The 57,137-nt window shown below is 72.1% G+C and carries 47 protein-coding genes and 3 rRNA genes (1 of these 50 running past the window's edge); 30 read left to right on the top strand and 20 right to left on the bottom strand.

The annotated features are described in order from the left end of the window. A protein-coding gene (locus tag AC1VM9_RS00250) for a glycosyltransferase family 4 protein (RefSeq protein ID WP_483120467.1) crosses the window boundary here: on the top strand, window positions 1-965 show its 3' portion. The gene continues 97 nt to the left of window position 1, outside the view; only the last 965 of its 1,062 coding nucleotides appear in the window; the start codon falls outside the window, past its left edge; it ends in the stop codon at window positions 963-965. Here the strand turns inward: AC1VM9_RS00250 and AC1VM9_RS00245 are convergent. Further along, on the bottom strand, window positions 907-1,569 hold the full coding sequence (locus AC1VM9_RS00245; RefSeq protein ID WP_483120465.1) for a phosphatase PAP2 family protein: 663 nt from the start codon (window positions 1,567-1,569) through the stop codon (window positions 907-909). The two genes, AC1VM9_RS00250 and AC1VM9_RS00245, sit on opposite strands and share 59 nt — an antisense overlap. A 121-nt stretch (window positions 1,570-1,690) precedes the next feature. Here AC1VM9_RS00245 and AC1VM9_RS00240 point away from each other — a divergent pair, with 121 nt between their 5' ends. Both AC1VM9_RS00240 and AC1VM9_RS00235 read left to right on the top strand, forming a co-directional pair. Next, complete coding sequence (locus AC1VM9_RS00240) at window positions 1,691-2,623, top strand: nucleotidyltransferase family protein (protein WP_483120463.1); 933 nt, start codon at window positions 1,691-1,693, stop codon at window positions 2,621-2,623. Then, entirely contained in the window at window positions 2,620-2,934 is a 315-nt protein-coding gene (locus AC1VM9_RS00235; protein ID WP_483120461.1) for a hypothetical protein, read from the top strand. The genes AC1VM9_RS00240 and AC1VM9_RS00235 overlap by 4 nt, the downstream gene beginning before the upstream one ends. 53 nt (window positions 2,935-2,987) lie before the next feature. On the opposite strand, the gene AC1VM9_RS00230 is transcribed toward AC1VM9_RS00235, so the two are convergent. After that, window positions 2,988-4,481, bottom strand: coding sequence for a tyrosine-protein kinase domain-containing protein (locus tag AC1VM9_RS00230; RefSeq protein WP_483120459.1), 1,494 nt, complete (start codon window positions 4,479-4,481; stop codon window positions 2,988-2,990). Window positions 4,482-4,631: 150 nt separating this feature from the next. Here AC1VM9_RS00230 and AC1VM9_RS00225 point away from each other — a divergent pair, with 150 nt between their 5' ends. From AC1VM9_RS00225 to AC1VM9_RS00190, 8 genes are all read left to right on the top strand, one after another. After that, on the top strand, window positions 4,632-6,626 hold the full coding sequence (locus AC1VM9_RS00225) for a glycosyltransferase (protein WP_483120457.1): 1,995 nt from the start codon (window positions 4,632-4,634) through the stop codon (window positions 6,624-6,626). 1 nt (window position 6,627) lies between these two features. Continuing rightward, window positions 6,628-8,052 (top strand): O-antigen ligase family protein, encoded by a 1,425-nt coding sequence (locus AC1VM9_RS00220; protein WP_483120455.1) that lies wholly within the window; start codon window positions 6,628-6,630, stop codon window positions 8,050-8,052. Then, window positions 8,049-9,221, top strand: coding sequence for a glycosyltransferase family 4 protein (locus tag AC1VM9_RS00215; protein ID WP_483120453.1), 1,173 nt, complete (start codon window positions 8,049-8,051; stop codon window positions 9,219-9,221). The genes AC1VM9_RS00220 and AC1VM9_RS00215 overlap by 4 nt, the downstream gene beginning before the upstream one ends. After that, complete coding sequence (locus AC1VM9_RS00210; protein ID WP_483120452.1) at window positions 9,218-10,237, top strand: glycosyltransferase family 4 protein; 1,020 nt, start codon at window positions 9,218-9,220, stop codon at window positions 10,235-10,237. The genes AC1VM9_RS00215 and AC1VM9_RS00210 overlap by 4 nt, the downstream gene beginning before the upstream one ends. A 1-nt stretch (window position 10,238) precedes the next feature. Further along, window positions 10,239-11,435: a glycosyltransferase gene (locus AC1VM9_RS00205; RefSeq protein ID WP_481340990.1), complete on the top strand. Its 1,197-nt coding sequence runs from the start codon at window positions 10,239-10,241 to the stop codon at window positions 11,433-11,435. Next, a complete protein-coding gene (locus AC1VM9_RS00200; RefSeq protein ID WP_481340991.1) occupies window positions 11,432-12,193 on the top strand; it encodes a hypothetical protein in 762 nt (253 codons plus the stop codon). Before AC1VM9_RS00205 ends, AC1VM9_RS00200 begins: the two co-directional genes overlap by 4 nt. Next, window positions 12,190-12,498 carry a hypothetical protein gene (locus AC1VM9_RS00195; RefSeq protein WP_481340992.1) on the top strand — a complete coding sequence of 103 codons (309 nt, stop codon included), beginning with the start codon at window positions 12,190-12,192 and terminating at the stop codon, window positions 12,496-12,498. The genes AC1VM9_RS00200 and AC1VM9_RS00195 overlap by 4 nt, the downstream gene beginning before the upstream one ends. A 119-nt stretch (window positions 12,499-12,617) precedes the next feature. Continuing rightward, entirely contained in the window at window positions 12,618-13,235 is a 618-nt protein-coding gene (locus AC1VM9_RS00190) for a hypothetical protein (RefSeq protein WP_481340993.1), read from the top strand. 90 nt (window positions 13,236-13,325) lie between these two features. On the opposite strand, the gene AC1VM9_RS00185 is transcribed toward AC1VM9_RS00190, so the two are convergent. Then, window positions 13,326-14,354 (bottom strand): MauE/DoxX family redox-associated membrane protein, encoded by a 1,029-nt coding sequence (locus AC1VM9_RS00185; protein ID WP_481340994.1) that lies wholly within the window; start codon window positions 14,352-14,354, stop codon window positions 13,326-13,328. Window positions 14,355-14,530: 176 nt separating this feature from the next. Between AC1VM9_RS00185 and AC1VM9_RS00180 the strand changes: the two genes are divergently transcribed. The 3 genes from AC1VM9_RS00180 to trpS all read left to right on the top strand — a co-directional run bounded on the left by AC1VM9_RS00180 (window position 14,531) and on the right by trpS (window position 17,234). Then, the gene (locus AC1VM9_RS00180; RefSeq protein WP_481340995.1) at window positions 14,531-15,340 is read left to right on the top strand and encodes an exodeoxyribonuclease III; all 810 of its coding nucleotides are present in this window, start codon (window positions 14,531-14,533) and stop codon (window positions 15,338-15,340) included. Window positions 15,341-15,603: 263 nt separating this feature from the next. After that, window positions 15,604-16,134 (top strand): hypothetical protein, encoded by a 531-nt coding sequence (locus tag AC1VM9_RS00175; RefSeq protein WP_481340996.1) that lies wholly within the window; start codon window positions 15,604-15,606, stop codon window positions 16,132-16,134. A 50-nt stretch (window positions 16,135-16,184) separates the two neighbouring features. Continuing rightward, window positions 16,185-17,234, top strand: a complete 1,050-nt coding sequence (gene trpS, locus AC1VM9_RS00170; protein ID WP_481340997.1) for a tryptophan--tRNA ligase — start codon at window positions 16,185-16,187, stop codon at window positions 17,232-17,234. On the opposite strand, the gene AC1VM9_RS00165 is transcribed toward trpS, so the two are convergent. After that, window positions 17,192-18,307: a glycosyltransferase family 4 protein gene (locus AC1VM9_RS00165; protein WP_481340998.1), complete on the bottom strand. Its 1,116-nt coding sequence runs from the start codon at window positions 18,305-18,307 to the stop codon at window positions 17,192-17,194. The two genes, trpS and AC1VM9_RS00165, sit on opposite strands and share 43 nt — an antisense overlap. 115 nt (window positions 18,308-18,422) lie before the next feature. Here AC1VM9_RS00165 and AC1VM9_RS00160 point away from each other — a divergent pair, with 115 nt between their 5' ends. Genes AC1VM9_RS00160 through AC1VM9_RS00150 form a run of 3 tightly spaced genes read left to right on the top strand, consistent with a single transcriptional unit; the run spans window position 18,423 to window position 20,839 of the window. Then, entirely contained in the window at window positions 18,423-18,953 is a 531-nt protein-coding gene (locus AC1VM9_RS00160; RefSeq protein WP_481340999.1) for a 2'-5' RNA ligase family protein, read from the top strand. A 3-nt stretch (window positions 18,954-18,956) separates the two neighbouring features. Next, window positions 18,957-20,120, top strand: coding sequence for a YihY/virulence factor BrkB family protein (locus AC1VM9_RS00155; RefSeq protein WP_481341000.1), 1,164 nt, complete (start codon window positions 18,957-18,959; stop codon window positions 20,118-20,120). 44 nt (window positions 20,121-20,164) lie between these two features. Further along, a complete protein-coding gene (locus AC1VM9_RS00150; protein WP_483120448.1) occupies window positions 20,165-20,839 on the top strand; it encodes a class I SAM-dependent methyltransferase in 675 nt (224 codons plus the stop codon). Window positions 20,840-20,949: 110 nt separating this feature from the next. Here AC1VM9_RS00150 and AC1VM9_RS00145 read toward each other — a convergent pair whose 3' ends face one another. The 4 genes from AC1VM9_RS00145 to AC1VM9_RS00130 are packed head-to-tail and all read right to left on the bottom strand — an operon-like array spanning window position 20,950 to window position 25,999. Beyond that, window positions 20,950-22,512: a D-alanyl-D-alanine carboxypeptidase family protein gene (locus tag AC1VM9_RS00145; protein ID WP_481341002.1), complete on the bottom strand. Its 1,563-nt coding sequence runs from the start codon at window positions 22,510-22,512 to the stop codon at window positions 20,950-20,952. A gap of 56 nt (window positions 22,513-22,568) precedes the next feature. Then, entirely contained in the window at window positions 22,569-23,312 is a 744-nt protein-coding gene (locus AC1VM9_RS00140) for a succinate dehydrogenase/fumarate reductase iron-sulfur subunit (RefSeq protein ID WP_481341005.1), read from the bottom strand. A gap of 11 nt (window positions 23,313-23,323) precedes the next feature. Continuing rightward, window positions 23,324-25,342, bottom strand: coding sequence for a fumarate reductase/succinate dehydrogenase flavoprotein subunit (locus tag AC1VM9_RS00135; RefSeq protein WP_481341003.1), 2,019 nt, complete (start codon window positions 25,340-25,342; stop codon window positions 23,324-23,326). 3 nt (window positions 25,343-25,345) lie between these two features. Further along, window positions 25,346-25,999: a succinate dehydrogenase cytochrome b subunit gene (locus AC1VM9_RS00130; protein ID WP_481346060.1), complete on the bottom strand. Its 654-nt coding sequence runs from the start codon at window positions 25,997-25,999 to the stop codon at window positions 25,346-25,348. 246 nt (window positions 26,000-26,245) lie between these two features. On the opposite strand from AC1VM9_RS00130, the gene AC1VM9_RS00125 reads away from it, so the two are divergent. Continuing rightward, window positions 26,246-26,749 (top strand): DUF4234 domain-containing protein, encoded by a 504-nt coding sequence (locus tag AC1VM9_RS00125; RefSeq protein WP_483120445.1) that lies wholly within the window; start codon window positions 26,246-26,248, stop codon window positions 26,747-26,749. 45 nt (window positions 26,750-26,794) lie between these two features. Here AC1VM9_RS00125 and AC1VM9_RS00120 read toward each other — a convergent pair whose 3' ends face one another. From AC1VM9_RS00120 to AC1VM9_RS00085, 8 genes are all read right to left on the bottom strand, one after another. Then, on the bottom strand, window positions 26,795-27,550 hold the full coding sequence (locus AC1VM9_RS00120) for a succinate dehydrogenase/fumarate reductase iron-sulfur subunit (protein ID WP_481346061.1): 756 nt from the start codon (window positions 27,548-27,550) through the stop codon (window positions 26,795-26,797). Continuing rightward, the gene (locus AC1VM9_RS00115; RefSeq protein WP_483120442.1) at window positions 27,547-29,469 is read right to left on the bottom strand and encodes a fumarate reductase/succinate dehydrogenase flavoprotein subunit; all 1,923 of its coding nucleotides are present in this window, start codon (window positions 29,467-29,469) and stop codon (window positions 27,547-27,549) included. The genes AC1VM9_RS00120 and AC1VM9_RS00115 overlap by 4 nt, the downstream gene beginning before the upstream one ends. Next, window positions 29,469-30,311, bottom strand: coding sequence for a hypothetical protein (locus tag AC1VM9_RS00110; protein ID WP_483120440.1), 843 nt, complete (start codon window positions 30,309-30,311; stop codon window positions 29,469-29,471). The genes AC1VM9_RS00115 and AC1VM9_RS00110 overlap by 1 nt, the downstream gene beginning before the upstream one ends. A 126-nt stretch (window positions 30,312-30,437) precedes the next feature. Further along, a complete protein-coding gene (locus AC1VM9_RS00105) occupies window positions 30,438-31,634 on the bottom strand; it encodes a glycosyltransferase family 4 protein (protein ID WP_481342169.1) in 1,197 nt (398 codons plus the stop codon). A gap of 135 nt (window positions 31,635-31,769) precedes the next feature. Beyond that, window positions 31,770-32,573 carry a GNAT family N-acetyltransferase gene (locus AC1VM9_RS00100; RefSeq protein WP_481342170.1) on the bottom strand — a complete coding sequence of 268 codons (804 nt, stop codon included), beginning with the start codon at window positions 32,571-32,573 and terminating at the stop codon, window positions 31,770-31,772. Between the two features lie 77 nt (window positions 32,574-32,650). Then, window positions 32,651-33,739 carry a mannose-1-phosphate guanylyltransferase gene (locus AC1VM9_RS00095; RefSeq protein WP_481342171.1) on the bottom strand — a complete coding sequence of 363 codons (1,089 nt, stop codon included), beginning with the start codon at window positions 33,737-33,739 and terminating at the stop codon, window positions 32,651-32,653. Between the two features lie 122 nt (window positions 33,740-33,861). Beyond that, complete coding sequence (locus AC1VM9_RS00090; RefSeq protein ID WP_481342172.1) at window positions 33,862-35,466, bottom strand: ABC transporter permease; 1,605 nt, start codon at window positions 35,464-35,466, stop codon at window positions 33,862-33,864. Continuing rightward, the gene (locus tag AC1VM9_RS00085; RefSeq protein ID WP_481342173.1) at window positions 35,463-36,404 is read right to left on the bottom strand and encodes an ABC transporter ATP-binding protein; all 942 of its coding nucleotides are present in this window, start codon (window positions 36,402-36,404) and stop codon (window positions 35,463-35,465) included. Before AC1VM9_RS00085 ends, AC1VM9_RS00090 begins: the two co-directional genes overlap by 4 nt. 86 nt (window positions 36,405-36,490) lie before the next feature. Here AC1VM9_RS00085 and AC1VM9_RS00080 point away from each other — a divergent pair, with 86 nt between their 5' ends. Next, window positions 36,491-36,988, top strand: a complete 498-nt coding sequence (locus tag AC1VM9_RS00080; protein WP_481342174.1) for a GbsR/MarR family transcriptional regulator — start codon at window positions 36,491-36,493, stop codon at window positions 36,986-36,988. 175 nt (window positions 36,989-37,163) lie between these two features. Continuing rightward, the gene (locus tag AC1VM9_RS00075; protein WP_483120438.1) at window positions 37,164-38,756 is read left to right on the top strand and encodes an acyl-CoA mutase large subunit family protein; all 1,593 of its coding nucleotides are present in this window, start codon (window positions 37,164-37,166) and stop codon (window positions 38,754-38,756) included. A 98-nt stretch (window positions 38,757-38,854) separates the two neighbouring features. On the opposite strand, the gene AC1VM9_RS00070 is transcribed toward AC1VM9_RS00075, so the two are convergent. From AC1VM9_RS00070 to AC1VM9_RS00055, 4 genes are all read right to left on the bottom strand, one after another. Further along, on the bottom strand, window positions 38,855-39,778 hold the full coding sequence (locus tag AC1VM9_RS00070) for a DUF559 domain-containing protein (RefSeq protein ID WP_481342176.1): 924 nt from the start codon (window positions 39,776-39,778) through the stop codon (window positions 38,855-38,857). A 192-nt stretch (window positions 39,779-39,970) separates the two neighbouring features. Continuing rightward, window positions 39,971-40,843, bottom strand: coding sequence for a carbohydrate kinase family protein (locus AC1VM9_RS00065; protein WP_481342177.1), 873 nt, complete (start codon window positions 40,841-40,843; stop codon window positions 39,971-39,973). A 3-nt stretch (window positions 40,844-40,846) separates the two neighbouring features. After that, window positions 40,847-41,800, bottom strand: coding sequence for a pseudouridine-5'-phosphate glycosidase (locus AC1VM9_RS00060; protein ID WP_483120437.1), 954 nt, complete (start codon window positions 41,798-41,800; stop codon window positions 40,847-40,849). Window positions 41,801-41,819: 19 nt separating this feature from the next. After that, complete coding sequence (locus AC1VM9_RS00055) at window positions 41,820-42,533, bottom strand: (2Fe-2S)-binding protein (RefSeq protein WP_481346887.1); 714 nt, start codon at window positions 42,531-42,533, stop codon at window positions 41,820-41,822. A gap of 93 nt (window positions 42,534-42,626) precedes the next feature. Here AC1VM9_RS00055 and AC1VM9_RS00050 point away from each other — a divergent pair, with 93 nt between their 5' ends. From AC1VM9_RS00050 to rrf, 10 genes are all read left to right on the top strand, one after another. Continuing rightward, window positions 42,627-43,868, top strand: a complete 1,242-nt coding sequence (locus AC1VM9_RS00050) for an amidohydrolase (RefSeq protein ID WP_481346886.1) — start codon at window positions 42,627-42,629, stop codon at window positions 43,866-43,868. 236 nt (window positions 43,869-44,104) lie between these two features. After that, complete coding sequence (locus AC1VM9_RS00045; RefSeq protein ID WP_481342180.1) at window positions 44,105-45,169, top strand: BMP family lipoprotein; 1,065 nt, start codon at window positions 44,105-44,107, stop codon at window positions 45,167-45,169. A 215-nt stretch (window positions 45,170-45,384) separates the two neighbouring features. Continuing rightward, entirely contained in the window at window positions 45,385-47,127 is a 1,743-nt protein-coding gene (locus AC1VM9_RS00040; RefSeq protein ID WP_481346885.1) for an ABC transporter ATP-binding protein, read from the top strand. Next, window positions 47,124-48,245: an ABC transporter permease gene (locus tag AC1VM9_RS00035; RefSeq protein ID WP_481346884.1), complete on the top strand. Its 1,122-nt coding sequence runs from the start codon at window positions 47,124-47,126 to the stop codon at window positions 48,243-48,245. Before AC1VM9_RS00040 ends, AC1VM9_RS00035 begins: the two co-directional genes overlap by 4 nt. Then, window positions 48,242-49,516 (top strand): ABC transporter permease, encoded by a 1,275-nt coding sequence (locus AC1VM9_RS00030; RefSeq protein ID WP_481346883.1) that lies wholly within the window; start codon window positions 48,242-48,244, stop codon window positions 49,514-49,516. Before AC1VM9_RS00035 ends, AC1VM9_RS00030 begins: the two co-directional genes overlap by 4 nt. Then, window positions 49,513-49,923, top strand: a complete 411-nt coding sequence (locus AC1VM9_RS00025) for a cytidine deaminase (RefSeq protein ID WP_481343964.1) — start codon at window positions 49,513-49,515, stop codon at window positions 49,921-49,923. The genes AC1VM9_RS00030 and AC1VM9_RS00025 overlap by 4 nt, the downstream gene beginning before the upstream one ends. 48 nt (window positions 49,924-49,971) lie before the next feature. Further along, entirely contained in the window at window positions 49,972-51,258 is a 1,287-nt protein-coding gene (locus tag AC1VM9_RS00020) for a thymidine phosphorylase (protein ID WP_481346882.1), read from the top strand. A gap of 566 nt (window positions 51,259-51,824) precedes the next feature. After that, a 16S ribosomal RNA gene (locus AC1VM9_RS00015) occupies window positions 51,825-53,358 on the top strand. Between the two features lie 380 nt (window positions 53,359-53,738). Next, window positions 53,739-56,880 (top strand): 23S ribosomal RNA (locus tag AC1VM9_RS00010). Between the two features lie 80 nt (window positions 56,881-56,960). Further along, window positions 56,961-57,077: ribosomal RNA gene (gene rrf / locus AC1VM9_RS00005) — 5S ribosomal RNA — on the top strand. The 16S, 23S and 5S rRNA genes sit together here, the layout of an rRNA operon. Window positions 57,078-57,137 lie beyond the last annotated feature (60 nt).

Here is a 57,137-nt window from a genome sequence, read left to right as displayed (position 1 = left end):
AGGTGCTGTCGGGACCGGGGGAGACGTGGGAGGTGCGACGCACCGTCGCTCGTTCGCTGCGTTCGCCCCTCCCCGGCACGGTCCGGCTGCCGATGGGGTGGTTGTCCCAGGCGCCGGCGGCCCCCCGCGCCGCGGTCGGCCGGCTCCTGCACCACGGCGCCGGGCTCGTGCACCGGATGAGCCTCGAGCTGCCGCCGGCGCCCCTCGAGGTCGTCACGCTGCACGACGTCGTCGCCTGGCGGTTCCCCGACGAGTCGGCGCCGGTGCGGGCCGCGGCCGAGGAGCTGCGCCGGGCGGCCGCCGTCGTGTGCGTGTCCGAGTACACGGCGTCCGAGGCCGTCGAGGCACTGGGCGTGCGCGACCCGCACGTCGTCCCGAACGGCGTGGACCCGGTCTTCTTCGAGGCGACCCCGTTGCCGGTGCGCCGCCTCGAGTCGCTCGGCGTCACCGGTCCGTTCGTGCTGACGGCCGGCGGGGCGTCCGAGCGCAAGAACCTGACGGCCCTCGCCGAGGCGTGGCCCGTCATCCACCGGGCCCGGCCCGACCTCACGCTCGTCCTGGCCGGCCCGCCCCACCCGCGCCGCACCCGGCTGTTCGCCGACCTGCCCGGCGTCGTCCTCACCGGACGGCTGCCCGGCGATGACGTGCCCGGTCTCTACGCCGCGGCCGAGGTTGTCGTCGTGCCCTCGCTTGTCGAAGGGTTCGGGCTGCCTGCGCTCGAGGCCATGGCGGCGGGTGTCCCGGTCGTCGCCTCGAACCGGTCGTCCCTGCCCGAGGTCGTCGACGACGCGGGACTGCTCGTCGAGCCGACCGGCCCGGGCCTGTCGGCCGGGGTCCTCGACGCGCTCGCCGCCGGAGCGGACCGGGCCGCGCTCGTGGCGCGCGGACGCGCCCGCGCCCGCCGGTTCACGTGGGAGGCCGCCGCCCTCGGGCACGCTCGCGTCTGGCGCTCCGTCGGGCTCTGACGCCGACGTTCGTCGCGTCGCCACCCAGCAGCCCGACGGCGACACCGGTGGCCGCGGCGACGAGCAGCGCGCTCCCGAGCACGTCGACCGGACGGTGGGCGTACCAGCTGACGTTGCCGGTCCCGACGACGACCGACAGCCCGGCGAGGACACCGAGGCCGCGGCGACCCAGCGGCCGGGGCCAGAGGACACCGAGCGCCACGAGCAGGGCGAACCCGACCGTCGCGTGGTCGGAGGGATAGCCCTCGCCCGGCAGGTGGAGCGTCGCCGGAACGTCGACGCCCGCCGACACCAGCGCCGAGGCGCCGGCGACGAGCACAGCGAGAGCGGCCCGGCGCCATCCCCGTCGCGCGAGGGCCAGGAGCATCAACCCGGCATCGAGGGGGGCCAGCGCCACGAGCAGCCACGGCCGCGCCAGCGCGTCGAGACCGCGGCGCACCGGGGCCGGCAGCCCGTCGAGCACGGCGGAGGAGACCCAGCGGTCCACGGTGTCGCCCGGACCGGTCCGGAGGAACACCAGTGCGGCCAGGACGAACCCGGCCGCGGCAGCGAGGCCGACGAGCAGCCAGCGGACTCGGGTTCGGACCGGGGCCGGGCGCGACACGTGACCCCTCCTTCGCTCTCCGGTCCGCACCGGGTGGATCGCCGCGACCGGGTCCGCCGCGTCGAGCCGGCTGTTAGGGTGCGATCGTCCGGTTGGCTCGCAGTGTATGGGGGTTGTCTCTATGACTGCGGGGGACACCGCCGAGGACGCTGCCGAAGCCACCGAGCCGCTCGTCGACGTCCCGCTCCACGTGCGGATCGCCTTCGCGCACGCGGCCGTCCAGCACGTGGCCGACCACCTGGGTGCCCGCGTCCTCCACGTCAAGGGCGCGGCCCTGGACCCCTCGCTCGTTCCCGGCCGCGGCTACTCCGACGCGGACGTCCTCGTGCACCCGCGGGACGTGGCCCGGGTGCTGGCCACGCTGCGCGACCACGGCTGGGACCTCATCAACACGTTCGCCTACGCCTCCTCGTTCGAGCACTCGGCGACGTTGCGCCACAAGGACTTCGGTCTGCTCGACGTGCACCGCGTCTTCCCCGGCACGGGACCGACGCCGGAGGCGGCGTTCGAGGCGTTGTGGGACGGTCACGGATCGACGACCCTCGGCGGGCGCAGCTGCGCGGTGCCCTCGCGCACGGCCCAGGCATGCCTGTTGCTGCTCCATGCGGCGCGGGCGGGCAAGGACGCCAAGGCCGCCCACGACGTCGACGCCGTGTGGACCAGCGCGAGCGGCCCCGAGCGCGCGGCCGTCCTCGAGCAGGTCGACCGGCTCGGCGCGCAGCTGGCGTTCTCCGTCATCACCGGCACGCTGGACGACCACGCCGGCGACCCGGCCTACGACCTGTGGCGGGTCGCGTCGCGGGGCGGGACCCGCGTCGACGAGTGGCGGGCCCGGTTGCGCGCCGCCCGCGGCCTGCGCGCCAAGGTGGGGGTGGCCGGGCGGTCGGTGCTCGTCAACGTCGAGCACCTGACCATCGTGCGGGGCGCGCCGGTCAGCCGGCGCGAGGTCGTCGCCGAGTTCTTCGCGCGGCCGGTCCGCGGCATCGGGGAGCAGCTGCGCCGACGGTCCCGCAAGGACCACAACGGCCACAAGGCCCCCAGGGGCACGCCGTGAGCGCCCCTCCGCTGCCGCCCGCGTCCGGCGCGCCGGCCTCGCGTCCGGCCTTCGCCGCGGCCGACGACGTCGGCGCCGTGGTGTCGGCCGACGGCCTGACCGTGTGGGTGGCCGCCCTGCCGGGCGGGCCGATCCACGTGCTCGAGGGCGTCGCCGCCTCCATCTGGACCGCCGCCACGACCGGGCCGGCCGAGGACTGGCCCCTGCGTGTGGCCACCCGCTGGGACCAGCAGCCCGACGCGGTGGCGACCCAGGTCGACGCGTTCACCGCCGACCTCCTCGCCCGCGGCCTGCTGCGTCCCCTCACCTGACGCCGCCGAGTCGGCCGGCCCGGGGCGGCGCGCCCCGGCCCGACGGGCACGCGTCAGCCGTGCCGGGCCCGCTTCTGGTCGGCGCGCGAGACGGCGCCGGCCCTGGCCGCCGTGCCGGCCCTGACGGCGGTTCCGGCCTTGACGGCGGTTCCGGCCTTGACGGCGGTGCCGGTCTTCGTGGGCCGGGCGTCGGCGTCCCGGTTGTAGCCGTAGTAGCCGTACCGGTGCGCGGTCGAGGACCCGGACGAGACCATGTTGAGGACGAACCCGGCCACCGGGGCCTCGACCGTCTCGAGCGACTGCACGGCGCTCGCGAGGTCCTTCTTCCGGGTCCGTTCGGCGCCGACGACCATGATGAGGCCGCGCGTCAGCTTGTTGATGAGCACGGCGTCGATGACCGGCACGACGGGCGGGCTGTCGACGAGGATGAAGTCGAACTCGTGGGCGAGCTTGCCGAACAGCAGCTCCATCGGCTCGGAGCCGAGCAGCTCGCTCGGGTTCGGCGGGACGGCGCCGGCCGGCAGCACGTGCAGTGAGGTGTCGCGCCACTGCTGGATGACGTCGTCGGGCTCGGCGTGCCCGAGCAGCAGCGTCGTCAGGCCGAACGCGCCGTCGAGGCCGAGCGTCCTTGCCACCGACGGGTTGCGCAGGTCACCGTCGATGAGCAGCACCCGCGACCCGGCGTCGGCCATGGCCAGCGCGAGGTTGACGGTCGTCGTCGTCTTGCCCTCGCCGGGAACCGAGGAGGTGACGACGAAGGAGTGGCCGCCGGTGGTGACGTCGACGAAGAGGATGTTCGTGCGGAGCCGACGGATGGCCTCGGCGTGGCGCCCGTGCGGGTCGGACTCGAGGCTGAGGAACCCGGTGGCGTCCTTGGCCGCCTTGACGAGCGGGATGTCACCGAGGATCGGGCGCCTCGACAGCGCCTTGATGTCCTCCTCGCTGCGCACCTTCGTGTCGAGCGTGTGGGTCAGCAGCGCCAGGCCGATGCCGATGGCCAGGCCGAGCAGACCACCGATGAGCAGGTTGCGCCTGGCGTTGGGCGAGATCGGCTCGGCCGGCACCCCCGCCGGGGCGATCGTCGTGGACTCGACGGACTGGCCGTTCGAGGCGAGCAGCGGCGAGAACTTCTTGGCGACCTCGGCCAGCACCGGGCCCGCCTCGTTGGCGACGCGGGCCACGAGCCGCGGGTCACCGCCCGTCGAGCTGATCGTCATCATGTTCGAGGTCTGCGACACCTCGCCGGCCAGGCCGAGCGGGGTGCCCGGCGCCAGGCCGAGACGCTCGGTCAGCGGCTCGGTGACCGACGGCGAGGTGAGGACGTCGAGGTAGGTGGCGAGGTCGGTGGCCGACACGGCGTAGGTGCCGGACTTGCCGTCCTTGGAGTCGACCGGCTCGGTGGCCGACAGGTAGATCTTGGCGCTGGCCGTGTAGACGGCGGGCGTCAGCATCGTCTGGACGGCCGTGGCCGCGGTCACCGTCAGCAGGCAGAGGACGACGATCCGCCACCGCGCCCCCAGCACAGTGAGGAAGTCTCGAAAAGTCACGGTCCCCCCGGCCGATCTCGACGGTACGTGCGAGCATCGTCCCATATCATCCGAATCCCGGGGCCGAGTCAGCGACATCCGCACCGGTGGCCCGGGGGAGGGCCGACCGCGACCACGGTGGTGCGGGGAGGAACGGTCAGGAGGGGGCCGATGCGGACGCTGCGCGTGTCCCACAGCGCCGTCGTCGACGGCTGGCGCGAGCGCGAGCGTGCGCTGCGCCGGCTCGGGCACGACGTCGAGCTGCTGTCGGCGCGCGCGTGGTCCGAGGGCGGACGCGTCGTTCCGCTCGCGCCGCGTGAGGGCGAGAGCGTGACCGGCGTCGGCACCGTCGGACGCCACCCCGCGCTCTTCCTCTACGACCCGCGCCCGATCTGGCGGGCGCTCGGCCGACCGCTCGACGTCGTCGACGTCCACGAGGAGCCGTTCGCGCTCGCGACGGCCGAGGTGCTGCTGCTGCGACGGCTGCGCCGCCAGCGCGCCCCCTACGTCCTCTACTCCGCCCAGAACATCGACAAGCGCTACCCGCCGCCGTTCCGATCGCTCGAGCGGTGGGCCCTGCGTCACGCGTCGGGCGTGTCCGTGTGCAACGACGCCGCCGGACGCATCGTCGAGCGCAAGGGTTTCCCGGGCCGGGCCCGCACCATCGACCTCGGCACCGACCTGACGACCTTCACCCCGGCACCGCGGCGCGCACCGAGCCGGGACGAGGACGTCGTCGTCGGGTATGCCGGCCGGCTCGACCCGGCCAAGGGCGTGCACGTGCTGCTGGAGGCCCTCGCGATCGAGACCGGCCTGCGCCTGCGCGTCGCCGGTGACGGCCCGGACCGGTCCCGCCTCGAGGCGCTCGCCGTCGAGCTCGGGGTGGCCGAGCGTGTCGAGCACCTCGGCGCCCTCGACCCGGCCGACCTGCCCGGCTTCCTGCGCTCCGTCGACGTGCTCTGCGTGCCGTCCCTGACGACGCGGTCGTGGGTCGAGCAGTTCGGACGCGTCGCCCTGGAGGCGATGGCCTGCGGGACACCCGTCGTCGTCAGCGACAGCGGCGCCCTGCCGGACGTCGTGGGCGACGCCGCGCTCGTCGTCGCCGAGGGTGACGCCGCCGGGTTGGCCAAGGCCGCCGTGGAGGCCGGGCGCGACGCCGCCACCGCCGAGCGGCTGCGCGCGGCAGGGCTGGGCCGGGCCGCCGCGTCGTCGTGGGACCACGTCGCGGCCGCGCACGATGCGCTCTACCGGTCGGCGACGCGCACGCCCTCCGCGGCCGGCCCCGGGCAGCGCCCGGTGGAGGTCGTCGTCGTCGCGTACGGCCGGCCCGACCTCCTCGGTGGCGCCCTGGAGCCGTTCGTGCCAGCCGGGTACGGCGTCACCGTCGTCGACAACTCGTCGTCACCGGAGGTCCGTGCCGTCGCCGAGCGGCACGGTGCCCGGTACGTCGACCCGGGCCGCAACGGCGGGTTCGCGGCCGGGGTCAACGAGGGGCTGCGCCACGTCCCGGCCGAGGCCGACGTGCTGCTCGTCAACCCCGACGCGTCGGTCGCCCCCGCCGACGTCGACCGGCTCGTCGCCGCGCTCGCCGCCGACCCCGGCCTCGCCAGCGTCGGCCCGGCCCAGGTCGACGCCGGGGGTCACGCCTCGCGCGTCACGTGGCCGTTCCCGTCCCCGCTCGGCACGTGGCTCGACGCCGTCGGCCTCGGCCGGTGGCGCCGCGACCGGTACGTCATCGGCTCGGTCCTGCTGCTGCGCCGCGAGGCCCTCGACCACGTGGGCGCCTTCGACGAGAACCGGTTCTTCCTCTACGGCGAGGAGACCGACTGGGCGGCCCGGGCGGTCCGTCTCGGGTGGCGCCACGCCGTCGTGCCCGAGGCCCGCGCCGTCCACGTCGGTGCGGCCACGAGCACCGACCCGGACCGCCGCGAGGGACACGTGCAGGCCGCGCAGGAGCTGTTCCTGCGCAAGCACCACGGGGCGCTGGGCTGGCAGGTCAGCCGCCTCGGGCAGGTCCTCGGCTCCGGGGTGCGCGCCGTCGTGCTGCCCGGCGAGCGCGGGGTCGCGGCGCGGCGCCGGCTGCGCGCCAACCTCGCCGGCCCCGTCCGCTCCGAGCGTCGGCCCGCCGATCTCCTCGCGGGCGGCCCTGCGGCGGAAGGTGCCTGAGATGTCGCAGGTGGGTGGCGCCGTCGCCGGACGCGGGCAGGCCCGGCACGCCGGTCAGGCCTGGGAGCGGTGGCGGGCGCGGGTGCGCACCGCCGCGCTCGTCGTGCTCGCCGCCGCGTTGCTGCTCGTCGTCGGACGGTTCGCCGCCACGACGCCGGAGGCCGCGGTCGTCATCGGCGTGGCCGTCCTCGCGACCGGCGTCACGGCGGTCCAGCCCGGGCTGATCCCGCTCGCCGTCCTGCCCGGGCTCTTCGCGGTGCTCCGCGTCGGCAGCCAGGGCGTCGACCTGTCGCTGTCGGACTTCGCCCTCGCCGGCGCGAGCCTGCCGGCCCTCCTGCTGGCCCGCCGCCCCTTCGCACCGGGCCTGCGCGCCGTGCTCTGGGCCTCGGCCGCCTACCAGTTCGCGACCCTCGTCACCGTCGTCGACAACCCGTACTCGGCCAACGCCGTCGAGTGGGCGCACGCCTGGATGACGGTCTCCGGCAGCGTCCTCGTCGGCTGGGCGATCGGGGCCAACGGGCACGCGCGCACCGGCCTGCGCCTCGTCATCGGGACCGTCGCGCTGCTCGCCCTGGTCACCGTCGTCGAGGGGGGCCTGCAGGTGCTCCGGGGCGACCTCTCGCCGGTCTACATCACCATCCCCTACCCGATGCACAAGAACTTCGTGGGCACCGTCTGCTCGTTCGGCGCCACCATCCTCTACGCCCGTCCCGCGTGGGCCGGCATCGGGCGCCGGCTCGGGTGGCTGCTGCTCGCCGTCATGGTCGCGGCGATGTTCCTGACCCAGTCGCGCCAGGCGCTCATCGGCTTCGTCGCGGCCGTCTTCGTCCTCGTGCTGCGCGGCCGGTCCGAACGCCGCCGCAGCAAGCTCGTCCTCCTGCTCCTCGCGCCGGCGGTCCTCTTCGTCACCAACCTCGTGCAGGACCAGCTCAGCTCGGGCAACCAGTTCAACTCGGTCTTCCAGCGGCTCACGTGGTTCCAGGACAGCCTGGACGTCTGGGGCACCGACCCGTGGTTCGGCGTCGGCCTGCGCTGGTGGTACACCGACCGGTTCGCCGTCTCGTTCCAGCCGCCCAACGCCGAGATCGAGGTGCTCACCTCCGCCGGGGTCGTCGGGCTGGTCCTGTTCCTCGTCCTGCTCGCCGTCGCGCTCCGCGTCGCGTGGAGGCTGGACCCCCGCTACGGCTCCGTCGCCCTCGCGGTCCTCGTCAACCGGTTCAGCCAGGCCCAGTTCGACCTGTTCTGGTCGGCGGTGCAGGCGTCGGTGCCGTTCGTCGTGCTCGGCATCGGCATCGGCGCGCAGCGGTACGCCGAGGCCCGCCGTGCCGCACGGGCTGCCACGCCGGCCGCCGGCTCGACGGCGGCACAGGACGTCGGACGCCGCGTCACGGGGGTGGCGTGGGCGCCACGCGTGGGTGCCCCGTGACCGCCGTCGTCCAGATCACCCCGGAGATCGCACCGGGGACCGGCGTCGGTGCCGTCGCCCACCACCTCGAGCAGGAGTGGCGGCGCGCCGGGGTCGACGTGCGGCGGTTCACCCTCGCCGAGTGCGGCGGCGGGTGGCTGCCCCGTCCCGGGGGCGGCCTCCGCGGACGCCTCGCCCTGCTGGCCCGGGTGCTGTGGTTCTCCACCGTCGGCACCGCCCGGGCCCGGCGGTACCTGCGCGCCCACCCCGACCTGCTGTCGGTGTGCCACAACGACGCCCTCGCCGGTGACGTCTACGTCAACCACGGCATCGTCCAGGTGGCGATGGCCGCGCGGGGCCACGGCCGACTGCGACTGCTGCGCAACCCGGTCCACCTGTTCACGACGGTCCGCGACCGCTACCGGTACACCCGATCCCGCGCGCACCGGGTCGTCGTCAACCTCGTCACCGCCGAGGAGCGGCTGCTCCGCGACACCTACCCCCGGCTGCGTCCGCCGACGGTCGTCATCGGCAACGGCGTCGACGTCGACCGTTTCCGCCCGCCGACGCCGACCGAGCGCTCGGCCCCGCGGGAGGCCCTCGGCCTCGGGCCGGCGGACCGCGTCGTCCTCTTCATCGGCAACGAGTTCGGCCGCAAGGGGCTGCCCGCGCTGACGGAGGCGCTCGCCGCCACCAGCCCCCGGACCCACCTCGTCGTCGTCGGCGGGACGCCCGACCTCGTCGCCGCGGCCCGCGAGCAGGCCCGACGCGTCGGGGTCGACGGCCGCGTCCACCTCGTCGGCCCGCACCCCGACCCGCGCCCGTGGCTGCACGCGGCCGACGTGCTGGCCAGCCCGAGCGCCTACGAGTCCTACGGGCTCGTCGTCCTCGAGGCCCTCGCGTGCGGCGTGCCCGTCGTTGCCACCCCGACCGGCTGCGTCCCCGACCTCGTCGTCGAGGGCGTCAACGGCGCCGTCGTCGACGCCGCCCCCGGTCGCCTGCCCACGGCCCTGGCCGCCGCGGTCGAGCGCGTCCTCGCCCTCGACACCGAGGCCGTCCGGGGCGCCGCTCGCGCCACCGCCGAGGAACACTCGTGGGATCTCGTCGCGCGCCGATACCTCGACCTGCTGACCTCCCTCGACCCGCGTCCGACGGTCGCCGGCTCCGTCGCGCCCGGAGGTGGGGCATGAGGGTGCTGCACGTCGTCCGCTCGGACGCCTTCGCCGGCGTCGAGAGCCACGTCGCCCGGCTCGCGCGGGCCCAGGCCGACCGCGGCGACGAGGTGCTCGTCGTCGGCGGGGACCCGGCCCGCACCGTGGCCGCGGCCGGTCCGCACGTGCGCCACGAGCCGGCCCGCACGGTCGCCGACGTCGCCCGGCGGACGCGGCTGGCCGCCCGGGGTGCCGACGTCGTCCACGCCCACATGACCGCCGCCGAGGTCGCGGCCGCGGGGGCCCTCGCCGGCCGTCCGGTGCCGCTCGTCGCCACGCAGCACTTCGCGCGGCCGCCGGGCAGCAACCCCCTCTCGGCGCTCGCCGCCGGCCTCGCCGCCCGCCGGGTCTGCGCCCGGGTCGCCATCAGCGAGCACGTGGCTCGCAGCATCGGTCGCCCGAGCCGCGTCATCCACCCCGGCGTCGACGTGGTGGAGGTCTCGCCGACCGCCGCCGAGCGCGAACCGGTCGTCCTGGTGGCCCAGCGTTTCGAGCACGAGAAGGAGACCGGCCTCGCGGTCCGGGCCTTCGCGGCATCGGGCCTCGCCGCGCGCGGGTGGCGGCTGCACCTCGCCGGGGACGGCGCCGAGCGGGCGGCGCTCGCGGCGCTCGTCGACCGTCTCGGCCTCGGCCCCGCGACGACCTTCCTCGGCCACCGCGCCGACGTCGGCCGGCTCATGCTGCGGGCCTCGGTGCTGCTCGCCCCCTGCCGGGTCGAGGGTCTGGGCCTCACCGTCCTCGAGGCGATGGCCGCCGCTCTGCCGGTCGTCGCCGTCGCCGGTGGTGGCCACCTCGAGACGTCCGGCTCGGTCGTGGGCGCCGCGCTGCACGCACCCGGTGACGCCGAGGCCGCCGCCGCCCTCCTGCGCGGCCTCGCCGAGGACCCCGACGGCCGCGACCGCTACGGAGCCGCCCTCCAGGAGGCGCAGCGCTCCCGGTTCACGCCGCAACGCCAGGCCGAGCTCACGGACCGGCTCTACGAGGAGGTGCGCTGACATGGACCTCGTCGTCGCCTCCCTCGAGGCCTGGGACGCGGTGTGGCGTCGCAACCAGCACCTCGTCGCCGGGCTGCTGCGCGCCGACCCGGGTCTGCGGGTCCTGTTCGTCGAGCCGGCCACCGACCCGTTGCACGCCGCGCTCGGCGCCGCCCGGCCGCGCCGGGGCCGGGGGCTGCGTCGCGGTCCGCGGCTGCCCGGCGTCGGTCCCGACGCGCTGTGGCTGTTCGAGCCGACGAAGTGGCTGCCGCGACGGCTGGACGCGGGCGTCGACGACCGCTGGGCGCGCCAGGTCATCCGGGCCTCGCGCACCCTCGGCATGACGGCGCCGAACCTCTGGGTCAACGACCCGACCGGCGCGCTCCTCGTCGCCGCGACGCACTGGCCCGCCCTCTACGACGTCACCGACGACTGGACCCTCGCCGACCGCCCCGCGGCCCAGCTGGACCGGGTGCGCGCGCAGGAGCACGTGCTGCTCGAGCGCTGCGCCGAGGTCGTCGTGTGCTCCCCGGAGCTCGCCGCGAGCAAGGGCGCGGACCGCGCGGTGACGCTCGTGCCCAACGGCGTCGACACCGCCGCGTACCGCGCGAGCCACGAGCGACCGGGCGACCTGCCTCCCGCCCGCGTCGCCCTCTACGCGGGCACGCTGCACGCCGACCGTCTCGACGTCGACCTCTGCATCGACCTCTGCACCGCCCTCGAGGGGCTGGCCGGAGGGCCGGGCCGGCTCGCGCTCGTCGGGCCGGACGCGCTGGAGCACCGCGACACCGAGCGGCTGCGCGACGCCGGGGCCATCGTCCTCGGGGCACGCCGCAGCGCCGACGTGCCCGCCTACCTCCAGCACGCCGACGTGCTCGTCGTGCCGCACGTGGTGACGCCGTTCACCGACAGCCTCGACCCCATCAAGCTCTACGAGTACGCGGCCGCCGGGCGCCCCGTCGTCTCGACGCCGGTGGCCGGGTTCCGCGACAGCGAGGACCCTCTCGTGCGCTCCGCCGACGGCGCGGCCTTCATCCTCGCCGTCGCCGAGGTCCTCGCCGACAGCGGCGAGCTCGCCGCGGTCCCGGACTCCGGCGGGCCGTCGCGGGCGGCGTCCACCGGCTCCCCGGAACGGGACGAGATCGTCGCGAGGCTCGACTGGAGCGACCGCGTGGAGCGGATGCGGCTGGTCCTCGCCCGGCTCGGTGGTGCGTCGTGAACGCCGACTCGTTCGTCGTCCGCGCCCTCGGCCGGCGGGTCGCGGTGACCCTCGACCCGGCGCTGGCCGACGCCGCCCGCCGCGTCTGGCACCTGTGCCTCGACGACACCGACGGACCGCACGACGCCGACGTCGACCACCCCGCGCCGGCCTCCACGGAGGCCGACGCCGTCGCCTCCTCGCTGCAGGACCTCACCCAGCGCGTCACCCGGGCCGCCATCGGCGCAGCCGCGGGCCGGTCGCTGATGTTCCACGCCGGCGCGCTGTGCGACCCGCTCACCGGGGCCGCGCTCGTGTACGTCGCTCCGGGCGGCACCGGCAAGACCACGGCCACCCGCACGCTCGGACCCGGCCGCGGCTACATCACCGACGAGACCGTCGCGGTGCGACCGGACCTGACCATCGAGCCCTACTCGAAGCCACTGTCCGTCCGGCGCTCGGCGAGCTCGGCGCTCAAGGACGAGCGGGCCCCCGGCGACCTCGGCCTGGTCCCACCGGCCGTGACGCCCTGGCTCGCCGGGATCGTCGCCTTGCGCCGCGACCGACCCGCGGGCGCCGGCATCGAGGTCGAGGACGTGCCTCTCCTCGACGCGCTCGTGACCCTGGCGCCCGAGACGTCGTCGCTGGCGCGCCTCGGCCGGCCCCTTCGCCGGCTCGCCGACGCCGTCGAGGCCGCCGGTGGGCTGCGTGTCGTGCGCTACGCCGAGGCGTGCGACCTCGAACCCATCGTCGCCGAGGTGCTGGGGAGGACGCGATGAGCGGCCCGGGCAGCGGGCTGCGATGCGACGCAGCGGTCGGCGTCGGACCAATCGTCGACCTCCTGTCGACCGAGGAGGGCACCGTCGTCCTCGTCGGCGGCGACACCGGTCACCACGTCGTGCGGGTCTCCGAGCTCGGTCGCGTCGTCCTCGAGCTGCTCGCCGCCGGCCCCCTGACCGTGCGCGACGTCGCCGCACACCTCGTCGACCTGTTCGGCGCCCCGTCCGGCCAGGACCCGGTGGAGGCCACCCGACAGGCCCTCGACGACATGTCCGGAAGTGGCCTGGTTCGTCCCGAAACGTGAATCGGGCCCGGGCGCCGCCGTGCCCCACTTCTGCCCGAAACCGCAGGTCAGCGACCGTTTTGTCGCTAGAGTCGAGCCGTTCTCCGGGGGGAAGACACATCGAGTGGGGGGAAATCCGCATGTCCGAGAAACTGGGCGTCGACACGACGTCACCGAGCCGGCGCACGGTCGTCAAGGGGGCCGCCTGGGCGGTGCCCGCGATCGCCGTCGCATCGGCTGCTCCGACCGTGGCAGCGTCCGAGGGGCCGCTGTCGTTCACGGGCGGGGCCTGCAAGCTGCCCGGCAACGCCAACGACATCTTCAAGGGCTACGTCTTCGAGCTGCTGGCGCGCAACCTGCCGGGTCCGAACCCGAGCACCGGCGTCACCGTCGTCACCGACGTGCGCATCAACGGCGTGCCGGTCACCGGTTACCAGGTCTACGTCGCCGCCGGCACGTCGTGCACGTGCGGCACGTGCGCGCCGCCCGGCTCCACCGTCTGCAACACGTTCTGCACGCCCGACGGCACGAGCCAGCGGATCTTCGTGTACACGAACAGCCAGGCCAGCAGCAAGAACACGTCGTTCAGCCTGCAGTACCAGCGGTACGAGTGCAGCACCTGCGCCGCGATCGACCCGGCGCCCGTCCTCATCTCCAGCGGCACGCTGTCGACGCCGCCGGCGACCACGGGTGGCGGCTCGTGCAGCATCCAGGGTGCCGTTCCGGTGCCTGCGGGGCTCGACGCCAGCTGCGCCTGACGGGGAGGGCGGCGGCTCCGCCGACCCGCCCACACGGAGGGGTCCGACCCGCTGGGGTCGGGCCCCTCCGACTCGTCGTACCGGTCGGCGTCAGACGCCCGCCGGCCCGGCCGGGACGCTCACGTCGGTGGCCGCCGCGAGCTCGGCCCGGACGTCCTCGACGAAGGCCGGCACGGCGTCGCTGCCCGTGACCGGGCCACCGGCCAGGAGGCCGTCGGCGCCGAGGAGCACCGCCGTCGGAGTCGCGTGGAACCCGAGACTGACCGACACCCGGTTCGCGGGGTCGTGCACCGTCATCGGCTCGGCCGTGCTCGTCAGCGGCGAGTCGCCCGGGGCGGACACGAGGACGAGCCGGACCTCGACCGGGGCCAGCTGCTCGCGCCACCGCGGCGCGGCCTCGATGACGGGACCGCAGCTGCCGCAGACCTGCGAGACGAACAGGAGCAGCTGGGGCCGTGCGGCGCTGAGGGCCCGCAGGTCGGTCTCGGTGCCGTCGGCGAGCACGACCGTCACGGCGGGCGTCGGCGTGCGGACGTACTCGTCGAGGTCCTCGCGGTCCTCACCGCCACCGGTCCGATGCGCGGGCCCGGCCTCGCCGGTCCCGGAGCCGCCGCCGATGAGCCACGAGGTGACCCCGGCCGCGGCGGCCGCGAGCAGCCACCACCAGGGCGCCGTGCCGTCGGCGACCCGGCCGACGACCGAGGCCCCGCGCGCGGCGAGCGCGAGCGAGACGACGGCCAGGACGAGCAGCCACGCGTTGCGCGCGACCGTTCGGGGGGTGATGCGCCCGGGGGAGAGCTCCCCGAAGCAGGCGCAGTCGACGGGCACGTCGAACCCGAGCGCCCGCACGACGAGCAGGAGGTAGGCCGCGAAGAGCAGGACGGCCGCGAACGCCGCGGCCACGCCCCACCCGCCGCCCCCGCAGACGAGCAGGCCGGCGAGCGCGAGCTCGGCCCACGGAAGGCCCTTCACGACGACCCGGTGTGCGAGGGGTGCGGGCACCCTCAGGTCGCGGAAGGCCCCGGCCGACCGACCGGGGCTGCGCAGCTTGCCGACCGCGCTGACGACGAGGACGAGGGCGAGAGCGACGGGCGCGACGGCAAGGGCATCGGTCGGCACGACGCGAGTGTAGGCAGCGACGCGACCGCGCCGGACCCGTTCCCGCACATCCGCGCCGGCGGCCCGCGCGGGCGGGGGCCGTGCCGTCGGGGGCCCGCGCCGGCGGGGCCGGTGCCGTCGGTCCGCGTCGTGGCCCGCCTCGGTCGGTGTCGGCCGGTTCCGGCACAATCGGGGCCATGCGCGTCGTCACCGCCAACGTCAACGGCATTCGCGCGGCGGTGAGGCGCGGCGCCGTGCCCTGGCTCCTCGCCGCCGACCCCGACGTCGTGTGCCTCCAGGAGGTGCGCGCGAGTGATGCCGACCTCGCCAAGGTCCTCGCCGAGCTGGGCTGGGCGCACTGGTCGGTCGCGCACACCGAGGGGGCGGCCAAGGGCCGGGCCGGCGTCGCGGTCCTGACGCGTGAGCCGCACGTCGTCACCCGCGTCGGGGTCGACGAGACTTTCACCGACGCCGGCCGCTGGGTCGAGGCGGAGGTGGCCACCCCCTCGGGGCCGTTCACGGTGGCGTCGGTCTACGTCCACACCGGTGAGGCCGGCACCGAGCGCCAGGACGTCAAGTACGCCTTCCTCGACGCCATGACGAACCGCATGGCGCGGGCCTCGGCCGCCGACGAGCTCATGCTCGTCACCGGCGACCTCAACGTCGCCCACCGCGAGGCCGACCTGAAGAACTGGAAGGGCAACCTCGCCAAGGCGGGCTTCCTCGAGCAGGAGCGCGCGTATCTCGACCGCTGGCTCGGTGAGCACGGCTGGGTCGACGTCCACCGGGCCCACGCCGGGGAGGGCCCCGGGCCGTACACGTGGTGGTCGTGGCGCGGCAAGGCCTTCGACAACGATGCCGGTTGGCGCATCGACTACCAGCTGGCCACGCCGCGCCTCGCGGCCACCGCGACCGCGGCCTGGGTCGGGCGCGCGCCGACGTACGCCGAGCGGTGGAGCGACCACGCGCCCGTCGTCGTCGACTACGCCCTCGACGCGGCCCCCTGACCGCTGCCCGCGGCGCACCGAGGTCCCGACCGCTGCTCAAAGGCACGTGTCAGGGCAAAGTCCGCGAACGCCCCGACGGGTCACGCAGGGGGGCAACCTTCGCGAAACCGCCGCAACGCGGCCATTGCGCCCGTTACGCTCCGAACGGGACGTCGCGGGGCGCGGTGTCCCGTCGTGTCGACGAACCGGGGAGGGTGCAGGACGTGTTCGAGGGAAACGGTCACGCAGGCCGAGGGGACGCTTCAGGAGACGAGGCGCAGAAGGTGCTCCGACCGAGCCGTCGCACCGTCGTGCGCGGAGCGGCCTGGGCCACGCCGGTGGTCCTCGTGGCGGCCGCCGCCCCGACCGTCGCCGCATCGGTCACCGTGGCGCTGCGCCTGGCCGGCACCGGCTGCAAGCTGCCCGGCAACTCCAACGACCTGCTCAAGGGCTACGTCTTCGGCGTCCAGCTCATCAACAGCGGCACCGCGGCGGCCGACGTCACCCTGACCAGCCTGTCCATCGACGGTGACGACCTCGGGGTCGCCGGCTTCCTCATCCTCGACGCCGACACGTGCGCGCAGGTGGGCGGCCAGTTCCAGGTGCCGCCCAGCACGGTGAAGAGCCTCGCGCTGTACACGCGCGACTACACCAAGAGCCAGGCCGGCACCCTGACCCTCACCTACACCTACGACCCCGTCGGGCCGTTGCCGGCGGTCACGCCGCCGCCGATCACGGCCGCCGTCACGGGCAGCACGTGGAACGGTGGCTGCCGCCCGTTCCCCGACTACTCCTGCGGCATCCCCTCGGCCTGACGCGTCGGAGCGACCGCCCGGCGCGGCCGGGTTGGGGCGCTGCCGCGTCGATGGGCCAGAATGCACGCATGCCCTCGACGCCCCCGGCCCCGACGTCCACGCCCCGCAGCCTGTCCGGCATGCAGCCGACGAGCGACTCGCTGCACCTCGGCAACTACATCGGGGCGCTCGTCGAGTGGGTGCGTCTGCAGGAGACGCACGACGCGTTCTACTTCGTGGCCGACCTGCACGCGCTGACCGTCGCGCCCGACCCCGCCGTGCTGCGCGAGCGGACGCGCCTGACCGCGGCGCAGTTCATCGCGGGCGGCGTCGACCCGGAGCTGTCGGTGCTCTTCGTCCAGAGCCACGTCTACCAGCACACCGAGCTGGCGTGGGTGCTCTCCTGCCTCACGGGCTTCGGCGAGGCCAGCCGCATGACGCAGTTCAAGGACAAGTCGGCCAAGGGCACCAACACCAACGTCGGGCTGTTCACCTACCCGATCCTGCAGGCCGCCGACATCCTCGTCTACGACGCCGACGTCGTGCCGGTCGGCGAGGACCAGCGCCAGCACCTCGAGCTCTCGCGCGACCTCGCCGCGCGGTTCAACCAGCGTTTCGGTGACACCCTCGTCGTCCCCGAGCCGCACATCATGAAGGCCACCGCCAAGATCCAGGACCTGCAGGAGCCGACCGCCAAGATGAGCAAGTCGGCGGCCACGGACGCGGGCCTGGTCAGCCTGCTCGACGAGCCGGCCCGGATCGTCAAGAAGATCAAGTCGGCCGTCACCGACGCCGACCGCGACATCCGGTACGACGAGGAGACCAAGCCCGGCGTGTCGAACCTCCTGTCGATCCACGCGGCGCTGTCCGGCACGGCCATCGGCGACCTCGAGGCCACGTACGCCGGCCGGGGCTACGGGGACCTCAAGAAGGACGTCGCCGAGGTCGTCGTCGAGGCGGTGGCGCCGTTCCGTGAGCGCACGCTCGCGCTCATGGCCGACCGCGCCGAGCTCGACCGCATCCTCGCGGCCGGCGCCGAGCGCGCTGCCGAGGTCGCCGAGGCGACGGTGCGCCGCGTCTACGAGCGGGTCGGCTTCCTGCCGCGTCGCGGCCGGGCCTGACGCCCGAGCACGTCTCGCGCCACCGCCTCGACCGCGGCGGCGAGGTGCGCGGTCGTGAACGAGGCCGTGACGTGCGCCGGACCACCGGTCGCCCGGTGGTGCCACGACGTGTCGGCGAGGGCGGCGCGCAGTGCGCCGACGTCGCCGGCTGGTACGAGCCGCACGACCGATGCGTCGGCGTAGTCGGCGACGCCGCTGACGTCGCTGACGACGACGGGCGTGCCGGTGGCGAGGTTCTCGAGCAGCACCGTCTGGCCCGAGGACACCTCGGCCTCGCGGAGCGGGAGGACTAGGACCTCGGCACGCGCGTAGAGCTCGCGCAGCTCGGCGATGGGCACGTCGGCGCGGAAGCGGACGTCCGGACCGTGTGCGAGGCCGGCCATCACCGCGGCAGCCTGCTCGCGGTTCCACGGGTCGGTGACGACGGTGCAGGGCCGGCCGGGAGGGAGCGCACGCACGAGCGTCGGGTAGTCCTTGCCGGCGTTGGTCCCGACCGAGAGCACCCCGCCGTCGCGCTCGGCCCGGCCCGGGCGGAAGAACGCCGTGTCGACCCCGAGCGGCACGGCGCGCACCCGCCCCGCCGGGACGCCGAGCCGCCGGGCGAGCGGCTCGACCTGCGCGGAGGCGAACACGGTGAGGGCGTCGGCCCCGGCGAGCGCGAGACGCTGGACGCCTCCGCCCCAGCCGGGGCGTGAGGCGACGTCGAGCGCGGCCACCGTGAGCACGACGACCGGCCGACGCAGCAGCCCCGCACGGCGCAGCAGCAGGGCCGGCACGGCGGCCGCCTCGTGGGTCGCGACGACGACGTCGAGCCGGGCCTGGCCGCGCAGCAGCCACAGCGCCTGCGCGGCGCGCCACTCGAGGGCGCGGGGCAGACGAAGCACCCGGCGCCGACGCGTCAGGTGGCGCACGACGTTGCCGCGGGCCGACAGCTCGGCCATCCCGAAGAGCCGGTGCGAGGGGACGAGCCCGGCGGCGACGTCGCGGAACTCGTGACCCCAGTCGCTGACGAAGAGGGCCGCGACCCGCAACGGACGCGGTCCGGCGCCGTCCGGGGCAGGTGGGCCGGGCACGGGCCCAGCGTACGGTCGACCCCTGCCTCGCCCGGGCGGTCGGCGGTCTCCGGGCGCGCCGCGCCGTCGCGGCCCGGACGGGTGCGTCACCGGCGCATTCGGTACGGTCGGGGTCGTGACTGCTGCGCGCCCGACGACGATCGGCGTCTCGATCCCGATCCCGGCACCGCACGGCGAGTTCCTCCAGGCCCGCCGGGCGGCGTTCGGCGACCCGTCGGCGGCGAAGATCCCCGCGCACATCACGCTCCTGCCGCCGACGCCCGTCGACGGGGACGCCTACGCCGAGTTCCGTCAGCACTGCGCCGACGTCGCGCAGAAGCACGCACCGTTCGATGTGGTGCTGCGCGGCACCGGCACCTTCCGGCCGGTCTCCGACGTCGTGTTCATCCAGGTGGCGCGGGGCGTCTCCGCGTGCGAGGCGCTCGAGATGGACCTGCGCTCGGGACCCGTGTCGCGCCGCCTCGACTTCTACTACCACCCGCACGTGACCGTCGCCCACAACGTGCCCGAGGAGGCGCTCGACCGCGCCTTCGACGAGCTCGCCGGCTACGCCGTCCAGTTCACCGTGGCGTCCTACCACCTCTACGAACAGGGTACGGACGAGGTGTGGCGGCCCGTCCACACCTTCGACCTGTCAGGAGGCTGACCCGTGCCCGCGTGGCTGAAACGGTTCCTCGACCGGCTCCGGGCCACCCACGCCTACGCGTCCTGGCAGCGCTACAGCGGTGCCAACGGTGACCTCCTCGCCGCGGGCGTCGGCTACTTCGCGTTCTTCTCCGTCTTCCCGGCCGTCGCCCTCGCCTTCGCGATCTTCGGCTTCGTCCTGCGGGGGCGGCCCGACCTGCTCGCAGAGATCGCCGACGCGCTCAACCGGACCCTGCCGGGCATGGTCCGCACCGCCGGCAACCCCCGCGGCGTCATCAGCATCCAGCCCCCGTCGAGCCTGACGCTGACCGTCACCGGAGCCGTCTCCTTCGTGACGCTGCTGCTGGCCGGGCTGGGCTGGGTCGGGGCGCTGCGCACCGGGATCCGTGGTGTCTTCGGCTTCGAGGGGTCGGCCGAGAACGCCGTGCGCACCAAGGCCCGCGACCTGCTCGTCCTCGGCACCCTCGGCCTGGCCGTCGCGGTCTCGGCCGTCCTCACGAGCGCCGCCGGTGGGCTGGCCGAGCAGGTCGCCTCGTGGGTGGGCTTCTCGGGCAGCGGCGTCGTCGTGACCCTGGCCGGCGTGCTCGTCGGGCTCTGCTTCGACACGCTCATCATGGTCCTGCTCCTGCGGATCCTGTCCGGAGTGCCCCTGCCGTGGGCGTCCGTGCGCCAGGCCGCGATCATCGGCGCGTCGGTCCTCACCGTGCTCAAGCTGCTCGGCGGCTGGCTCATCGGCCGGGCCACGTCCAACCCGGTGCTGGGAGCCGTGGCCGTCGCCGTCGGCCTGCTGTTCTGGCTCAACCTCATCTCGCGCGTCGTGCTCCTGTCCGCCGCCTGGGCTGCCGGACGCGTCGACCTGACGGCCCTGGGCGACGACTCGGCCCGCACCGGGTTCGCCAGGGCGGTCCGGCCCCCGTTCGTCGCGCCGGTCATCGCGGGCAGCGACGTCCGGCTCGCGCCGTACGGCGGGACCGATCCCGGCAACCACAGGGCCGGCCCGTCCGACGCGTCGGGTCGGTCGGGCCGGTCGGGCCGGTCGATGGTGGGGGGATCGGCACCCTCGCGCGCGGTGGACCGGACCAGCGTCGCGGCCGGCTTCGTCCTCGGGGGGTTCACCGTGTTCGCCGCGACCGTGGCGCGTCGCCTGCGTAAGGTGGCCGGACGCTGACCCGCAGACCCGCGGGAGGCCTCACCCAGGGGAGAGGGACCGACGTGCAACCGCCGCAGCAGGACGTCTACGTCGACAACGCGCGTCTCGACGTCGCGCCCTTCGTCCCACCGCACGCCCGCGCCGTCCTCGACGTCGGCTGCGGTTCGGGCGGGTTCGGGGTGACCCTGCGCCGCGTGCTCGGACCGGAGGCGCGGGTCGTGGGCATCGAGGCCGTGCCCTCCCAGGCCGCGGCCGCGTGGGAGGGCCATGGCTTCGACGAGGTCGTCGAGGGCTACTTCCCGGACGCGCTCGACGGGCGACGGGAGCGCTACGACGCCGTCTTCTTCAACGACGTCCTCGAGCACCTCGTCGACCCCTGGTCGGTACTGCGGCAGGTGCCGCCCCTGCTCACCGAGTCCGGCGTGGTCGTCGCGGCGATCCCGAGCATCCGGTACGCCCCGGTCCTGTTCAAGCTGCTCCGCGGCCGTTGGGACTACGTCGACCAGGGCACGCTCGACCGCACCCACCTGCGCTTCTTCACGCGCGCGACGATGGTCGAGATGTTCGAGCACTGCGGGTACGACGTGCTGTCCTGCCGTGGCGCCAACACCATGGGCCGACGCTGGGCCGCGAGCGACCGTGCCCTCCTGCGGGCCGCGTCCCGGGTCGTGCCGCTGCCGTTCGGCGACATGGCGTACGTGCACTTCGTCGTCGTGGCCCGCCCCCGCCACCCCTGACCGCCGTGCTCGGGCGCGTCCGGGCCTCCCGCGGTCACGCGTGAGGCAGCGCCGGCTCAGCCCGGTGGTGCTCGGGGCGCGGCTGTCAGCCGGTCTGCGCGGGGCCGGTGTCAGCCGGCGGTGCGCCGGCGCCGGACGAGCAGGCCGACCGCGACGACGCCGGCCACGAGGAGCCCACCGACCGACGCGAGCACTGCGAGGGATCCCGGGTCGGCCGGTGTGGCGTGCGATGCCGCCACCGGAGCCGGGGTGCCGGTCGCGTCCTGGACCGACGCGCCGCCCGAGGTGGCCCCGGACGTCGCGGGCAGCGGCGTCAGGGCGGGGGCGGCCCGCGGCGGCGACGCCTCACCGGGCGAGACCAGCCGGCCCACCGGCCGGACGCGCCCGGCGTTCGCGAAGCCCCAGTCGAGCAGCGCGGCCGTCGGCTTCCACGACCCGGTGACGCTGCCCATCTGCGTCACGACGAGCGTCCGTCCGCCGCGCGTCGCAGCGCCGATGAAGGTGTGCTGGGCACGGTCCGTGCGACCGGGCTTGATGCCGATGGCGCCGGGGTAGTGCCGCAGGAGGTCGTTGATGTTGTAGACGTGGAACGGCGGCCACACCCTGCCGTGGGCGTCGCGGCCACCGGGGAACACGGCGTCGCGCCTGACCACCGCGGCCCGGAACGCGGGCAGCCGCATCGCCTCACGGGCGATGAGGGCGAGGTCGTAGGCGCTCGAGCGCTGGTCACCCTCGTCGAGGCCGCTCGGGTCGACGACGACCGTGTCGTAGGCGCCGACCTCACGGGCGCGGTCGTTCATGAGCGCGACCGTGCGCTCGTACCCGCCGGCGGCGTCCGCGAGGGCGTACACGGCGTCGTTGGCCGAGAACATCAGCATCGCGTCGAAGAGACTGGCGACGGGGTAGCGGTTGCCGGCGAGGATGCCGACCCGTGAGCCCGCCGCCTCCTGCGCGTCCTTCGACGCGACCACGACGCGGCGCGGGTCGAGCAGCGGCATCAACGTCAGTGCGGTCAGCGTCTTGAGCGTGCTGGCCGGACGCAGCCACGCGTGTGCGGCCTTGGCGGCCAGCACATCGCCGGTCGCGAGGTCGGCCACGACGTAGGACACGTCGTAGACGGCGGGCGGTGGCGGGGTTCCCGGTTCGTTGTCCACGACGACGCCGTCCTCGGCGAGACGGGGGCCGCCGACGACGGAGTCGGCCTCCCAGGGCGGGTGGGCGAACGGCGTGGGCTCGGTGTTCCGGCACACGACACGCGGGCGCGGGGGCGGCTTCGTGCCCGGTGAGGCGAGCGTCCCGGGCCGGTGGACCGACGAGGTCGCGGGAGTGGCGCGCGTCGCGGGAGTCGCCGGCACTGCGGTCGACGTGGAGGGCACGGAGGCGGGCTGACGTCCGGGGTCGGCAGGGTCGTCGGTCGGGAAGACCCGGGGCGTCAGGACGACGCCGGGTGGCACGACCGTCGGGGTCTGCCACGGGCGGCAGGTCACCGCGGCCCGAGGTGCGAGCTGGCCGGTCCCGGGGGCGGCGGCCGCGCCGCCCGCCGCGACGGCGAGCGGTGCCACGACCAGGGCGACGAGCGACGCCACGAGCGCGGCCACGACGACGCCGGCCGGAGCCGCGGCGGTGCGGCGGCGGTCCGGTCTGGTCCTGCTGGTCGGCCTCGAACGCGTCATGGCCGGGAAAGACTAACCCGCCCCAGGGGTCCGGGGCGGGTCGTCGGCCGGCGGGGTCAGCGACCGTGCGTCAGCGCGTGCCGCAGGTCGCGGTTGAGCTGGTTGATGACGTCCATCGGGATCTCCTTCGGGCACGCCAGCGAGCACTCGCCGATGTTCGTGCAGCCGCCGAAGCCCTCGTGGTCGTGCTGCTCGACCATGCTGACGACTCGGGCGTCGCGCTCGGGCTGACCCTGGGGAAGCTCGCCGAGGTGGGTGATCTTCGCGCCCATGAAGAGCATGCCCGACGCGTTCGGGCACGCTGCCACGCACGCACCGCAGCCGATGCAGGCCGCGGCCATGAACGCACGGTCGGCCTTCGGCTTGGGAACCGGCACCGAGTGGGCCTCCGGCGCCGAGCCGGTGTTGGCGCTGATGAACCCACCGGCCGCGATGATGCGGTCGAGGGCACCGCGGTCGACGACGAGGTCCTTGATGACCGGGAAGGCATCGGCACGCCACGGCTCGACGGTGATCTCGTCGCCGTCGGAGAAGCTGCGCATGTGCAGCTGGCACGTCGTCGTGACCTCGGGACCGTGTGCCCTACCCGAGATCATGAGGCCGCACATGCCGCAGATGCCCTCGCGACAGTCGGAGTCGAACGCGATCGGCTCCTCGCCGCGCGCGATGAGCTGCTCGTTGAGCACGTCGAGCATCTCGAGGAACGACATGTCGGGGGAGATGTCGGTGACCTGGTAGGTCACCATCTCACCCCGGGCGCCCGCGCTGGCCTGACGCCAGATCTTCAGGGTGAGGTTCATGCCGGTGTCGCTCACTTGTAGCTCCGCTGCTTCATCTCGATGGCTTCGTAGACCAGGTCTTCCTTGTGCAGGACCGGCGTGCCGCCGTCCCCGCCGAACTCCCACGCCGCGACGTAGGCGAACTGCTCGTCGTGGCGCAGCGCCTCGCCGTCCTCGGTCTGGCTCTCCGCGCGGAAGTGCCCGCCGCAGGACTCGCGGCGGTGGAGCGCGTCGATGCACATCAGCTCGCCCAGCTCGAGGAAGTCGGCGACCCGGCCGGCCTTCTCGAGGCTCTGGTTGAGGGTGTCGGCGGCGCCGAGCACCTTGACGTTGCGCCAGAACTCGTCGCGCAGGCCGCGGATGAGGTCGATGCCCTTGAGCAGCCCCTCCTCGGAGCGCTCCATGCCGCAGTACTCCCACATGATGGCGCCGAGCTCCTTGTGGAAGGAGTCGACGGAGCGGTCGCCGTTGATGGACAGCAGCTTGTGCACCCGGGCGTCGACGGCCGCCTTCGCCTCGACGACGGCGGGGTGGGCGTCGCCGAGCTTCTCGAAGGGTCCCTTGGCCAGGTAGTCGCGGATCGTGTGGGGCAGCACGAAGTAGCCGTCCGCGAGCCCCTGCATGAGCGCGGACGCTCCGAGCCGGTTGGCGCCGTGGTCGCTGAAGTTGGCCTCGCCGGCGACGAAGAGGCCGGGGATCGTGCTCTGCAGGTCGTAGTCGACCCACAGGCCACCCATCGTGTAGTGCACGGCGGGGTAGATGCGCATCGGCACCTCGTACGGGTTCTCGCCCGTGATCCGCTGGTACATGTCGAGGAGGTTGCCGTACTTCTCGGCGACGGCCTCGGCGCTCATGCGCTTGAGGGCGTCGGTGAAGTCGAGGTAGACGCCGCGCCGGAAGTCGCCGACCTTCGGCCCGACGCCGCGGCCCTCGTCGCAGACGTTCTTGGCCTGGCGGCTGGCGATGTCGCGCGGCACGAGGTTGCCGAAGGAGGGGTAGATCCGCTCGAGGTAGTAGTCGCGGTCCTCCTCCGGGATCTCGCGGGGGTCCTTCTCGCAGTCCTCGGCCCGCTTCGGCACCCAGATGCGGCCGTCGTTGCGCAGCGACTCCGACATCAGCGTCAGCTTGCTCTGGTGGTCGCCGGAGACGGGGATGCAGGTCGGGTGGATCTGCGTGTAGCACGGGTTGCCGAAGTAGGCGCCCTTGCGGTGGGCGCGCCACGTGGCCGTGACGTTGGAGCCCATCGCGTTCGTCGAGAGGTAGAAGACGTTGCCGTAGCCACCGCTGGCGAGGACGACGGCGTCGGCGAGGTGCGTCTCGACCTCGCCGGTGACGAGGTCGCGGGCGATGATGCCGCGGGCCCTGCCGTCGGCGACGATGACCTCGAGCATCTCGTGCCGGCTGTACATCGTCACCGTCCCGGCGGCGACCTGGCGCTCGAGGGCCTGGTAGGCGCCGATGAGCAGCTGCTGGCCCGTCTGGCCGCGTGCGTAGAAGGTGCGCGACACCTGCACACCGCCGAACGAGCGGTTGTCGAGCAGACCGCCGTACTCACGGGCGAAGGGGACGCCCTGCGCGACGCACTGGTCGATGATGTTCGCGCTGACCTCGGCGAGGCGGTAGACGTTCGACTCGCGGGAGCGGTAGTCGCCACCCTTGACCGTGTCGTAGAAGAGGCGGTACGTGGAGTCGCCGTCCTCCTTGTAGTTCTTGGCGGCGTTGATGCCGCCCTGCGCGGCGATCGAGTGGGCCCGGCGCGGGGAGTCCTGGTAGCAGAAGGACTTCACCTGGTAGCCGGCCTCACCGAGCGTCGCCGCGGCGGCCCCACCGGCGAGACCGGTACCGACGATGATGACGGAGAGCTTGCGTCGGTTCGCCGGGTTGACGAGCCCGGACTCGAACTTGCGGGTGTTCCAGCGGTCCTGGATCGGGCCCGAGGGGGCCTTCGTGTCACGGATCGGCTCGCCCTCGGTGTAGAGGCCGTGGACGACGCCGGAGTTGGGCGCGGTGGCGGTGGACGGACCGCCCGCGGTGGCAGTGGTGTCAGTCATCGGTCAGTTCCCCTTGACGATTCCGAACAGGATGGCGAGCGGCGGCAGGGCGAACCCGACGGAGGTGACGAGCGCGATGGTCATGGCGACCCGCTTGGCGCGCCTGCGGGCCCGGGCGCTGCCGGCCCAGCCCAGCGTCTGGGTGGCGCTCCAGACGCCGTGCCACAGGTGCATGCCCAGGGCGACGAGGGCGAGCAGGTAGATGAGCGCGACCCACCAGACCTGGAAGGAGCTGATGACGAGCCGGCCGGCGCTGTCGCCGACGGCCTCGTCACCGACGTTGAACTTGACGATCGTGAACTGCAGCAGGTGCCACACGAGGAAGAGCAGGATCGCGACCCCACCCCAGCGCATCGCCGTGCTCTTGACCGTCGCCTTCGCCGCGGCCTTGGCGACGTAACGCGTCGTCCGCGCCCCGTGAGCCCGGCTCCACAGGTAGAACGCGGCCCACACGTGTGCGCCGAGCGCGAGCACGAGGAGGGCGCGCAAGAGCCAGAGGAAACCACCGAACGGCAGGATCGGCGTGAACATGGTGCGCAGGTGGAGCGCGTAGTCGTCGAACGCCTCGACCCCGGCGAAGATCTTGAGGTTGCCGTACATGTGCGCCAGCACGTAGAACACGAAGAGCGCGCCCGAGACCGCCATGAGGATCTTCATGAAGACGGTGGTTCGGCGAGCGGATGCAGGTCTGTTCGATCCCGTCGCCGGGAGAGTGTTTGTCGCCACGGGGGCACCCTATCCCCGCTGTTGAGCGGCCTCGGCCGCCTACCCTCCGGTACGCCGCGAGTGTGACCATTTCCACGAAGCGCCGTGTCGGACGCCGCGCCGGTGTTGCCCCCAAAGCGCTGCGCGAGGCCCCGCCGCTCGGTACCTTCTGCCGGGTCAACTCACATCGGAGGACCCATGACCGAGCCGATCCCGGCCACCGACCACCACCACTCGTTCCCCGCCCCGAGCACCCCGCCGGACTCGTCGGCCACCGTCGCGCCCGCTGCCGCGGCGCCCCTGCTGCCCTCGGCCCACCAGTACGCGGGCCCGGGCACCGGCCCCGTCGGCACGGTGCGCTCCACCGGCGTGTGCATGCTGCTGTGCATCGTCACCCTCGGGGTGTACTCCTGGGTCTGGTACTACCAGACGCACGAGGAGATGAAGCGGCACACGGGCGAGGGCATCGGCGGCGCCCTCGGCCTCGTCATCGCCTTCTTCGCGGGGATCGTGTCGGCGTTCCTGTCGCCTGCCGAGGTCGGACGCCTCTACGAGCGCCGTGGGCAACGGGCGCCGGTCAGCGCCGTCACCGGGCTGTGGGCCGTGCTCGGGGTCTTCGTCCTCGTCGGTCCCATCGTGTGGTTCGTCAAGACCAACGGGGCCCTCAACGCGTACTGGCGCTCGCTGGGCGCCCAGGGCTGACCCGACGACCGGGCACGGGTCGAGACCTCGGGCCTCGACCCGTGCTCAGGTCCTGCGTCGGCCGATCTTCGAGCCGAGCCAGACGAGGGGGTCGTAGCGCCTGCCCACGACGCGCTCCTTCATCGGGATGATCGCGTTGTCGGTGATCCGGATGTGCTCCGGGCAGACCTCCGTGCAGCACTTCGTGATGTTGCACATCCCGATGCCCTGCTCGTCGCGGGCGAGGTCGGCGCGGTCGTCCCGGGCGTCGAGCGGGTGCATGTCGAGCTCGGCCGCCCGGATGAGGAAGCGCGGCCCGGCGAACGCCTCCTTGTTGTCCTCGTGGTCGCGCAGGACGTGGCACGTGTTCTGGCAGAGGAAGCACTCGATGCACTTGCGGAACTCCTGCGAGCGCTCGACGTCGACCTGCTGCATCCGGTAGTCGCCCGGCGCGACGCCCTCCGGTGGGGCGAAGGCCGGGATCTGCCGTGCCTTCTCGTAGTTGAACGACACGTCGGTGACGAGGTCGCGGATGACGGGGAAGGCCCGCATCGGGGTCACGGTCACCGTCTCGGTCTCGCTGAACGTCGACATGCGCGTCATGCACATCAGCCGGGGGATGCCGTTGACCTCGGCGCTGCACGAGCCGCACTTGCCGGCCTTGCAGTTCCACCGGACGGCGAGGTCGCCCGACTGGGTGGCCTGGAGCCGGTGGATGACGTCGAGGACGACCTCGCCCTCGTTGACCTCGACGGTGTAGTCGACGAGCTCGCCACCGTCGGCGTCGCCGCGCCACACCCGGAACGCCGCGTCGTAGGTCATGACCCGCTCCCGTCCGTCGGCTGACCGGTGGCCCCGATGCCCGCGAGCTCGTCGGCCGTGAGGTACTTGGCCAGCTCGTCGCGCTCGAAGAGGGCCAGCAGGTCCTCGCGCATCGCCGGCATCGGCTGCTCGTCGACGCGTATGCCGTCACCCTCGACCGAGCAGATGAGGTTGCGGGCGCGCCAGTGCGGGTCCATGTCCGGGTAGTCGTCGCGCGTGTGGCCGCCGCGGGACTCCTGGCGCAGCAGGGCCGCCCGCGCGACGCACTCGCTCACCGCGAGCATGTTGCGCAGGTCGAGAGCAAGGTGCCAGCCGGGGTTGAACTGTCGGTGGCCCTCGACCGTCAGGTGCCCGGCCCGTTCCTTCAGCTCCTCGAGCTTCGTGAGCGCCGTCTCGATCTCCTCCGCCTTGCGGATGATGCCGACGAGGTCGTTCATCGTCTGCTGCATCTCCTGGTGGAGGGTGTACGGGTTCTCGCCGCCCTCCTCCTCGAAGGGGGCGAGCGCGGTGGCGGCCGCGGCGTCGACCGCCGACTGCGGGGCGACCGGTCGGGCCTCGCCGAGCTGCCGGACGTAGGCCGCCGCACCGGCCCCGGCGCGCGCACCGAAGACGAGCAGGTCGGACAGGGAGTTGCCGCCGAGGCGGTTCGACCCGTGCATGCCCCCGGACACCTCACCTGCGGCGAAGAGCCCGGGCACCCGGGCGGCGGCAGCGCTGTCGGGGTCGACCTCGACCCCGCCCATGACGTAGTGGCACGTCGGGCCGACCTCCATCGCCTCCCGGGTGATGTCGACGTCGGCGAGCTCCTTGAACTGGTGGTGCATCGACGGCAGCTTCTTGAGGATCTCCTCGGGGCTGCGCCGCGACGCGATGTCGAGGAACACGCCACCGTGGGGCGAGCCGCGTCCGGCCTTCACCTCCGAGTTGATCGCACGCGCCACCTCGTCGCGGGGGAGCAGCTCGGGCGGGCGCTTGTTGTTGTCCGGGTCGGTGTACCAGCGGTCGCCCTCCTCCTCCGTCTGGGCGTACTGCCCCCGGAAGACGTCGGGCACGTAGTCGAACATGAAGCGCCTGCCCTCGGAGTTCTTGAGCACCCCGCCGTCGCCACGCACCGACTCGGTGACGAGGATGCCCTTGACGGAGGGCGGCCAGACCATCCCCGTCGGGTGGAACTGGACGAACTCCATGTTGACGAGCGTCGAGCCGGCGCGCAGCGCCAGGGCGTGGCCGTCCCCGGTGTACTCCCACGAGTTCGAGGTCACCTTGAAGGACTTCCCGATGCCGCCGGTGGCGAGCACGACTGCCGGTGCGTTGAACCGGACGAAGCGCCCTGACTCGCGGAAGTAGCCGAAGGCTCCGGCGACGGCACCGCGCTCGTCCTGGAGCAGGTCGGTGATCGTGACCTCCGCGAAGACCTTGAGGTGGCTCTCCGGGTCGCCCGACGCGCGCTGGTCGTCCTGCTGGAGGGAGACGATCTTCTGCTGCATCGTGCGGATCAGCTCGAGGCCGGTGCGGTCACCGACGTGCGCGAGGCGGGGGTACTCGTGGCCGCCGAAGTTGCGCTGGCTGATGCGCCCGTCGGGGGTGCGGTCGAAGAGCGCGCCGTACGTCTCCAGCTCCCAGACGCGGTCGGGGGCCTCCTTGGCGTGCAGCTCGGCCATCCGCCACGAGTTGAGGAACTTGCCGCCGCGCATCGTGTCGCGGAAGTGCACCTGCCAGCTGTCCCTGCTGTTGACGTTGCCCATGCTCGCGGCGATGCCGCCCTCGGCCATGACGGTGTGCGCCTTGCCGAACAGCGACTTGCAGATGATCGCGGTGCGCAGGCCGGCCTCGCGGGCGGCGATGGCGGCCCGCAGGCCCGCCCCGCCGGCACCGACGACGAGGACGTCGTAGTGGTGGGTCTCCAGCTCGGCGGCCATCAGTTGTAGAACCTCAGATCGGTCAGGGCCCCGGACGCGACCAGGGCGATGTAGAGATCGGTGATCATCAGGGTGCCCAGGGTGATCCAGGCCAGCTGCATGTGGCGGGTGTTGAGCCGCGACACGACGGTCCACGCGCGGTAGCGCATGGGGTGCTTCGAGAAGTGCTTGAGCCGGCCGCCCATGAGGTGGCGACACGAGTGGCACGACAGCGTGTAGAGCCACAGGAAGGCCACGTTGACGAGCATCACGACCGTGCCGAGGCCCACCCCCACCCCGCCGTCCTTGCCGTGGAACCCGTCGAAGGCGTCCAGCGTGTTCATGGCCGACACGACGACGGCGGCGTAGAAGAAGTAGCGGTGGGCGTTCTGGAGGATGAGCGGGAAGCGTGTCTCGCCCGTGTACGTCGCGTGCGGCTCGGCGACGGCGCAGGCGGGTGGCGAGAGCCAGAACGCCCGGTAGTACGCCCTGCGGTAGTAGTAGCAGGTGAGCCGGAAGCCGAGCAGGATCGGCAGGAGGAAGAAGGCGTACGGCACGAGGGGTGGCATCTCACCGATCCAGGTGCCGAGGTGCCGCGCCTCGGGGTGGCACGAGGCCGTCACGCAGGGGGAGTAGAACGGCGTCAGGTAGTGGTAGGTCGCCACGAAGTAGTCGCGCTGCATCGAGGTGCGGACGAGGGCGTAGAGCAGCCAGATGACGATGAGCGTGAAGGTGACCGCCGGCGGGAGCCACCAGCGGTCGGTCCGCAGCGTCCGCGCGCCGATCCGGGCCCTGCCCGGCGAGCCGACGCCACCGGCGACGGACCCTCCGCTCGAAGCCGGGTCGAGCCTCGTGTCACTCATCGTGCGAACCTCCACCGTCGTTGGTCGGGCGCCGTCCTCACTCTAGTGTCACGTGCGTCACATCCGGGTGATGGCGGCCCATCCGTGTCGGTCCGCCTCAGGTACGCCGCTCGGACTCCGGCGCGCTCACGCGGCCGGGTGGACGACCGCGCGCCGGGTTGCGTCGCGGGAGGTGACCGCCGTCGTGTAGTGCTCGAGGAGCCGCCCGACCAGCGACCCCCACGAGCGGTTTCGGACGAGGTCGTGTCCGCGCCGCCCGAGGTCCTCGGCGTGGGCGGGCGAGGCGAGCACGCGGCCGACCTGCCTGCGCAGTGACCCGGGCTCAGCGGGGTCGAAGAGGTAGCCGTTGAGCCCGTCGGTCACGAGGTCGATCGGGCCTCCGGCCCGCGGTGCGACGACGGGCAGGCCGCTGGCGCCGGCCTCCTGGATGGTCTGGCCGAAGGTCTCCGCGCTCCCGGTGTGCACGAAGACGTCGAGGCACGCGTACGCCCGGGCGAGGTCGTCGCCGTGCCGGGGCCCGAGCAGGACGGGTGGCCGGTTCGGGCGGCGAGCGGATGCCGCGACCGCCTCGGTGAGCGCGGTGCCGACGGCAGTCCGGGACGGTCCGTCGCCCACGACGACGAGGCGGGTGCCCGGCAGGTCGGCGAGCTCGGCGAGACGCTCAACCTCCTTCTCCGGGGCGAGCCGGCCGACGTAGCCGACGAGGCGTTCGCCGTCCGGCGCCAGCTCGCGACGCAGCGCGCGGGTCAGGGCGTCGGCGCGCCAGGCCGGGTTGAACAGCTCGGCGTCGACGCCGCGGCCCCAGACCACCGTGCGCGGCACGTCCTGCTCGCGCAGCTGGTCGAGGGCCGCGCTCGACGGGGCGAGCGTCAGGTCCGCCCAGCCGTGGATCCGGCGGATCCAGCGCCACGTCGTCGCGGCCGCCGCTGCGCCCGCGGGCCCGGGCGTGTGCTGCCGGACGTAGGCCGCCATGTCGGTCTGGAAGACGGCGACCGCCGGGAGGTCCAGCGCGCGGGCCGCGGCCAGACCGCGGGCGCCGAGGACGAACGGGCTGGCGACGTGCACGACGTCGGGACCGAAACCCGCGAGGAGGCGCTCGATCTCGGGCACGGGCAGGCCGACGTCGAACTGGCGCACCGGCAGCGACGCGACGCGGTGGACGGTCGCACCCTCGAACTGGGACGGCCCGAGCTCGCGTGAGCGGGGTGCGATGACGACGACCTCGTCACCACGGCGGCGCAGCTGCTCGACGACGCGGCAGACGCTCGTCGTGACGCCGTTGACGCTCGGCAGGAACGACTCCGTGACGATCGCGATGCGCACGCCACCACGGTCGCGGTCCGGCGGGCCCGCCGGGCGACGCGCTGACGTGGGTCGGGTGACGACTGGGTGACGACCTCGTGCCGGAGACCGCCTCGACGGCTCGTGTCGGCTCCCTCGACGGGTTCTGGCCGGGTTCTACGGCTTGACCCAGCACGTCCAGCGGACGAGGCGCAGGTAGCCGAGCCGCTCGTACACCGGCTGGCCGGCGTCGCTCGCGACGAGCGCCGCCGGCTGCCCGGGCCAGGCCGTCGTGGCCGCCCACGTCAGGGCCGCGCCGGCGCCACGGCCGCGGGCCGACGGCAGGACCGCGACGTTCTCGACGACGGTCAGCCCGGCCGCCGAGTGCGCGGCCGACGTCGCCGCCGGCTCGCCGTCGACGTAGCCGACGAAGATCCGCGTCCTGCCGTCGACGACCTCCGGACGGTAGAAGTCACCGGGCGGCAGCTGGGCCATGTCCGGCATCGGGTAGCCCTCGACGAGAACGCGCTGGGCGTCGGCGAGGGCGACCGGGTCGGTGGCCTCGCGCACGTCGACGGTCGAGACCGGCGGCTCGGTGACGGTCGACGTCGGGCGGAGCATGAACGGGGGGTGCCCGACGAGCCCCAGCCCGTGCGCCGCGAGGTCTGGGGCCGGGAAGGGGCTCACGAGGATGGCCGACGCGTCGGGCCCGTAGGTCGCGACGACGCCGGCGGCGAGCGCACCCCAGTCGTCGGGTGGACGCGTGACGATCGCCCAGTTGAGCATCGCCGAGGCGCCACCCCCCATGCCCGCGGAGAAGCTGTCGGCGTCGACGAAGCGCCCGCGCGCCGCCGTCGTCAGGGCGCGGGCCCATGACACGTGCGCGTCGATGCCCTGGCGCACGAGGGAGTCGGCGGGGTCGAGGTCGCGCTCCCAGCCCGTCGTCAGGTACTCGCCCTCGTCGGGCAGCATCGAGGTCATGGCTCCACTGTCGCGCCTCCCGGCTCACCACGGGCGGGTTCGCTGTGACAGGGCCGGCGCGGACGCCGCGAGGTGAGTCAGGTGAGGTCGGTGCGCCCGCGGGCGGTGAGCTCCTCGACGATCCGCTTGACGTCCTGGGCGCGCTCCGGTCGGGTGATGAGGAGGGCGTCCTGGGTGTCGACGACGACGAGGTCCTCGACGCCGATGAGGGCCACGAGACGGCCTCCGGTGGCGACCGTCGCCGTGGAGTCGATGCTGAGGATGTCGTCGGAGGGCCCGATCGCGGTGATGCCCGGCACGTCGCTCGACGCGTCGACGAGATGGGTCAGGGAGGCGAAGTCCCCGACGTCGTCCCAGCCGAGCGCCGCCGGCACGACGGCGACCCGCCCCGCGGCGGCGGCCGGCTCGGCCACGGCGTGGTCGATGGCGATCTTCTGGAGTCCGGGCCAGAGGTCGCGCATGCGACGCGGGTCCGCCGCGATGATCCGGAGGTGGTCCACCATGTCGGCGTGGTTCTCTGCGAGCAGCTCGAGCAGGGTCGTGGCGCCGACGACGAACATCCCTGCGTTCCAACGGTACTCGCCGGTCTCGAGGTAGCGGCGTGCGGTGTCGGCGTCCGGCTTCTCGACGAAGTCGTCGACACGGTGGGCGCTCGGTGCACCCGCGACGGCCAGCGGTGCACCGAGTCGGATGTAGCCGAATCCGGTTGCCGCGTGGGTGGGTTCGATGCCGATGGTGACGAGCTCGCCCTCCCGCGCGACGGCGACGGCCTCGCGGACCGCGCGCTCGAAGGCGTCCGTGTCGGCGATGACGTGGTCGGCGGCGAACGACCCGAGCACGGCCTCCGGGTCACGCCGCTCGAGGATCGCGGCGGCGAGGCCGATCGCCGGCATCGAGTCGCGCGGCGAGGGCTCCCCGACGACCGCGTCGTGCCCGAGCATCGGCAGCTGCGCCCGGACGGCGTCCTCGTGCGCGATGCCCGTCACGACGAGCATCTGCTCGCCGACGAGCGGCTGGAGCCGGTCCCACGTGGCGCGCAGGAGCGACTGTCCGGACCCGGTGAGGTCGTGGAGGAACTTGGGGGACTGGCGGCGCGAGATCGGCCAGAGCCGCGTGCCGGACCCGCCGGCGGGGATGACGGCCCAGAAGCCGGGGATCGCACTCATGGGGGACACCGTACCGATGGGCAGCCAGGTGGCCGAGCGGGTCCGAGCCCCGCCCGGCCCCCGCCCGGCCCCGGCCCGACCACGGCCCGACACGCGCCGGCGCCCGCCCGGGCGGGTGACGCTCAGCCGATGTCGCGCCGCCGCAGGGCGCCCAGCCCGAGGCCCGCGACGGCCACCGCGACCCCGGTGAGCAGGACGAGGGGCAGGACCCGCAGCTCGTCGGCCGGCATCGAGGGCACGTGACCGAACGGCGACAGGTCGGTCATCCACGGGGGCAGGCCGAGGACGAGGACGAGCTCGCCGAGGAGCAGGAAGACGACGAGGGCCGCCCACGCGAGACCGGTGAGCCGCGGGGCGGCCCCGACGAGCAGCATCGCGACGGCGACGCAGACCCAGATGGCCGGGACGGTGACGAGCGCGGCCGCGACCAGGCGGCCGACGGAGCCGGCGCCGTCTCCGGCGGTCCGGCCGGCCGCCAGACCGGCGGTCAGGCCGAGGAGCCCCATCGCCCCGGCGGTGGCCACGGACGCGAGGAGCAGGTGCGAGAGGGCCCAACGGGTCCGCGTCGCCCCGGTCGCGAGCAGCGCCTCGGCGCGCAGCGCGGCCTCCTCCGTGTGCAGCCGGGTCACGAGCGAGATGCCCATCGCGGCGACGGCGTAGGCGGCGATGTGCAGCTCGGTCGCGAAGAAGGCGTCGGCCATCGAGCTGTCCTGGCCCGTGGCACCGGCGAGCTTCTGCAGGAGCTCGCGCGTCGACCCGGACGAGTCCAGCGACTGGACGCTCGTCGCGATCGAGCCGACGACCGAGCCGAGGACGACGACGCTGACCGACCAGCCGACGAGGGTCCCCCGCGCGAGACGGGCCGTCAGGCCCCCGACGGACCGCATCGACCCGCGGGCCCGCCCCGGTCGGCTCGGCAGGATCCCGGCACCGAGGTCGCGGCGCTCGCGCAGCCGGAACGCCGCACCGACGAGGACGACGAACGCGGCGAGGCCGAGCCACAGCGGCCGGAGGTCGTCGGCGCCGTAGGGCGACACACGCTCGCCCCAGCCCAGGGGTGAGAGCCACACGAGGAACCGCGCCGGGCTGCCTTCCGCGGCGGTGTCGCCGAGTGCCCGCAGCACGAAGGCGACGCCGAGTGCCCCCAGCGAGATCGCCGCCGTGCCCCGCGTCGTCTCGGTCAGCTGGGCCGCGACGGCGGTGATGCCCACCCAGGACAGGCCCATGACGGCCCACGCCACGGCGAACGCGAGCGAGCCCCGTCCGTCGAGGCCGACGCCGGCGAGGGCGGCGGCGCTGAGCACGGCCGTGGCGACCACGGCCCCGGCGCCGAGCGCGACCGCGGCCGTCAGCGGTGCGCGGCGCTCGACGGCCCCGGCGCCGAGCAGCTCGAGCCGGCCCGCCTCCTCCTCGGTGCGGGTGTGCCGGCGCACGACGATGTAGGCGAGCAGGCACACGAAGACGCCGCCGAGCAGGATCGTCTTGAACACCGCGAAGGAGTCGAGGCTCAGGCTCGTGGCCGGGCCGTAGAGCGCGACCGTCGCCGGGCTGTCGATGATCGGTCGGAAGACCGACAGGGCGCCGGCGAGGGTCGGGTAGAGGTCGAGCGTCGCCCGGGCCGACCCCGCAGCGAACCCGGTGAGGGCGAGGACGCTCACCGGCACGAGGACCCGGTCGCGCCGGGACGCCAGGCGAAGCAGCGAGCCCGTTCCGGTGAGGGCGCTCATCGCGGCGTCGCCACCCCGGCCGGTGTCCCGTCGGCGCGGACCCCGGCAGCGCTGGGCCGGTACTGCTCCATGAAGAGCTCCTCGAGCGTCGGGGGGGCGCTGGTCAGGGCCGTGATCCCGTGGCTGCCGAGCAGCGCCAGCAGCGCGCCGAGGTGGGCGCTCTCGACGCTGCACGAGACGTGGCCGTCGGACACCACGACGTCGGAGACGCCGTCGAGGGCGGCGAGTCGGGCCGGGTCCGCCGGCCGGTCGAGCGTCGCCTCGACCCGCGTCCGGGACAGGTGCCGCAGCTGGGCCAGGGTCCCGGACTCGACGTTGCGTCCCTCGCGGATGATGCTGACGCGGTCGCACAGCGACTCGACCTCCGACAGGATGTGGCTGCTCAGCAGGACGGTGCCACCGGCAGCGCGGAACTCGCGGACCGCGTCCTTGAAGACGGCCTCCATCAGCGGGTCGAGACCCGAGGTGGGCTCGTCGAGGACGAGCAGCTCGACGTCGGAGGACAGCGCGGCGACCAAGGCGACCTTCTGCCGGTTGCCCTTGGAGTACGAGCGGCCCTTCTTCGTCGGGTCGAGGTCGAAGCGGGCGAGCATGTCGGCGCGCCGCCGCTCGTCGATGCCACCGCGGAGCCGGGCGAGCAGGTCGATGACCTCCCCGCCGGTGAGGTTTGGCCAGAGGGCGACGTCGCCGGGGACGTAGGCCAGACGCCGGTGCAGCGTCTCGACGTCGCGCCAGGGGTCCCCGCCGAGCAGCGACGCGCGACCGGCGTCGGCGCGCAGCAGGCCGAGGAGGATCCGGATCGTCGTCGACTTGCCGGCGCCGTTGGGACCGAGGAACCCATGGATCTCGCCGGCGGACACCTCGAGGTCGAGGCCGTCGAGGGCGACGACGTGGCCGAACGTCTTGCGGAGGTCGTGGACCTCGATCGCCGTGGTCATGCCATCGACAATACACAGGATTCACGATTTACTGAATGTTATGGCGGATGGTTAGGGTGAAGGCCCGACGACCGAAGGAGCGGTGGATGACCGAGCGCGACGAACGAGCGGTCGCCGCCTACGTCGAGCGGTTCGGCAACGTCCTCACCGAGGCCGGCATGCCAAGGCTCGCGTCCCGCGTCTTCGCCCAGCTGCTGGCCGACGAGGACGGACGCATGACCGCGCTCGAGCTCACCGAGGCCCTCGACGTCAGCCCCGCAGCCGTGTCGGGTGCCGTCCAGTACCTGACCCAGACCCACCTCATCGGCAAGGAGCGCGAGCGTGGCTCGCGTCGCGACGTCTACGTCGTGCACCTCGACGCGTGGCACGAGGCGATGCTGAGCCGCGACCGGCTGCTCGGTCAGATGGAGGCCTCGGTCCGGGCCGGGCTCGAGGCCGTCGGCGGGGTCGACAGCGCGGCCGGTCGGCGCCTCGCCCTGTCCGTCGAGTTCCTCGACCACGTCGCGCAGGAGATGGCCGGCATGCACGAGAGCTGGGAGCGGCGCCGGGCGCAGGTCGCGGCGCAGTGGCCGACCGAGGCGTGAGCCGCCCGAGCGTGAGCCGCCCGACGTGTGAGCCGCCCGACGCGTGAGCCGCCCGGCGCCTGAGGGGTCCCCAGCGCCTACGGCAGGCCGGACGCACCTGCCGGGGACGTGAGATCGACAACGTCGGGGCCCCGACGGACCCGTACGCGCCGGGCCCGTGGCTACGCTCGGCACCATGGCTGAAAGCACCGGCGCGCGCTCCGAGTCCGACCTGCCCATCGAGCCCGTGTACGACGCGTCGGCGCTGGCGGGGTGGGACCCGGCGGCCAAGCTGGGCGCGCCGGGGGGCTACCCGTTCACGCGGGGGGTGTACCCGTCGATGTACACCGGACGGCCGTGGACGATGCGCCAGTACGCCGGGTTCGGCACCGCCAAGGAGAGCAACGAGCGCTACCACCAGCTGGTGCAGGCCGGCACCGGTGGGCTGTCGGTGGCCTTCGACCTGCCCACGCAGATGGGCTATGACTCCGACGAGCCGATCGCGCACGGCGAGGTCGGCAAGGTCGGGGTGGCCATCGACAGCCTGGAGGACATGCGGGTTCTGTTCGACGGGCTGCCGCTGGACAAGATCTCCACGTCGATGACGATCAACGCGCCGGGCTCGACGCTGCTGCTGCTCTACCAGCTGGTCGCCGAGGAGCAGGGCGTGCCCGGCGACGCGCTGACCGGCACGATCCAGAACGACGTGCTCAAGGAGTACATCGCCCGCGGCACCTACATCTACCCGCCGCGCGAGTCGCTGCGCCTGGTCGCGGACGTGTTCGCCTACTGCCAGCGGGAGCTGCCGCGCTGGAACACCATCTCGATCAGCGGCTACCACATGGCCGAGGCCGGCGCGACGCCGGTGCAGGAGATCGCCTTCACCCTGGCCAACGCGATGGAGTACGTCCGGGCCGCGCAGGCCGCCGGCCTGGCCGTGGACGACTTCGCGCCGCGGCTGTCGTTCTTCTTCGTGGCGCGCACGACGCTGCTGGAGGAGGTGGCCAAGTTCCGGGCGGCCCGCCGGATCTGGGCCCGGATCATGAAGGAGCAGTTCGGCGCGGCGAACCCCAAGTCGATGATGCTGCGGTTCCACACGCAGACCGCCGGGGTGCAGCTGACCGCCCAGCAGCCGGAGGTCAACCTCGTCCGGGTCGCGCTGCAGGGCCTCGGGGCGGTGCTGGGCGGCACCCAGTCTCTGCACACCAACAGCTTCGACGAGGCCATCGCGCTGCCGACCGAGAAGGCGGCCCGGCTCGCGCTGCGCACCCAGCAGGTCATCGCGTACGAGACCGACGTGACCAAGACCGTCGACCCGTTCGCCGGCTCCTACGTCATCGAGTCGATGACCGACCAGATCGAGGCCGCCGCGCTCGAGCTCATCGGCCAGGTCGAGGACCGCGGCGGGGCGGTCGCCGCGATCGAGCAGGGCTTCCAGAAGTCCGAGATCGAACGCTCCGCCTACCGGGTCCAGCTGCAGATCGACAACGGCGAACGCACCGTCGTCGGGGTCAACCGGTTCACCCTGGAGCAGGAGGAGCGCTACGAGCCGCTGCGGGTCGACCCGCAGATCGAGGTCGAGCAGCGCGAACGGCTCGCCGCGCTGCGCGCCGGCCGCGACCAGACCGCGGTCGACGCCGCCCTGGCCCGGCTGCAGGAGGCCGCCCGCGGCACCGACAACGTCCTCTACCCGATGAAGGAGGCGCTGGCCGCCCGCGCCACCGGCGGCGAGGTCGCCCACGCCCTGCGCCAGGTGTGGGGCACCTACCAGCCCCGCGAGACCTTCTGACCCGCCGACCTCCTGCCCCCGCCCAGCCCACGACGCCGCGCCCACCCCGCCGTTCTCCGCCGGGCCGGGTGGCCGGAACGAACCCGGTTCACGCCTCCTCAGGCGCCTTGGACCCGGTTGGTTCCGGTCACTCGTCCCGAGCGCAGGCGACGCACGCCCTGGGCCCGCCGCAGGGCGACCGCGTCCTCGAGGACACGTCTGACGACCCCCGGCTCGAACATGACCTGCTCCCACGTGAACCGCAGCACGAGCCAGCCGCGGACGACGAGGCCGTTGTAGCGCCGGCAGTCCCGGTCGAAGGCCCCGCGCTCGACGTGGAACTCATGGCTGTCGGCCTCGAGGACGATCCGCAGAGCCTCGTCCGCGAGGTCGACCCGGGCGTAGAAGTCCTCGTACCGGATCCGCGTCTGGGGTTCGACGACGAGCCCCGGCACGTCGAGGGCGATCGCCCGCAGCGACGACTCGAACGGACCGGCTGCTCGAGCATCCGACGCAGCGACGACGCGTGCCACCCGGTCCCGCTGGCGCCGGGGGAGCCAGGCGCTGCGGGCCAGGACCTCTCGCGGCCCCAGGCCCGAGCGACGCGCGGAGTCGGCCACCGACAGCGCGTCCGCGAACGGCAGGTCCACGCAGCAGTCGATGAGGGTGCGGACCGGCGTCGTCACCCAGCCGTCGGCGACGTCGTCGGCGTCGAGGTCGCGCCAGTGCACGGTCACGCCCTCGGACGCGCCCGCCACCAGGCTTCGCTTGGCCCGCACGGTGACATGCGGCTCCGGCGGCGCCATCCGCACCTTCCAGCCCCAGTGCAGCGCCGCCGTCGTGTGCGATGCGGCTCCGCTGAGCCGGAGGGCGGCCGCGCGGGACGCGTCGGTCCCGGCCAGGCAGTAGCGGCCCCGTGACGTGCGCACCACGACGCCGGCGTCGAGGGCCGCGTCGACGTGTCGCCAGTGCACCACGGACAACCGCAGCTGCCGACGGGTCGCCGTACCGCCGAGCCGAACCAGAGCCTTGACCGCGCGCATGCGCCGATGCTGCCTCCCGGAGTCGATGCCGCGAGCGCGTCCTCCACAGGGTCCGGTGGCCGGATCGAACCTCGGAAACGCGCCCTGGGAGCCGTTCGGCCGGTTCGGTCCGGCCACCCGGCCCGCCGGCGGACGAGAAGTTGCGCGGTGAGCCGCGCGAGAGGGCGGGGTCAGGGGAGCAGACGGGTGGGGTCAGCGGGGCCGGGCCCCGAGGCCCTGGCACGCGGACGAGCCCGCCTCGACGCCGGCGCGCAGCGCGGCCGCGCGCGAGCCGCCGCTCAGCCACACCGACAGGAGGCCGGCGTTGAAGGCGTCGCCGGCTCCGGTGGCGTCGACGTGCTCGACCAGGGGCGCCTCGACCGCCTCGTCGGTCCCCTCGCCGACCCACCGGGCCCCCGACGCGCCGTCGGTCGCGACGACCTCCCGCACCCGGGCGAGCACCCGCTCGAACCCGCCGAGCGCCGCGAGCTCGGAGGCGTTGGGCAGGAGCAGGTCGACGCCGTCGACCCACGACAGGAAGGCCTCGGCGCCTTCCCGGTCGACGAGAGCCGACGCCTGGGGGTCGACCGAGACGCTCCAACCGAGGTCGCGGGCCTGCCGTAGCGCCTCGAGCCCGCCGTCCCGTGACCCGCGGTCGAGCAGGACGTAGCCGGACAGGTGCAGGTGCGGCGGCTCGCGGTCGTCGTGGGGCAGGTCGGCGAGCCACACGTCGTCGGGACAGAAGGCGCGGTTCGCGCCGCGGTCGGGCAGCATCGTCCGCTCGCCGTCCGCATCGAGCAGCACGGTGACGACGCACGTGGGCAGCACCGGGTCGACGGCGAAGGCCGTGCGCACGTGCCGCTCGGCGAGGTCCGCGGCGACGGCGCGGGCGGCGAGGTCGTTGCCGACACGGGCCACCACGGTGACCGGCATGCCGGCCCACGCGAGCCACGCGGCCGAGTTGCCACCGGCGCCACCCGGCACGAGCCGCACCGACGAGGGCGTGTCGGTCCCCCACCGGATCGGCCCACCGGGTGCCGTGATGACGTCGAGCCCGACGTCACCGACGACGACCACCGACCGCATCGGTCAGGCCCCCGCACCCGGTCGAGACAGCCGGGCGACGTGGGCTGCCACCTCGCCGGCCAGGCGCGCGTTGGCGAGGACGAGCTCGACGTTGGCACGCAGGGACTCGCCACCCGAGCTGTCGTGGAAGTACTCGAGCAGTCGGGGCGTCACGTCCTTGCCGTGCACGCCCTCCCGCTCGAGGACCGCGAGGCCCTCGGCCACCAGACGGTCGTGCAGGCCGCGGTCGACCTGGCGGTCCTCGGGGAGCGGGTTGGCCAGGACCACGCCGGCCCGGTCGGTGCCGAGGCGGTCGCGGGCGGCGACGACGCGCGCCGCCTCCTCGGGCGTCTCGACGCGCCACGGCACGCGGTGCCCGGAGTCGGACAGGTAGAAGCCCGGGAACGCGTCGGTCCGGTAGCCGAGGACCGGCACCGACAGCGTCTCGAGGTACTCGAGCGTGCCCGCGACGTCGAGGATCGACTTGACCCCCGCGCAGACGACGAGGACCGGCGTCGACGCGATGACGCCGAGGTCGGCCGACACGTCGAAGGTCTCGGACGCGCCGCGGTGCACCCCGCCGAGGCCACCGGTGGCGAAGACGCGGATGCCCGCGAGGTGCGCGAGGGCCGAGGTCGAGGCCACGGTCGTGGCGCCGGTGCGCCCGAGGGCGGCGGCGACGCCGACGTCGCGCACCGACAGCTTCGCGACGTCGGGCTCGGTGCAGACCCGTTCGACCTCGGCCGGACCCAGGCCGACGTGCACGACCCCGTCGAGCACCGCGATCGTCGCGGGCACGGAGCCGCCGGCGCGCACCGCGTCCTCGATCCGTGCGGCCACCTCGACGTTGTCCGGGTGCGGCAGCCCGTGCGCGAGGATCGTCGACTCCAGGGCGACGACGCCGCGGCCCGCGTCGAGCGCCTCCCGGACCTCCTCCCGGACGACGAACAGGTCGGGCGATGGGGTCCGGTACGGCATGGCCACACCCTAGTTCGGGCTATCGACGGTGCGACGGGGATCCGCCGCGCGGGCACGCCGCGCACTCGCGCATCCCCGGCAGCGCGTAGATGAAGCAGCACGAGACCCGCCGCGGTTCCGGCCCGGTCGTCCGCCCGGCCGCACCGGTGGCCAGCCGTGACGCCGTGACCCACACGTCCTCGACGACGCCCCAGCGCTGCCGCGAGCCCATCCGCACCTCGGGCGCGAACCCGGCGACGACGTCGTGGACGAGGGCGTCGTAGCGGCTGCGGGCGAGCGCCGCACGATCCTCGTCGTCGGGTTCGGTCGTGACGACGACGTGCCGCGGGTCGACGACGATCCGGTGCGGGTTCAGACCCGGCGCGAGCTCGAACCCGAGCCCGGCGGCCTCGGGTGCGAGCACCCACGGCCCGAGGGCGGCCGCGAAGGCGAGCGGCGTCGCGGCCACCTCGCACCACCACTGGAGCACGAACGCCGCAGGCACGTGCGGGGCGACGGGAACGCCATGACGCCGTGTCATCTGCGTGCGCAGCGCGTCGCGCCACGGCGCGAGAGGGTCCGCGCCGGCGCGGGCGTGGGCGAGGACGTCGGCGCACCACGTCGTCGCGGGCGAGGCCTCGGGCGTGACGGTCGTGAACGGCAGGGAGTCGTCGACCCGACGCAGCACCTCCCCGACGTCGACCGGGGCCGGCTCGCCCGGCACCGCCGACGCCTCCGCCGCCCGTCCGTCCACGCCGCCTCCTGCCGGTCCTCGTCGGGGTGAGGCCCACGCCGACTCTCCCCGGATGCCGGGGAGGGTCCATCCTCTCGCTACAATCCCGTGCTCGTGACCGACGCCGCGCTCCCGCTGCCCTTCGACGCCATCGGGCGCGTCGTCGAGGAGCACGTGGCCGAGCTCATCGCGTTCCGTCGCGACCTGCACGCCCACCCCGAGCTCGGGCGCGGCGAGGTCCGCACCACCGCGGCGGTGGCCGAGCGTCTCGAGGACGCCGGCATCCGGGTGCGCCGGCTCCGGGGCACCGGCCTGGTCGCCGACCTCGGAGCCGCCGACCCCGTGCAGCGGGTCGCGCTCCGGGCCGACCTCGACGCCCTGCCGATCCGCGAGACCACCGGGCTGGAGTTCGCCTCCGGCACCGACGGCGTCAGCCACTCGTGCGGCCACGACGTGCACACGACGGCCCTGCTCGGCGCCGCTCTCGCGCTCAAGCAGGTCGAGGCACGCCTCATCGCGGCTCGCGTCGGCGCACGCCTCGTCTTCCAGCCGGCCGAGGAGCTGATGCCCGGCGGCGCCGAGGACGTCGTGGCCCAGGACGGTCTCGTCGGCGTCGACCGGATCTTCGCGCTCCACTGCGACCCCGGCCTCGACGCCGGCCAGGTGGGGCTGCGCGTCGGCGCCATCACGGCGGCGGCCGACCAGGTCGAGGTCACGCTGAGCGGACGTGGCGGACACACGTCGCGGCCGCACCTGACCCAGGACCTCACGTACGCGCTGGCCAAGGTCATCACCGACGTGCCCGCCGTCCTGTCGCGACGGCTCGACCCCCGTGCCGGCGCGGCGCTCGTCTGGGGCTCGGTCCACTCCGGCGGCGCGCACAACGTCATCCCCTCCTCGGGCAAGGTCGGCGGCACGCTGCGGATGCTCGACGCGAGCATCTGGGACGGCGTCGAGCGGCTCCTCGAGGAGGTCGTCCACGGCGTCGTCGCACCGTACGCGGTGCACGCCGACGTGACGATCACCAAGGGTGTCCCGCCGGTCGTCAACGACGCCGGCTGCATCGACGCGCTGACCGCCGCGGTCACGGGCGCAGGGGCCTTCGTCGCGTCGACGCCGCAGTCGCTCGGCGGCGAGGACTTCGCCTGGTACCTGACGCACGTCCCCGGCGCCATGGCCCGGCTCGGCACGCGGACGCCCGGTGGCCCGACGTACGACCTGCACCGCGGCGACCTCGTCGTCGACGAGGCCGCCATCGCCATCGGTGCGCGGACCCTGGCCGGGGTCGTCTTCTCCGCGGCCTCCGGGCGCGGAGTCGAGACCGACCGGCCCCGCCGCCTCGGCCTGGCCCGCTGAGGACGTCGGCTACCCGGGCGACCCGGGCGCCTCGCAGGGGACGCCCGGTCGGTTCGGACCCATCGCACAGCCGGCGCCCGGTGTCCTGTCGATCTCACGTCGGAGCGGTCGCGGATCGGTAACACTTCCTGCGACTTGCGTCGAGCCGCGCAGAACGTTGCCCACCCGGGTCTACAGTTCCGTGCTATCTGGGCCGATGTCGTCGTCGGCTCGTCGATATTCCTAAGGAGCAACCCTTGCGTCACGCAACGAAGGCCGCGGCTGTCGTGGCCGCCGCCGCTCTCGGCCTCGCGGCCTGCGGCAGCAGCACCGGCAACACGACGTCCCCCGGCAGCACGGGCGGCGGGTCCACCGGCTCCGCCGGTGGCGGCACGCTCAAGATCGGCATGGCCTACGACGTGGGTGGCCGCGGGGACCAGTCGTTCAACGACGCCGCCGCTGCCGGCCTGGACAAGGCCAAGTCCGAGCTCGGCGCCGACACCAAGGAGGCCTCGGCGGTCAACGGCGAGCCCGAGTCGGCACGCAAGGAGCGCCTGCAGCAGCTCATCGACGCCGGCTACACGAACATCGTGGCCGTCGGCTTCGCGTACGCCAAGGCCGTCGGGGAGACCGCCAAGGCCAACCCCGACGTCAAGTTCGCCATCGTCGACGACGCCTCGCCCGACTCGGCCGGCCCGAACGTCGAACAGATCACCTTCGCCGAGGAGCAGGGCTCCTTCCTCGTCGGTGCGGCCGCCGCCCTCAAGACCAAGACGAACCACATCGGCTTCATCGGCGGCGTCCAGACCGACCTCATCAAGAAGTTCGAGGCGGGCTACGAGGCCGGCGCCAAGGCCGTCAAGCCGGACATCAAGATCGACGTCAAGTACCTGACGCAGCCGCCGGACTTCTCGGGCTTCAACTCCGTCGACAAGGGCAAGGCCGCGGCCGACGGCATGTACCAGGGCGGCGCCGACGTCGTCTACCACGCGGCCGGCGGCTCCGGCGGCGGCGTCTTCACGGCGGCCAAGGCGGCCGGCAAGTGGGCCATCGGTGTCGACTCCGACCAGGCCAAGACCGCTCCGGCCGACGTCCGCGACGTCATCCTGACCTCGATGATCAAGAAGGTCGACGTCGGTGTCTTCGACTACATCACCTCGGTGAAGAACGGCACCTTCAAGGCCGGCAACAAGATCTTCGACCTCAAGGCCGGCGGCGTCGACTACGCCACGACCGGTGGTCACATCGACGACATCAAGAGCAAGCTCGACGACTACAAGCAGAAGATCATCTCGGGCGAGATCACCGTCCCGAAGTCCTGATCTGCTGGGCTCACAGGGGCCGCGGCCGTAGCGGCCGGCCCTCCCGGGCGGCCCGGGCGGCGCGTGCGCGTCGTCCGGGCCGTCGCATCTTCCGGAGTTCACCCCCCGGCACGTCGCGGGTTGTTAGGTTCGCAGGTGCTGGTTCAATACTCGATCGACGCCCGCGTCGACGCGGGCCCGCATGAGGAGTGTGTGTCATCGTCACCAACGAGTCCGTGACCGGCGGCGAGCCCGGCGAGCCTCCGCAGGCCGTCCACCGCGGTACCCCCGCCGTCCGGCTCGAGGGCATCACCAAGCGCTTCCCGGGCGTCGTCGCCAACAAGGACATCGCGCTCACCGTCGACAAGGGCACGGTCCACGCGATCGTCGGCGAGAACGGCGCCGGCAAGTCGACGCTCATGAAGATCCTCTACGGGGTCCAGCAGCCCGACGAGGGCACCATCGAGGTCGACGGCCAGGTGCGCCAGCTGCGCTCGCCCGCCGACGCCATCGCCGTGGGCATCGGCATGGTGTTCCAGCACTTCCAGCTCGCCGACAACCTCACCGTGCTCGAGAACGTCGTCCTCGGGGCCGAGAAGCTGCACGGCATCGGCGACGCCGCCCGCGCCAAGATCCGCGAGATCTCCGAGGCCTACGGCCTCGGCGTGCGCCCGGACGCGCTCGTCGCCGACCTCGGCGTCGGCGCCCGCCAGCGCATCGAGATCCTCAAGGTCCTCTACCGCGGCGCGCGCATCATCATCCTCGACGAGCCCACCGCGGTCCTCGTGCCGCAGGAGGTCGACGAGCTCTTCGACAACCTGCGTGAGCTGAAGTCCGAGGGCCTGACGGTCGTGTTCATCTCGCACAAGCTCGACGAGGTGCTCAAGGTCGCCGACGCCATCACCGTCATCCGGCGCGGCACCACCGTCGCCGAGGTCGACCCGACGGGCGTGACGCCGCGCCAGCTCGCCGAGCTCATGGTCGGGTCCGAGCTGCCGTCGCCCTCGACCGAGGAGTCCACGGTCACCCAGACGCCGGTCCTGACCATCGAGAACACCTCGCTCGCCGACCCCGCGGGCGGCCGCGACCTGCTCGACTCCATCGACCTGACGATCCACGCCGGCGAGGTCGTCGGCATCGCCGGCGTCGAGGGCAACGGCCAGGCCGAGCTCGTCGAGGTCATCATGGGCATGCGCGAACCCTCGAGCGGGCGCATCCTCCTCGGCGACGTCGACATCTCCGACTGGCAGGTCCGCGAGATCCGGGAGGCCGGCATCGGCTACATCCCCGAGGACCGCCACCGTCACGGGCTGCTCCTCGAGGCGCCGCTCTGGGAGAACGTCATCCTCGGGCACCAGACCGAGGGCATCAACGTGACCGGTCCCGGCGGCATCCTCGTCAACGCCGGCGGCGCCAAGCGCGAGACCCAGACGATCGTCGAGCAGTTCGACGTGCGGACGCCCTCCATCGACGTCACGTCCGGCTCGCTGTCGGGCGGCAACCAGCAGAAGCTCATCATCGGCCGCGAGATGCGCCGCAACCCGCGCGTCCTCGTCGCCGCCCACCCGACCCGCGGCGTCGACGTCGGCGCGCAGGCGGCGATCTGGGACCACATCAAGGCGGCCCGCCGCGAGGGCCTCGGCGTCCTGCTCATCTCGGCCGACCTCGAGGAGCTCGTCGGCCTGTCCGACACCATCCGCGTCATCCTCCGCGGACGCCTCTCCGGCGAGTTCGACCCGGACGTCGTCACCCGCGAGGAGCTCGGCGCGGCCATGACGGGCGCGCACTCGCCCGCCGGCGCCGAGGCCGCGCACGGTGCGAGCGCCGACGCGACCGTGGGCGCCACGTCGGACTCCACGGCGGACTCCACTGCGGACTCCACGGCCGACCCCACGGCGGACGGCCCTGCGGATCCGACCTGGGCAGCGTCGACCCACGAGCTCGATGCCGGCACCGACGACGAGGGGAAGACCCGATGAGCACCCGCCTCGACGCCCGCCGTCTCCTCATGGGAGCCGCGGCGCCGCTCCTGTCGATCGTCGTTGCGGTCGTCGTGACGACGGTCATCCTGCTCGTCGCGGGTGACCCGGTCGGCGCGGTGTGGGCCCAGCTGTTCAAGGTGCCGCTGCCGCGCCAGGTGATCGCCATCATCAACGGCGCGACCGTCTACTACCTCTCGGCGATCGCGGTGGCCATCGGCTTCCGGATGAACCTGTTCAACATCGGCGTCGACGGCCAGTACCGCGTCGCCTCGTTCGCCGCAGCGCTCTTCGCGGGCCAGGGCTACCTGCCGGGCTGGCTCAACATCATCGTCGCGCTCGTCGTGGCCATGGCCTCGGGAGCCGTGTGGGCCGGCATCGCCGGCCTGCTCAAGGTGACCCGCGGGGTGTCGGAGGTCATCTCGACGATCATGCTCAACGCCATCGCGACCTTCCTCGTCGCGTTCCTGTTGAGCAAGACCGCGCAGCGGGTCCAGGGCAGCAACGCCACGAACACCAAGCCGCTGCCCGAGGACTCCCGCGTCCCCGGCATCTCCCTCGACGGCATCATCGCGACGCCGAGCAAGGTCTACGGCCTCGTCGTCCTCGCGATCCTCGTCGGCATCCTCTACTGGTTCGTCATCAACAAGACCCGGTTCGGCTTCGACCTGCGTGCGACCGGCCGCAGCGAGTCCGCGGCGATCGCGAGCGGGGTCAAGGTCAAGCGGATGGTGCTGACCTCCATGCTCATCTCGGGCGGGGCGGCGGGGCTCGTCGGCATGCCGTTGCTCTTCGGCCAGGACTACGTCTACGGCGACACGGTCCAGGCCGGTCTCGGCTTCGCCGGCATCGCCATCGCCCTCCTCGGTCGCAACCACCCGGTCGGCATCGCGTTCGCCGCCCTGCTGTGGGCCTACCTCGACGGGCAGGGCAACGGCCTGCAGATCAGCGCGGGCGTCAGCGACCGTCTCGTGCTCGTCATCCAGGGAGTCATCGTGCTGTCGGTCGTCATCGCGTACGAGGTCGTGCGCCGCGCGAACGTCCGCCTCGAGCAGCGCCGCGTCGCCACCGAGCTCGCCCGGCAAGCCGCCGCCCGGACGGAAGGAGTCCGGGTATGAGCACCCCGGTCATGACCGAGACGGCCCCGGCCACCGCCCCGGCGGCCCCGCGCACCGGCCGGCCGCGCTGGTTCTGGGCGGCGATCGTCGTCGGCGCCCTCCTCGTCGTCTCGACGGTGCGCGTCGTCACCGGCGCCAACGACATCGACTCCTCCGGCGCGCTCATGGCCGCCATCGGTCTCGCGGTGCCCATCGGCTTGGCCGGTCTGGGCGGCCTCTGGAGCGAGCGGGCCGGCGTCGTCAACATCGGTCTCGAGGGCATGATGGTCCTCGGCACGTGGGGTGGGGCCTTCTTCGGCTTCCACTACGGCCCGTGGGCCGGCATCCTCGGCGCGATCCTCATGGGCGTCGTCGGGGGCGCCATCCACGCCCTCGCGACGGTGGTCTTCGGGGTCGACCACATCGTCTCCGGCGTCGCGATCAACCTCCTCGGCACCGGTGCCGGCGCCTACCTCGCGGTGCGCACCTTCACCGGCCTGCCGGGTGGCGGTCCGACGCAGTCGCCACCGCTGCACCAGCTGCCGTTCCTGTCGGTCCCCGGTGTCTCGGACCCGCTGCTGAGCCTCGAGCAGAGGCACTGGTGGCTGCTGTCCGACCTCGCGTCGGTGCTGCGGGCCCTGACGACCAACCTCAACATCCTCACCGTCATCGCCGTGCTCCTCCTCGTCGTCACGTGGTGGGTCATGTGGCGCACCGCCTTCGGTCTGCGGCTGCGGTCGTGCGGGGAGTCGCCGGTCGCCGCCGAGTCCCTCGGCATCAGCGTGTACCGCTACAAGTTCTCCGCCGTCCTCGTCTCCGGTGGGCTCGCGGGCCTCGCGGGCGGCTTCCTCGTCCTCGTCGCCAGCAACCTCTACCGCGAGGGCCAGACCGGCGGTCGTGGCTTCATCGGCCTCGCCGCGATGATCTTCGGCAACTGGCGCCCCGGAGGTCTGGCCGGCGGCGCGGCGCTCTTCGGCTACACCGACGCCGTCCAGCTGCGCGGTGGTGGCGACGTCGTGCACGCCTACCTGCTGCCGATCGCGGTCGGCCTCGTCGCCTGGGGCGTCTGGCAGGTCGTCCGCCGTCGCCGGGGCAAGCCGCTCGCCGGCGTGCCGACGGTCGTCATGGGTGTCCTCGCGATGACGTGGTTCCTCCTGTCCGACACCGTGCCGAACCAGTTCACCGGCATGACGCCGTACGTCGCGACGCTGCTCGTCCTCGCGTTCGCCTCGCAACGCCTGCGTATGCCGGCGGCCGACGGCGTCGTCTACCGCAAGGGCGAGGCCACATGAGCGAGCCGACGCCCGTCGACTGGGACGCGCTGCGGCGTCGGGCGGTCGAGCTCATGGAGCGCGCGTACGCGCCGTACTCGAACTTCCGGGTCGGCGTCGCCGGCCTCGTCGACGACGGACGCGTCGTGGCGGGGTGCAACGTCGAGAACGCCGCCTACGGCGTCGCGCTCTGTGCGGAGTGCGGCATGGTCTCCGAGCTGCACGCCACCGGCGGCGGCCGCCTGACCCACGTGTTCTGCGTCGGGGCCGACGGCCGGCCCCTCATGCCCTGCGGACGCTGCCGTCAGCTGCTCTGGGAGAACGGCGGTCCGGAGTGCCTGCTCATGACGCCGGAGGGCGTGCTGCCGATGTCGGCGGTGCTGCCGCAGGCGTTCGGGCGCGCCGACCTCGACGCCGCGCAGGCGTGAGACCGGCTCCCGGCCCCGGAGCGCGCCGCGCTGGGGAATGATGGCGCCGTGAGCGAAGCCTTCGATGCCGTGGACGTCATCTCCGCCAAGCGGGACCGGTCCGAGCTGACCGACGCCCAGATCGACTGGGTCATCGACGCCTACACGCGCGGTGTCGTCGCCGAGGAGCAGATGTCCGCCCTGGCGATGGCCATCTACCTCAACGGCATGAGCGCCCGCGAGATCGCCCGGTGGGCCGACGCCATGATCCGCTCGGGGGAGCGGCTCGACTTCTCCTCGTTGTCTCGCCCGACGAGCGACAAGCACTCGACCGGTGGGGTCGGCGACAAGATCACGCTCCCGCTCGCACCGCTCGTCGCCGCATGCGGCGTCGCGGTGCCACAGCTGTCCGGACGAGGGCTCGGCCACACCGGGGGCACCCTCGACAAGCTGGAGTCGATTCCCGGCTGGCGGGCCGACCTGACCAACGAGCAGATGCTGGCCCAGCTCGAGGAGGTCGGAGCCGTCATCTGCGCCGCAGGATCCGGCCTCGCGCCCGCCGACAAGAAGCTCTACGCGCTCCGCGACGTGACCGGCACGGTGTCGTGCGTCCCCCTCATCGCCACCTCCATCATGAGCAAGAAGATCGCCGAGGGGACGGGCTCGCTGGTCCTCGACGTCAAGGTCGGGTCCGGCGCATTCATGAAGGAGCTCGGTCAGGCGCGCGAGCTGGCGGAGACGATGGTGCGCCTCGGCACCGACGCCGGGGTGAGGACCGTCGCGCTGCTGACGAACATGAGCACGCCCCTCGGCCTCACGGCCGGCAACGCGCTCGAGGTGCGCGAGTCGGTCGAGGTGCTCGAGGGCGGAGGGCCCGAGGATGTCGTCGAGCTGACCCTCGCGCTGGCCCGGGAGATGGTGCAGGCGGCGGGTGTCGACGTCGATCCCGCCGACGCCCTGCGCGACGGACGAGCCATGGACGCCTGGCGCCGGATGATCCGCGCCCAAGGGGGAGACCCCGACGCGCCCCTGCCGACGGCCAGGGAGACCCACCACGTGCTGGCACCCGCCGACGGCGTGCTCGTCGAGCTCGACGCGCTCGCCGTCGGTGTCGCCGCCTGGCGGCTCGGCGCCGGGCGGGCCCGCAAGGAGGACCCGGTGCAGGCGGGGGCCGGAGTGGAGATCCACTACAAGCCAGGGGCCACGGTCCGCGGGGGAGAGCCGCTGCTGACGTTGCACACCGACGAGCCGGAGCGCTTCGAGAGGGCGATCGCGGCGCTCGATGGCGGCATCACCGTGGCTCCCGAGGGATCGCGGCCCGTCCTCGACCCCATCGTCATCGACCGCATCGCCTGACCCGACGGAGCCCTGGGCCGCTGGTCCTGCGCCTGCTCCCGGACGCAGGTCGGCCGCCGTCGACGGGCGGCGTGGACGGATTTGTCTTCGTCCGGGTCGTGGGGCTAACGTTACGACGTCAGCCCGACCGGGCGGAACGGACGCCCGCGGCGGCCGGGACCCGGGGCATGACGTCGATGTCGAACCTGACCTGAGGTCGGGAAACATCGCCAGCCGAGGCCATCTCGGAGCATGTCGGGGACCGCTCTTCTGGGCGGGCCGCGGATTTGACTCCGGTGGGGTCGGTGAGTAAGTTTGAAGGGTTGCCCCGGAGGCCGGGCCTGCGTGTGTGGGTGTGGTTGATGGTGTGTGTCTGATTCTTGAGAACTCAACAGCGTGTCAAAAATCGATGCCTATTTACCTCGTCTCGAGGGGCTGGCGTTTGACTTGGTGTCCTGTGTGGCGTCTGGTTGCTGGTTCCTTGGATGATGAAAATTTCTTTGGTTGACAACGACGATCAGTATTTTGTGCTGGTTGTTCGTGACTCAGCCTGGATCAGTTTGGCCCTTCGTGGGTTTGTTTGAACATCAACGGAGAGTTTGATCCTGGCTCAGGACGAACGCTGGCGGCGTGCTTAACACATGCAAGTCGAACGGTGACGGTCAAGCTTGCTTGGCCTGATCAGTGGCGAACGGGTGAGTAACACGTGAGTAACCTGCCCCAGACTCTGGGATAACCCCGGGAAACCGGAGCTAATACCGGATATGACACGGAGAGGCATCTCTACCGTGTGGAAAGTTTTTCGGTCTGGGATGGGCTCGCGGCCTATCAGCTTGTTGGTGAGGTAGTGGCTCACCAAGGCGACGACGGGTAGCCGGCCTGAGAGGGCGACCGGCCACACTGGGACTGAGACACGGCCCAGACTCCTACGGGAGGCAGCAGTGGGGAATATTGCACAATGGGCGGAAGCCTGATGCAGCGACGCCGCGTGAGGGATGACGGCCTTCGGGTTGTAAACCTCTTTCAGCAGGGAAGAAGCGGAAGTGACGGTACCTGCAGAAGAAGCACCGGCTAACTACGTGCCAGCAGCCGCGGTAATACGTAGGGTGCGAGCGTTGTCCGGAATTATTGGGCGTAAAGAGCTTGTAGGCGGTTTGTCGCGTCTGCTGTGAAAATCCGGGGCTCAACCCCGGACTTGCAGTGGGTACGGGCAGGCTAGAGTGTGGTAGGGGAGACTGGAATTCCTGGTGTAGCGGTGGAATGCGCAGATATCAGGAGGAACACCGATGGCGAAGGCAGGTCTCTGGGCCACTACTGACGCTGAGAAGCGAAAGCATGGGGAGCGAACAGGATTAGATACCCTGGTAGTCCATGCCGTAAACGTTGGGCGCTAGGTGTGGGACCCATTCCACGGGTTCCGTGCCGCAGCTAACGCATTAAGCGCCCCGCCTGGGGAGTACGGCCGCAAGGCTAAAACTCAAAGGAATTGACGGGGGCCCGCACAAGCGGCGGAGCATGCGGATTAATTCGATGCAACGCGAAGAACCTTACCAAGGCTTGACATACACCGGAATCACTCAGAGATGGGTGCGTCTTCGGACTGGTGTACAGGTGGTGCATGGTTGTCGTCAGCTCGTGTCGTGAGATGTTGGGTTAAGTCCCGCAACGAGCGCAACCCTCGTTCTATGTTGCCAGCACGTGATGGTGGGGACTCATAGGAGACTGCCGGGGTCAACTCGGAGGAAGGTGGGGATGACGTCAAATCATCATGCCCCTTATGTCTTGGGCTTCACGCATGCTACAATGGCCGGTACAAAGGGTGGCGAAGCCGTGAGGTGGAGCGAATCCCAAAAAACCGGTCTCAGTTCGGATTGGGGTCTGCAACTCGACCCCATGAAGTCGGAGTCGCTAGTAATCGCAGATCAGCAACGCTGCGGTGAATACGTTCCCGGGCCTTGTACACACCGCCCGTCAAGTCACGAAAGTCGGTAACACCCGAAGCCGGTGGCCCAACCTAAGCCCTTGTGGTGGTGGGGGGAGCCGTCGAAGGTGGGACTGGCGATTGGGACTAAGTCGTAACAAGGTAGCCGTACCGGAAGGTGCGGCTGGATCACCTCCTTTCTAAGGAGCAGCTTCGCTGCCGGGCCCGTTCGGGGTCTGGTGGCGCAGTGGCCCGCCGCCAGCGAACGCCTGGTGGGGGTGCTCATGGGTGGAACATCGATTAGTTGGCACCTGGTCGAGCCGGTGGCTCGCTAGTACAACCCGGTGACGGTCCGCGAGGATCTGAGGGAGTGGAACGCGGCGCGGGTTCGGGTGGGTGTCTGGCACGTTGTTGGGTCCTGAGGGATCAGACCCCAACGCCGGCGCGCGGTCGCGTGCGCTGGTGGTGGGTGCGCTGTTTCTTCTGGGTGTGGGCCCGCCCGATCCGATGCTGGTGCATGGGTGGTGGTGGGTGCCGGTTGTGTTTTGAGAACTACACAGTGGACGCGAGCATCTTTGTGGCTCAAGTTTTTAAGGGCACACGGTGGATGCCTTGGCACCAGGAACCGAAGAAGGACGTAGGAATCTGCGATAAGCCTCGGGTAGCCGATAACCAGGCTGTGATCCGAGGATTTCCGAATGGGGAAACCCGGCTGGAGGCAAGTCCAGTCACCCGCACCTGAATATATAGGGTGTGTGGAGGGAACGTGGGGAAGTGAAACATCTCAGTACCCACAGGAAGAGAAAACAACAGTGATTCCGTGAGTAGTGGCGAGCGAAAGCGGATGAGGCTAAACCGGGCGTGTGTGATAGCTGTCAGGCGTTGCATGTCCGGGGTCGTGGGACCTTGCGGCCGGAGCTGACACTCTGGCATGGAGTGAGAAATCTGCGTCATAGTCGAAGAGCATTGAATGGCTCGGCACAGAGGGTGCGACCCCCGTAGACGAAATGGTGTGGACTCCAGTGAGGGATCCCAAGTAGCACGGGGCCCGAGAAATCCCGTGTGAATCTGGCAGGACCACCTGCTAAGCCTAAATATTCCCTGGTGACCGATAGCGGACAAGTACCGTGAGGGAAAGGTGAAAAGTACCCCGGGAGGGGAGTGAAATAGATCCTGAAACCGTGTGCCTACAATCCGTTGGAGCCTCCCGCCGTTGGGCGTGTGGGGTGACAGCGTGCCTTTTGAAGAATGAGCCTGCGAGTTAGTGCTCAGTGGCGAGGTTAACCCGTGTGGGGAAGCCGTAGCGAAAGCGAGTCCGAAGAGGGCGTTTTAGTCGCTGGGTCTAGACCCGAAGCGGAGTGATCTACCCATGGCCAGGTTGAAGCGCAGGTAAGACTGCGTGGAGGACCGAACCCACTTAGGTTGAAAACTGAGGGGATGAGCTGTGGGTAGGGGTGAAAGGCCAATCAAACTCCGTGATAGCTGGTTCTCCCCGAAATGCATTTAGGTGCAGCGTCACGTGTTTCTTGCCGGAGGTAGAGCTACTGGATAGCCGATGGGCCTCACCAGGTTACTGACGTTAGCCAAACTCCGAATGCCGGTAAGTGAGAGCGTGGCAGTGAGACTGCGGGGGATAAGCTCCGTAGTCGAGAGGGAAACAGCCCAGATCACCAGCTAAGGTCCCTAAGCGTGTGCTAAGTGGGAAAGGATGTGGAGTTGCTGTGACAACCAGGAGGTTGGCTTAGAAGCAGCCACCCTTCAAAGAGTGCGTAATAGCTCACTGGTCAAGTGATTCCGCGCCGACAATGTAGCGGGGCTCAAGCACACCACCGAAGCTGTGGCATTGACATACTGCTCGGCACCGGCTCCTGCGGGACCGGTGTCCAGGCGTGTTGATGGGTAGGGGAGCGTCGTGTTGCCAGGGAAGCGGCGGAGTGATCCAGCCGTGGAGGCTACACGAGTGAGAATGCAGGCATGAGTAGCGAATGACGGGCGAGAAACCCGTCCGCCGAATAACCAAGGGTTCCAGGGTCAAGCTAATCTGCCCTGGGTAAGTCGGGACCTAAGGCGAGGCCGACAGGCGTAGTCGATGGACATCCGGTTGATATTCCGGAACCGGCGAAGAACCGCCCCTGATGACCCCCGTGATGCTAAGTGCCTGAAGCACGCCCACCGAGACTTCGGTCTCATCGGGTGTGTGGAGCGCACGGCCCGAGCGGGTAGTAGTCAAGCGATGGAGTGACGCAGGAAGGTAGCCTCCGCGTGGCGATGGTTGTCCACGTCCAAGGGTGTAGGGCGCGGTCCAGGCAAATCCGGACCGCCGCATTGAGTTGCGACGCCTGAGACCTGATAGTGACCGCGAATGCGGGAAGAGGGTGATCCTATGCTGCCGAGAAAAACTTCTAGCGAGGTTCGAGCCGCCCGTACCCCAAACCGACTCAGGTGGTTAGGTAGAGAATACCAAGGCGATCGAGTGAATCGTGGTTAAGGAATTCGGCAAAATACCCCCGTAACTTCGGGAGAAGGGGGGCCCTGATCGTGACGGAACTTGCTTCCCGAGCGTGATCGGCCGCAGAGACCAGGGAGAAGCGACTGTTTACTAAAAACACAGGTCCGTGCCAAGTCGCAAGACGATGTATACGGACTGACGCCTGCCCGGTGCTGGAACGTTAAGGGGACCGGTTAGCACGCGAGTGCGACGCTGAGAACTTAAGCGCCAGTAAACGGCGGTGGTAACTATAACCATCCTAAGGTAGCGAAATTCCTTGTCGGGTAAGTTCCGACCTGCACGAATGGCGTAACGACTTCTCCACTGTCTCAACCACGAACTCGGCGAAATTGCACTACGAGTAAAGATGCTCGTTACGCGCAGCAGGACGGAAAGACCCCGGGACCTTTACTACAGCTTGGTATTGGTGTTCGGTACGGCTTGTGTAGGATAGGTGGGAGACTGTGAAGCGGGCACGTCAGTGCCGGTGGAGTCAACGTTGAAATACCACTCTGGTCGTTCTGGATATCTAACCTCGGTCCGTGATCCGGATCAGGGACAGTGCCTGGTGGGTAGTTTAACTGGGGCGGTTGCCTCCTAAAAGGTAACGGAGGCGCCCAAAGGTTCCCTCAGCCTGGTTGGCAATCAGGTGTCGAGTGTAAGTGCACAAGGGAGCTTGACTGTGAGACAGGCATGTCGAGCAGGGACGAAAGTCGGGACTAGTGATCCGGCGGTGGCTTGTGGAAGCGCCGTCGCTCAACGGATAAAAGGTACCCCGGGGATAACAGGCTGATCTTGCCCAAGAGTCCATATCGACGGCATGGTTTGGCACCTCGATGTCGGCTCGTCGCATCCTGGGGCTGGAGTAGGTCCCAAGGGTTGGGCTGTTCGCCCATTAAAGCGGTACGCGAGCTGGGTTTAGAACGTCGTGAGACAGTTCGGTCCCTATCCGCTGTGCGCGTAGGAAACTTGAGAAAGGCTGTCCCTAGTACGAGAGGACCGGGATGGACGAACCTCTGGTGTGTCAGTTGTTCCGCCAGGAGCACCGCTGATTAGCTACGTTCGGAAGTGATAACCGCTGAAAGCATCTAAGCGGGAAGCACGTTTCAAGATGAGGTTTCCAGGCCCGCGAGGGCGAGAGGCTCCCAGCTAGACGACTGGGTCGATAGGCCGGATGTGGAAGCACAGCAATGTGTGGAGCTGACCGGTACTAATAAGCCGACAACTTGACCCTACGAAGATGCTCCGCGTCCACTGTGCAGTTCCCGAGACACAAACACTCCACACCCCGGGTGTTTGAGATCTCCATAGAGTTTCGGCTGTCATAGCGAAGGGGAAACGCCCGGCCCCATTCCGAACCCGGAAGCTAAGCCCTTCAGCGCCGATGGTACTGCACTGGTGACGGTGTGGGAGAGTAGGACGCAGCCGGACACACTTTCACGACAGAGGCCCTCCCGGGACACCCCGGGCAGGGCCTCTGCCGCATTTTCC

The sequence above is a fragment of the Monashia sp. HAY1-11D genome (assembly GCF_056868035.1).
This window is presented reverse-complemented; position numbering and strand designations above follow the sequence as displayed.

What these genes read in the sequence shown, in the direction of transcription:
- AC1VM9_RS00205 (WP_481340990.1), top strand. Translation starts at nt 10,239, where the DNA reads ATGGACCTCGTCGTCGCCTCCCTCGAGGCCTGGGACGCGGTGTGGCGT.
- AC1VM9_RS00195 (WP_481340992.1), top strand. Translation starts at nt 12,190, where the DNA reads ATGAGCGGCCCGGGCAGCGGGCTGCGATGCGACGCAGCGGTCGGCGTC.
- AC1VM9_RS00240 (WP_483120463.1), top strand. Translation starts at nt 1,691, where the DNA reads ATGACTGCGGGGGACACCGCCGAGGACGCTGCCGAAGCCACCGAGCCG.
- AC1VM9_RS00065 (WP_481342177.1), bottom strand. Translation starts at nt 40,843, where the DNA reads ATGCGGTCGGTGGTCGTCGTCGGTGACGTCGGGCTCGACGTCATCACG.
- AC1VM9_RS00220 (WP_483120455.1), top strand. Translation starts at nt 6,628, where the DNA reads ATGTCGCAGGTGGGTGGCGCCGTCGCCGGACGCGGGCAGGCCCGGCAC.
- AC1VM9_RS00110 (WP_483120440.1), bottom strand. Translation starts at nt 30,311, where the DNA reads ATGAGTGACACGAGGCTCGACCCGGCTTCGAGCGGAGGGTCCGTCGCC.
- AC1VM9_RS00115 (WP_483120442.1), bottom strand. Translation starts at nt 29,469, where the DNA reads ATGGCCGCCGAGCTGGAGACCCACCACTACGACGTCCTCGTCGTCGGT.
- AC1VM9_RS00140 (WP_481341005.1), bottom strand. Translation starts at nt 23,312, where the DNA reads ATGAACCTCACCCTGAAGATCTGGCGTCAGGCCAGCGCGGGCGCCCGG.
- AC1VM9_RS00030 (WP_481346883.1), top strand. Translation starts at nt 48,242, where the DNA reads ATGAGCACCCCGGTCATGACCGAGACGGCCCCGGCCACCGCCCCGGCG.
- AC1VM9_RS00210 (WP_483120452.1), top strand. Translation starts at nt 9,218, where the DNA reads ATGAGGGTGCTGCACGTCGTCCGCTCGGACGCCTTCGCCGGCGTCGAG.
- AC1VM9_RS00120 (WP_481346061.1), bottom strand. Translation starts at nt 27,550, where the DNA reads ATGACCTACGACGCGGCGTTCCGGGTGTGGCGCGGCGACGCCGACGGT.
- AC1VM9_RS00095 (WP_481342171.1), bottom strand. Translation starts at nt 33,739, where the DNA reads ATGAGTGCGATCCCCGGCTTCTGGGCCGTCATCCCCGCCGGCGGGTCC.
- AC1VM9_RS00075 (WP_483120438.1), top strand. Translation starts at nt 37,164, where the DNA reads ATGGCTGAAAGCACCGGCGCGCGCTCCGAGTCCGACCTGCCCATCGAG.
- AC1VM9_RS00125 (WP_483120445.1), top strand. Translation starts at nt 26,246, where the DNA reads ATGACCGAGCCGATCCCGGCCACCGACCACCACCACTCGTTCCCCGCC.
- AC1VM9_RS00145 (WP_481341002.1), bottom strand. Translation starts at nt 22,512, where the DNA reads ATGACGCGTTCGAGGCCGACCAGCAGGACCAGACCGGACCGCCGCCGC.
- AC1VM9_RS00130 (WP_481346060.1), bottom strand. Translation starts at nt 25,999, where the DNA reads ATGAAGATCCTCATGGCGGTCTCGGGCGCGCTCTTCGTGTTCTACGTG.
- AC1VM9_RS00190 (WP_481340993.1), top strand. Translation starts at nt 12,618, where the DNA reads ATGTCCGAGAAACTGGGCGTCGACACGACGTCACCGAGCCGGCGCACG.
- AC1VM9_RS00135 (WP_481341003.1), bottom strand. Translation starts at nt 25,342, where the DNA reads ATGACTGACACCACTGCCACCGCGGGCGGTCCGTCCACCGCCACCGCG.
- AC1VM9_RS00085 (WP_481342173.1), bottom strand. Translation starts at nt 36,404, where the DNA reads ATGACCACGGCGATCGAGGTCCACGACCTCCGCAAGACGTTCGGCCAC.
- AC1VM9_RS00225 (WP_483120457.1), top strand. Translation starts at nt 4,632, where the DNA reads ATGCGGACGCTGCGCGTGTCCCACAGCGCCGTCGTCGACGGCTGGCGC.
- AC1VM9_RS00080 (WP_481342174.1), top strand. Translation starts at nt 36,491, where the DNA reads ATGACCGAGCGCGACGAACGAGCGGTCGCCGCCTACGTCGAGCGGTTC.
- AC1VM9_RS00060 (WP_483120437.1), bottom strand. Translation starts at nt 41,800, where the DNA reads ATGCCGTACCGGACCCCATCGCCCGACCTGTTCGTCGTCCGGGAGGAG.
- AC1VM9_RS00070 (WP_481342176.1), bottom strand. Translation starts at nt 39,778, where the DNA reads ATGCGCGCGGTCAAGGCTCTGGTTCGGCTCGGCGGTACGGCGACCCGT.
- AC1VM9_RS00025 (WP_481343964.1), top strand. Translation starts at nt 49,513, where the DNA reads ATGAGCGAGCCGACGCCCGTCGACTGGGACGCGCTGCGGCGTCGGGCG.
- AC1VM9_RS00100 (WP_481342170.1), bottom strand. Translation starts at nt 32,573, where the DNA reads ATGACCTCGATGCTGCCCGACGAGGGCGAGTACCTGACGACGGGCTGG.
- AC1VM9_RS00180 (WP_481340995.1), top strand. Translation starts at nt 14,531, where the DNA reads ATGCGCGTCGTCACCGCCAACGTCAACGGCATTCGCGCGGCGGTGAGG.
- AC1VM9_RS00035 (WP_481346884.1), top strand. Translation starts at nt 47,124, where the DNA reads ATGAGCACCCGCCTCGACGCCCGCCGTCTCCTCATGGGAGCCGCGGCG.
- AC1VM9_RS00090 (WP_481342172.1), bottom strand. Translation starts at nt 35,466, where the DNA reads ATGAGCGCCCTCACCGGAACGGGCTCGCTGCTTCGCCTGGCGTCCCGG.
- trpS (WP_481340997.1), top strand. Translation starts at nt 16,185, where the DNA reads ATGGGCCAGAATGCACGCATGCCCTCGACGCCCCCGGCCCCGACGTCC.